38 protein-coding genes and 1 riboswitch are annotated in these 47,653 nt (G+C 74.1%); of the genes, 18 read left to right on the top strand and 20 right to left on the bottom strand.

The features are described 5' to 3' along the window. Nucleotides 1–170 precede the first annotated feature (170 nt). The 5 genes from ACWGJO_RS04700 to ACWGJO_RS04680 all read left to right on the top strand — a co-directional run bounded on the left by ACWGJO_RS04700 (nucleotide 171) and on the right by ACWGJO_RS04680 (nucleotide 5,222). Nucleotides 171–848, top strand: coding sequence for a uracil-DNA glycosylase (locus ACWGJO_RS04700; RefSeq protein WP_359903447.1), 678 nt, complete (start codon nucleotides 171–173; stop codon nucleotides 846–848). 176 nt (nucleotides 849–1,024) lie between these two features. Continuing rightward, nucleotides 1,025–1,996 (top strand): SCO1860 family LAETG-anchored protein, encoded by a 972-nt coding sequence (locus tag ACWGJO_RS04695; RefSeq protein WP_452182143.1) that lies wholly within the window; start codon nucleotides 1,025–1,027, stop codon nucleotides 1,994–1,996. A 185-nt stretch (nucleotides 1,997–2,181) separates the two neighbouring features. Further along, the gene (gene glnII, locus ACWGJO_RS04690) at nucleotides 2,182–3,204 is read left to right on the top strand and encodes a glutamine synthetase (protein WP_452182142.1); all 1,023 of its coding nucleotides are present in this window, start codon (nucleotides 2,182–2,184) and stop codon (nucleotides 3,202–3,204) included. 260 nt (nucleotides 3,205–3,464) lie between these two features. Continuing rightward, nucleotides 3,465–4,058, top strand: coding sequence for a hypothetical protein (locus tag ACWGJO_RS04685; RefSeq protein ID WP_452182141.1), 594 nt, complete (start codon nucleotides 3,465–3,467; stop codon nucleotides 4,056–4,058). Between the two features lie 96 nt (nucleotides 4,059–4,154). Further along, nucleotides 4,155–5,222: a cobalamin-independent methionine synthase II family protein gene (locus tag ACWGJO_RS04680; protein ID WP_452182140.1), complete on the top strand. Its 1,068-nt coding sequence runs from the start codon at nucleotides 4,155–4,157 to the stop codon at nucleotides 5,220–5,222. Nucleotides 5,223–5,393: 171 nt separating this feature from the next. Here ACWGJO_RS04680 and cobC read toward each other — a convergent pair whose 3' ends face one another. Both cobC and ACWGJO_RS04670 read right to left on the bottom strand, forming a co-directional pair. Beyond that, on the bottom strand, nucleotides 5,394–6,440 hold the full coding sequence (gene cobC / locus ACWGJO_RS04675) for an Rv2231c family pyridoxal phosphate-dependent protein CobC (RefSeq protein WP_452182139.1): 1,047 nt from the start codon (nucleotides 6,438–6,440) through the stop codon (nucleotides 5,394–5,396). A 56-nt stretch (nucleotides 6,441–6,496) separates the two neighbouring features. After that, entirely contained in the window at nucleotides 6,497–6,931 is a 435-nt protein-coding gene (locus ACWGJO_RS04670; RefSeq protein ID WP_452182138.1) for a cobalamin biosynthesis protein, read from the bottom strand. Between the two features lie 381 nt (nucleotides 6,932–7,312). On the opposite strand from ACWGJO_RS04670, the gene ACWGJO_RS04665 reads away from it, so the two are divergent. The 3 genes from ACWGJO_RS04665 to ACWGJO_RS04655 all read left to right on the top strand — a co-directional run bounded on the left by ACWGJO_RS04665 (nucleotide 7,313) and on the right by ACWGJO_RS04655 (nucleotide 10,670). Further along, nucleotides 7,313–8,716: an MFS transporter gene (locus ACWGJO_RS04665; protein WP_452182137.1), complete on the top strand. Its 1,404-nt coding sequence runs from the start codon at nucleotides 7,313–7,315 to the stop codon at nucleotides 8,714–8,716. A gap of 2 nt (nucleotides 8,717–8,718) precedes the next feature. Next, nucleotides 8,719–9,744, top strand: a complete 1,026-nt coding sequence (locus tag ACWGJO_RS04660; protein ID WP_452182190.1) for a TolB family protein — start codon at nucleotides 8,719–8,721, stop codon at nucleotides 9,742–9,744. 83 nt (nucleotides 9,745–9,827) lie between these two features. Beyond that, nucleotides 9,828–10,670, top strand: a complete 843-nt coding sequence (locus ACWGJO_RS04655) for a hypothetical protein (RefSeq protein ID WP_452182136.1) — start codon at nucleotides 9,828–9,830, stop codon at nucleotides 10,668–10,670. Nucleotides 10,671–10,808: 138 nt separating this feature from the next. Here ACWGJO_RS04655 and ACWGJO_RS04650 read toward each other — a convergent pair whose 3' ends face one another. Beyond that, nucleotides 10,809–11,762 carry an EamA family transporter gene (locus ACWGJO_RS04650; protein WP_452182135.1) on the bottom strand — a complete coding sequence of 318 codons (954 nt, stop codon included), beginning with the start codon at nucleotides 11,760–11,762 and terminating at the stop codon, nucleotides 10,809–10,811. A 140-nt stretch (nucleotides 11,763–11,902) separates the two neighbouring features. On the opposite strand from ACWGJO_RS04650, the gene ACWGJO_RS04645 reads away from it, so the two are divergent. Further along, on the top strand, nucleotides 11,903–12,412 hold the full coding sequence (locus ACWGJO_RS04645; RefSeq protein WP_452182133.1) for a MarR family winged helix-turn-helix transcriptional regulator: 510 nt from the start codon (nucleotides 11,903–11,905) through the stop codon (nucleotides 12,410–12,412). An 86-nt stretch (nucleotides 12,413–12,498) separates the two neighbouring features. Next, the gene (locus ACWGJO_RS04640; protein WP_452182132.1) at nucleotides 12,499–12,951 is read left to right on the top strand and encodes a hypothetical protein; all 453 of its coding nucleotides are present in this window, start codon (nucleotides 12,499–12,501) and stop codon (nucleotides 12,949–12,951) included. A gap of 219 nt (nucleotides 12,952–13,170) precedes the next feature. Here ACWGJO_RS04640 and ACWGJO_RS04635 read toward each other — a convergent pair whose 3' ends face one another. Beyond that, complete coding sequence (locus ACWGJO_RS04635) at nucleotides 13,171–14,352, bottom strand: FAD-dependent monooxygenase (RefSeq protein ID WP_452182131.1); 1,182 nt, start codon at nucleotides 14,350–14,352, stop codon at nucleotides 13,171–13,173. Nucleotides 14,353–14,493: 141 nt separating this feature from the next. On the opposite strand from ACWGJO_RS04635, the gene ACWGJO_RS04630 reads away from it, so the two are divergent. Continuing rightward, nucleotides 14,494–15,081, top strand: coding sequence for a TetR/AcrR family transcriptional regulator (locus tag ACWGJO_RS04630; protein ID WP_452182130.1), 588 nt, complete (start codon nucleotides 14,494–14,496; stop codon nucleotides 15,079–15,081). After that, nucleotides 14,967–15,632, top strand: a complete 666-nt coding sequence (locus ACWGJO_RS04625) for a protein kinase domain-containing protein (protein WP_452182129.1) — start codon at nucleotides 14,967–14,969, stop codon at nucleotides 15,630–15,632. The genes ACWGJO_RS04630 and ACWGJO_RS04625 overlap by 115 nt, the downstream gene beginning before the upstream one ends. On the opposite strand, the gene cpt is transcribed toward ACWGJO_RS04625, so the two are convergent. The 6 genes from cpt to ACWGJO_RS04595 all read right to left on the bottom strand — a co-directional run bounded on the left by cpt (nucleotide 15,548) and on the right by ACWGJO_RS04595 (nucleotide 22,967). Further along, the gene (cpt, locus tag ACWGJO_RS04620) at nucleotides 15,548–16,084 is read right to left on the bottom strand and encodes a chloramphenicol phosphotransferase CPT (RefSeq protein WP_452182189.1); all 537 of its coding nucleotides are present in this window, start codon (nucleotides 16,082–16,084) and stop codon (nucleotides 15,548–15,550) included. The genes ACWGJO_RS04625 and cpt overlap by 85 nt on opposite strands. An 87-nt stretch (nucleotides 16,085–16,171) precedes the next feature. Further along, the gene (locus tag ACWGJO_RS04615) at nucleotides 16,172–17,572 is read right to left on the bottom strand and encodes a cobyrinate a,c-diamide synthase (protein WP_452182128.1); all 1,401 of its coding nucleotides are present in this window, start codon (nucleotides 17,570–17,572) and stop codon (nucleotides 16,172–16,174) included. A 4-nt stretch (nucleotides 17,573–17,576) separates the two neighbouring features. Next, nucleotides 17,577–18,182, bottom strand: a complete 606-nt coding sequence (gene cobO / locus ACWGJO_RS04610) for a cob(I)yrinic acid a,c-diamide adenosyltransferase (RefSeq protein ID WP_049655361.1) — start codon at nucleotides 18,180–18,182, stop codon at nucleotides 17,577–17,579. 6 nt (nucleotides 18,183–18,188) lie between these two features. After that, nucleotides 18,189–20,303, bottom strand: a complete 2,115-nt coding sequence (locus ACWGJO_RS04605; protein ID WP_452182126.1) for a putative cobaltochelatase — start codon at nucleotides 20,301–20,303, stop codon at nucleotides 18,189–18,191. Between the two features lie 136 nt (nucleotides 20,304–20,439). Beyond that, nucleotides 20,440–21,978 (bottom strand): cobyric acid synthase, encoded by a 1,539-nt coding sequence (locus ACWGJO_RS04600; protein ID WP_452182125.1) that lies wholly within the window; start codon nucleotides 21,976–21,978, stop codon nucleotides 20,440–20,442. Beyond that, a complete protein-coding gene (locus ACWGJO_RS04595) occupies nucleotides 21,975–22,967 on the bottom strand; it encodes a cobalamin biosynthesis protein (protein WP_452182124.1) in 993 nt (330 codons plus the stop codon). The genes ACWGJO_RS04600 and ACWGJO_RS04595 overlap by 4 nt, the downstream gene beginning before the upstream one ends. A gap of 107 nt (nucleotides 22,968–23,074) precedes the next feature. After that, nucleotides 23,075–23,206, bottom strand: a riboswitch (cobalamin riboswitch). A 346-nt stretch (nucleotides 23,207–23,552) separates the two neighbouring features. Here ACWGJO_RS04595 and ACWGJO_RS04590 point away from each other — a divergent pair. Both ACWGJO_RS04590 and ACWGJO_RS04585 read left to right on the top strand, forming a co-directional pair. After that, complete coding sequence (locus tag ACWGJO_RS04590) at nucleotides 23,553–24,659, top strand: alpha/beta hydrolase family protein (RefSeq protein WP_452182123.1); 1,107 nt, start codon at nucleotides 23,553–23,555, stop codon at nucleotides 24,657–24,659. Nucleotides 24,660–25,519: 860 nt separating this feature from the next. Beyond that, on the top strand, nucleotides 25,520–26,845 hold the full coding sequence (locus tag ACWGJO_RS04585; protein ID WP_380545356.1) for a hypothetical protein: 1,326 nt from the start codon (nucleotides 25,520–25,522) through the stop codon (nucleotides 26,843–26,845). Between the two features lie 198 nt (nucleotides 26,846–27,043). Here ACWGJO_RS04585 and ACWGJO_RS04580 read toward each other — a convergent pair whose 3' ends face one another. The 9 genes from ACWGJO_RS04580 to ACWGJO_RS04540 form a co-directional block, all read right to left on the bottom strand. Beyond that, the gene (locus ACWGJO_RS04580) at nucleotides 27,044–27,922 is read right to left on the bottom strand and encodes a CDP-alcohol phosphatidyltransferase family protein (RefSeq protein ID WP_380354263.1); all 879 of its coding nucleotides are present in this window, start codon (nucleotides 27,920–27,922) and stop codon (nucleotides 27,044–27,046) included. Further along, nucleotides 27,909–28,601 carry a phosphatidylserine decarboxylase gene (locus tag ACWGJO_RS04575; RefSeq protein WP_224280704.1) on the bottom strand — a complete coding sequence of 231 codons (693 nt, stop codon included), beginning with the start codon at nucleotides 28,599–28,601 and terminating at the stop codon, nucleotides 27,909–27,911. The genes ACWGJO_RS04580 and ACWGJO_RS04575 overlap by 14 nt, the downstream gene beginning before the upstream one ends. A gap of 489 nt (nucleotides 28,602–29,090) precedes the next feature. Further along, nucleotides 29,091–30,293, bottom strand: coding sequence for an acyl-CoA dehydrogenase family protein (locus tag ACWGJO_RS04570; protein ID WP_380545354.1), 1,203 nt, complete (start codon nucleotides 30,291–30,293; stop codon nucleotides 29,091–29,093). A 229-nt stretch (nucleotides 30,294–30,522) separates the two neighbouring features. After that, on the bottom strand, nucleotides 30,523–31,026 hold the full coding sequence (locus ACWGJO_RS04565; protein WP_452182122.1) for a MaoC family dehydratase: 504 nt from the start codon (nucleotides 31,024–31,026) through the stop codon (nucleotides 30,523–30,525). Between the two features lie 11 nt (nucleotides 31,027–31,037). Further along, nucleotides 31,038–32,000, bottom strand: a complete 963-nt coding sequence (locus tag ACWGJO_RS04560) for an HpcH/HpaI aldolase/citrate lyase family protein (protein WP_452182121.1) — start codon at nucleotides 31,998–32,000, stop codon at nucleotides 31,038–31,040. Between the two features lie 42 nt (nucleotides 32,001–32,042). After that, entirely contained in the window at nucleotides 32,043–34,073 is a 2,031-nt protein-coding gene (locus ACWGJO_RS04555) for a protein meaA (RefSeq protein WP_452182120.1), read from the bottom strand. Between the two features lie 9 nt (nucleotides 34,074–34,082). Further along, entirely contained in the window at nucleotides 34,083–35,420 is a 1,338-nt protein-coding gene (gene ccrA / locus ACWGJO_RS04550; RefSeq protein ID WP_452182119.1) for a crotonyl-CoA carboxylase/reductase, read from the bottom strand. A gap of 368 nt (nucleotides 35,421–35,788) precedes the next feature. After that, nucleotides 35,789–36,712, bottom strand: coding sequence for a TetR family transcriptional regulator (locus ACWGJO_RS04545; protein WP_452182118.1), 924 nt, complete (start codon nucleotides 36,710–36,712; stop codon nucleotides 35,789–35,791). Nucleotides 36,713–37,002: 290 nt separating this feature from the next. After that, the gene (locus ACWGJO_RS04540) at nucleotides 37,003–38,778 is read right to left on the bottom strand and encodes a 3-hydroxyacyl-CoA dehydrogenase family protein (RefSeq protein ID WP_452182117.1); all 1,776 of its coding nucleotides are present in this window, start codon (nucleotides 38,776–38,778) and stop codon (nucleotides 37,003–37,005) included. 549 nt (nucleotides 38,779–39,327) lie between these two features. Between ACWGJO_RS04540 and ACWGJO_RS04535 the strand changes: the two genes are divergently transcribed. From ACWGJO_RS04535 to ACWGJO_RS04520, 4 genes are all read left to right on the top strand, one after another. Continuing rightward, on the top strand, nucleotides 39,328–42,039 hold the full coding sequence (locus ACWGJO_RS04535; RefSeq protein WP_452182116.1) for an MXAN_6230/SCO0854 family RING domain-containing protein: 2,712 nt from the start codon (nucleotides 39,328–39,330) through the stop codon (nucleotides 42,037–42,039). A 77-nt stretch (nucleotides 42,040–42,116) separates the two neighbouring features. Then, complete coding sequence (locus ACWGJO_RS04530; protein WP_452182115.1) at nucleotides 42,117–43,580, top strand: glutamine synthetase; 1,464 nt, start codon at nucleotides 42,117–42,119, stop codon at nucleotides 43,578–43,580. 3 nt (nucleotides 43,581–43,583) lie between these two features. Then, nucleotides 43,584–44,702 (top strand): amidohydrolase family protein, encoded by a 1,119-nt coding sequence (locus ACWGJO_RS04525; RefSeq protein ID WP_452182114.1) that lies wholly within the window; start codon nucleotides 43,584–43,586, stop codon nucleotides 44,700–44,702. A 254-nt stretch (nucleotides 44,703–44,956) separates the two neighbouring features. Continuing rightward, nucleotides 44,957–46,444, top strand: a complete 1,488-nt coding sequence (locus ACWGJO_RS04520; protein WP_380545336.1) for a S8 family peptidase — start codon at nucleotides 44,957–44,959, stop codon at nucleotides 46,442–46,444. A gap of 202 nt (nucleotides 46,445–46,646) precedes the next feature. Here the strand turns inward: ACWGJO_RS04520 and ACWGJO_RS04515 are convergent, their stop codons facing one another. Continuing rightward, the gene (locus ACWGJO_RS04515; protein WP_452182113.1) at nucleotides 46,647–47,549 is read right to left on the bottom strand and encodes a HipA family kinase; all 903 of its coding nucleotides are present in this window, start codon (nucleotides 47,547–47,549) and stop codon (nucleotides 46,647–46,649) included. Nucleotides 47,550–47,653: the final 104 nt, after the last annotated feature.

The following is a 47,653-nucleotide window of genomic DNA, read 5'->3' as shown; positions in this document are numbered from 1 at the left end:
CGGGGGGCGCGGGGCCCCGGGGCGGGGGGGGCTGGGGGGGGGGCGGGTCGGGTCGGCCCGGGGTGTCCTCGGCCGGGCCGAGGACACCGCCCGTGGACCCCGTCGACCTGCCTCGATCCCATGATCATCCGCTGAAGGCGCTGTCGGCATAGGCCGATAGGGTGGCGACCATGGCACCGCGTCCACTGAACGAGATCGTCGAGCCCGGCTGGGCCACCGCCCTGGAACCCGTCGCCGGACGGGTCGCCGCGATGGGCGACTTCCTGCGCGCCGAACTGGCCGCAGGCCGAACCTACCTGCCCTCCGGCCCGAACGTGCTGCGGGCCTTCCAGCAGCCCTTCGCCGACGTGCGGGTGCTGATCGTCGGGCAGGACCCGTACCCGACGCCCGGCCACGCCGTCGGGCTCAGCTTCTCGGTGGCGCCGGAGGTGCGGCCGATCCCGGCGAGCCTGATCAACATCTACCGGGAGTACGGCACCGACCTGGGCCTGCCGCAGCCGTCCAACGGGGACCTCACCCCGTGGACGCAGCAGGGCGTGCTGCTGCTCAACCGCGTGCTCACCGTGCAGCCGCGCAAGAGCGGCCAGCACCGCGGCAAGGGCTGGGAGGCGGTCACCGAGCAGGCGATCCGGGCGCTGGTGGCGCGCGGCGGCCCGCTGGTGGCGATCCTGTGGGGGAGCGACGCCCGCAACCTTCGCCCGCTGCTGGGCAACGTCCCGTCGGTGGAGTCGGTCCACCCCAGCCCGATGTCGGCCGACCGCGGCTTCTTCGGTTCGCGGCCGTTCAGCCGGGCGAACGAGCTGCTGGTGCGGCAGGGGGCGCAGCCGGTGGACTGGCGGCTGCCGTAGCCGCCGGTACGGCGCGGCCGCGGTAGGCCCGTACGGTCCGGCCGCTGTAGCAGAGCTGGGTCAGCGCAGAACGCCAATCTCACTCCAACGAGTGAAATGACTTTCTGTGTTACTCATGTGACGGATTGTTCGAGAAGACTGGCGTCTCATCGTTTCATCTGTGTGGGGGTATCGCCATGTCTTCTCGCCGAATCGTTTCCGCCGCCGCGGCCACCGCCGTGGTGGCGAGCACCCTGCTCACCGCCGCGCCCGTCCACGCGGCCGAGCCCGCCCCGTCACCCGGCAAGGCCCGCGCTGTCACCGCCGAACTCGACCTGGACGTCAGCCTGTTGAACAAGGCGGTGGACGTCCCGGTGAACATCGCGCTGAACAAGGTGGAGTCGCCGGCGCAGCGCGACGGATCGATCCTGACGGCCACGGTGGCCGGGGTCGACCAGACCGGCCCGGTCGAGCTCGTCAAGGCCGACATCGGCAAGTCGGTGACCAGGGTCGACGCCAAGGGCGCCACCGCCTCCGTCAGGCTGGTCAACGCCGACGTGCACGCCCCCGGGCTGCCCACCACCGCGCTGCTCGGCCTGGAGGCGATGAGCGCCGAGGCGACCTGTCCGGTCGACGGGCAGCCGACCGCCGACGTGGTCGCGCCGGTCAAGCTCAGCGTGCTCGGCAAGCCGGTCACCGTCGGCGTGTACGGCCCGACCAAGGTGGACGTGCCGCTGGTCGGCAGCGTCTCGGTGGAGTTCTCCAAGAAGACCGTCACCACGACCACCGCCGCCGCCTCCGCCCTGGAGGTGCAGGTGGAGGTGAACCCGCTCAACCTGAACGTCGCCAAGGTCACCGGGAAGGTCACCGTCGCCTCGGTGAGCTGCGAGAAGCCCTCCGCGCCGTCGACCGCCCCGACCGCCCCGAGCGGCCCGGCCACCACGGGTACCGCGCCCGCCGCTCAGCCGGTCGCCGACACCGCCACCTCGCGGGCCGCCGGTCCGCAGGCCGCGGTGGAGAAGTCGGAGAAGGCGGAGAAGCTGGCCGCCACCGGCGGCAGCAGTGCCACCGGCCCGCTCGCCGCGGGGGCCGCCGCCCTGGTCGCGGGCGGGGCGGCCGCGCTGTGGGCCACCCGGCGCCGTCGCGCCGCGCACGCCCGTCGTCACTGACCATGCCCGTGCCGTCACCGACGGCACCCGGAATGGCGGGAGTGCCACCCCGGGCACTCCCGCACCGTGACCGTGCCAATGCGGACGGTTGGTTCACATGCGCGTTACACGAGAGGAACAACCGGGAAACGGCGGCTTGCAACGCTACGCGGGCACCCACCACCCAGCAATGCGAGGGACACGACGTGGCAATCAAGGCCGAGTACATCTGGATCGACGGCACGAAGCCGACCGCGAAGCTCCGTTCCAAGACTCGCGTCCTGCCCAACGCCGACAAGATCCCCACCTGGGGCTTCGACGGTTCCTCGACCAGCCAGGCCGAGGGCCACGCCTCGGACCGCGTGCTGGACCCGGTGCGCGTGGTGCCGGACCCGATCCGCGGCGGCGACAACATCCTGGTCCTCTGCGAGGTCCTGGAGACGGACGGCACCCCGCACGTCTCCAACACCCGCTCCCTGCTGCGTGAGGTCGCCGAGAAGTACGCCGCGCAGGAGTCGATCTTCGGCATCGAGCAGGAGTACACCTTCTTCAAGGGCTCCCGCCCGCTCGGCTTCCCGGAGGGCGGCTTCCCGGCCCCGCAGGGCGGCTACTACTGCGGTGTCGGCGCCGAGGAGGTCTTCGGCCGCGAGATCGTCGAGCTGCACCTGGACCGCTGCATCGACGCCGGCCTGGCCATCTGCGGCATCAACGCCGAGGTCATGCCCGGCCAGTGGGAGTTCCAGATCGGCCCGGTCGACGCGCTGACCGTCTCCGACGACATGTGGATCGCCCGCTACCTGCTGTACCGCACCGCCGAGGAGTTCGGCATCGACGCCACCCTGGACGCCAAGCCGGCCAGGGGCGACTGGAACGGCGCGGGCGCCCACACCAACTTCTCCACCAAGGCGATGCGCGAGGGCTACGACGCCATCATCACCGCCTGCGAGTCGCTCGGCGCCTCCCAGGAGAAGGTGCTGGAGCACGTCAGTCAGTACGGCGACGACATCCAGTCCCGCCTCACCGGCAAGCACGAGACCGCCCCGTGGAACGCCTACAGCTACGGCGTCTCCGACCGCGGCGCCTCCGTGCGCATCCCGTGGCAGGTCGAGGTGGAGAAGAAGGGCTACATCGAGGACCGCCGCCCGAACGCCAACGTCGACCCCTACGTCGTCACCCGCCTCCTGATCAACACCTGCTGCGCGGCCCTGGAGAAGGCCGGCCAGGTCTGATCCACCGCCGTACCCGGCCACCCGTACCACGTCACGCCCGCAGGCCCCCTCCCGGTGCAGGAGGGGGCCCGCGGGCGTTGCGGCGTCGGGGCCGCCGGGGGTCGGGGCCTGCTCGCCGCCCGCAACCTGTGGAACCGCCCGTGACGCCTGGAGCCGGGGCGGGCCGGGCGGTGCGGCCGGGACGCCCCGGGGTCCGCCCGACCGATCGCGGGCCGGCAAATCGCTGGTCAAGCGCCCTCACCGGACCGAGAATTCATGGCATGACCCAGCAGCCCCTGCTCCTGCTCGACGTGGACGGACCGCTCAATCCCTACGCCGCGCCGAAGCGGAGGCCCGAGGGCTACGCCACCCACCGGCTGCGCCCCTCCTGGTGGGTGGCGAAGCAGGAGCACCTGGCGGCGGTCCAGGCCCGGCAGGCGACCCGCGCCAAGCACGCCAAGCCGCCCACCGTCCGGGTCAAGCCGCTGCGGGTCTGGCTCAACCCCTCCCACGGCGAGGCGCTGCTGGCGCTGCCGTACGAACTGGTGTGGGCCACCGGCTGGATGGGCGAGGCGAACACCCACATAGGCCCGCACATCGGCCTGCCCGAACTGCCGTACATCCGCTGGTCCGACCTGTTCGGGGTGAACGCGGACGGGCTGCACTGGAAGACCCGGGACGTGGTCGCCTGGGCCGCCGGACGCCCGTTCGTCTGGGTGGACGACGAACTCGGCCCGCTGGACGAGGAGTGGATCGCCGCCCACCATCCCGGGCGGGCGCTGGCCCTGCACGTCAACCCCCGGATCGGCCTGCTGGCCGAGGACTTCGCCACGCTACGGGATTGGGCGGAGGGGTGTGCCGTTCCGGGGGCGTGAACGCAGAAGGGTGGGGCGCGCGGAGTGTGAACAGTCGGGCGGAATGCGCCGTGCGCCCCGTTGTGCTCGGGGCGCCGCCCTTTCTACCGTCCCGTCATGACCATTCTCACGGAGCCCATCGGCAGCATCCCCCGGCCGAGCACCCTGCTGAACGCCCTGACCGAACACGCCGAAGGGCGGCTGTCCGACGCCGACCTGAAGAAGCTGCAGGACGAGGCCACCGCCGACACGCTGGCCAGGCTGGCGGAGCTCGGCTGCCCCGTCCTGGTGGACGGCGAGCAGGCCAAGCCGAGCTTCGTCACGTACCCCCTCGCCGGGCTGACCTCCCTCGCCGGGGACGGCGCCGTCATCCCCTTCGCCGACGGGCACACCCGGCAGCTGCCGCGGCTGACCGCCGGACCCTTCCGGTACCGCGTCCGTGCCGAGACCTACCTGCGCGAAGCCCTGCGCCACACCTCGCAGCCCGTCAAGCAGGCCGTCATCGCACCCTCCGCGCTCAGCCTGCTCTACCCGGCCGACGGTATCGACGGGTACTCGCGCGAGAACTTCCTGAAGGACCTGGCCGACGAGGCCGAGGCCGACATCCGCGGCTGCCTGGACGCGGGCGCCCACGTCGTCCAACTCGACTTCACCGAGGCCAGGTTGTCGCTCAAGCTGGACCCGTCGGGCAGCCTGCTCGACGACTTCGTGGCCCTCAACAACCAGGTGCTCGACCGGTTCACCGAGGAGGAGCGGGCCCGCCTCGGCGTGCACACCTGCCCGGGCGGGGACCAGGACTCCACCCACAGCCTGGACGTCGACTACGCCGAGCTGCTGCCGAAGCTCTTCCGGCTCAAGGTCGGCAACTTCTACGTGCAGCTGGCGAGCGAGGCCGACCCCGACCGCGTGCTCGCCGTCATCGCGGATCAACTCCGCCCCGGAATCCGGGTGTTCGTCGGGGTGACCGACCCGATCGACCCCAGGGTGGAGAGCCCGGAGGAGGTGCGCGACCGGGTGCTGGCCGCGGCCCGGCACATCCCGGTCGACCAGCTCGGCACGACCGACGACTGCGGATTCTCGCCCTTCGCCGACGACGCCTCCACCTCGCGGGACACCGCCTTCGCCAAGATCGCGGCCCGGGTGAGGGGTACCGCCATGGCGGCGGAGGTGCTCGGGCTGCAGTAGCGCTCGTCGCGTCGGTGCGGGCTGAGCTGTTCTGCGCCTGGCCGGGGCTGGTTGCCCGGCCGTCCGGCCAGCCGTCCGTTCGGTCGTTCGTCCGTCCGTTCGTTCGCCCGTCCGGCCTGATGGGCGGACGGGCGGACGGCGGGCGTCCGGAGGGTGCTGGTGTCGTGCCGGTCAGGCCGAACCGAGCACGGCCTCAAGGGCGTTGAGGAATCGGTCGGTGGTCTCCTCGTCCCGGACGGCGATCCGCAGCCACTCCTCGCCCAGCCCCGGGAAGGTGTCCCCGCGCCGGACGGCGAAGCCGTGCTCGCGCAACCGCCGCCGGACGGCCGCCGCATCCGGCAGCCGGACCAGGACGAAGGAGGCGGCCGGCTCGCCGTACTGCCGCACCGACCGGAAGGCGGCCAGGCCCTTCACCAAGTGCTCGCGCCGGAGCGCCAGTTCGGCCGCGGCCAGCTCGGCCTCGGCGAGCGCCGCCGGGCCACTGCACACCTCGGCGGCGGCCAGTGCCGGGGTGGAGACCGGCCAGAGCGGCTGGGCGGCGCCGAGGTCGGCGATCAGCGGGGCGGGCCCGAGCACATAGCCGATCCGCAGTCCGGCCAGCCCCCAGGTCTTGGTGAGGCTGCGCAGCACGACGACCCGGCCTGGCAGGCCGCGGACGGAGGCGAGGGACTCCCGTTCGCCCGGCACGGTGTCCATGAACGCCTCGTCCACCACCAGGGTGCGCCCGGGCCGGGCCAGCGCGGCGACGGCCTCGGCGGGGTGCAGTACCGAGGTCGGGTTGGTCGGGTTGCCGAGGACGACCAGGTCCGCCTCCTCGGGGACGGCGCCCAGCCGGAACCCGTCCTCGGGGGAGAGCAGCACCCGGTGCACCCGGTGCCCGGCGTCCCGCAGGGCCGCCTCCGGCTCGGTGAACTGCGGGTGCACAACGATAATATGACGTGGAGTCAGAACCCTTGCCAGCAGGACGAAGGCCTCCGCGGCCCCCGAGGTGAGCAGCACCTCCCCGACCGGGCGGGCGTGCCGGGCGGCCACCGCGGCGCGAGCGGCGCTCTGGTCGGGATAGGCGGCGAGGTCGCCGAGAGTGGCCGCGAGGTGCTCGCGCAGCCACGCCGGGGGAGTGCCGGTGCGGACGTTGACGGCGAGGTCGACCAGGCCGAGCCCGTCGGCGCGCACCTCGGCGTCGCCGTGGTGGCGCAGGTCGGGTTCGGGGGCGGTCACGCGGGGTCTCCTTGCGGGTGCTTCGGGTGCTTCGGGTTTCGGGCGGCTCAGGTGGCTCAGGTGGTTCGGCTGGTGCCGGTCGGGGCTGGTGGTGCCGTCCGGGCGATCGCGACCGTGGCCCGCGCCGACTTCCGCTTGGTGACCACGAGCCGGCCGCCCGGCGCGCTCGCCAGTGCCGCCGCCTCGGCCACGCTCGCGGTGCCGACAGCCGTACCGACGGTGGCGGAGGGGTTCGGCACCGGCACGCCCGCCAGTACCTCGGGCGGGTACTCGTCCACGGGTACCCCGGCGAGATGGTCGGCCGCCCAGCGCACCGCCGGGTGGTCCGCCCTGCCCGTCACGGTGGCCAGCCGGGCCACGGCGGACGGCATCAGGCCGGTCTCCCGGAGGATGTCCGTGAGCAGTCGCAGGACCTCGGTCCGTTCGGCGCCGCTGCTCGCGCCGATCCCCACCACCAGGGTTCGGGGGGCGCCGGCGACCGGTTCGCTCACGTGCCGCACCTTTCGTCCCGAGCTCCGGTGATCCCACCACGCCCGGCCGGAACGGGTCAATCGCGGTGGGTGTGACGTCCGACGCGGGTCCGCCGTCGGCGCCGGGTCTGCCGTCCGTGCCGGGTCTGCCGTCCGTGCCGGTTCGCCGTGGTGCGGCAGCTGTTCGCCTGTTCTTCATCTGCGTTGTGCGGTACACGACACCGCGGCGCTCCTACTGTTCTCGGCGCTCCCGCCCAGGAATCCCCGACCTCCGGAGGACCCCATGGCCTTCGCACGACTGCGCGCCCCCGGAACCCTCGCCCCCGGCAGCCGTCCCCGGCCGCGTCCCCGGCCGCGCTCCGCGGACGCCGTCGGCCGCACCGGAATCCGGAACTGACGGCCGTGTACGTCGCGGACTCGCGCAGCTCGAAGGCCCCCGCCGGGCGGCCTCCCGTCGGGCCGCCCCTCGCCACGCCGACCACCGCCGGGCCGGCCCCGGGCCCGGTGCGGCGGGGCGCCGTGCCCGGGGCGGTGGTCGCCCTCGGTGCGGTCAGCCTGGTCACCGACATCTCCTCGGAGATGGTCACCGCCGTCCTCCCGCTCTACCTGCTCACCGGTCTCGGCCTCTCCCCGCTCGGCTTCGGCCTGCTCGACGGCATCCAGAACGGCTTCAGCGCACTGGTCCGGCTGGTCGGCGGCCACCTCTCCGACCGCCGCGGCCGCGACGGCGCGGCCCGCCACAAGACCGTCGCGGCCGTCGGGTACGGGCTGTCCGCGCTGTGCCGGCCGCTGCTGCTGTTCGCCCACACCGTGCCGCTGATCGGTGCCGTGATCGCCGTCGACCGCACCGGCAAGGGCCTGCGCACCGCCCCCCGGGACGCGATGATCTCGCTCGCCACCGAACCCGCCCACCGCGGCCGGGCGTTCGGGGTGCACCGGGCGATGGACACGGCCGGCGCCCTGCTCGGGCCGCTCACCGCGTTCCTGGTGCTGCGGCTGGCCGGCGGCCCGCTGCTCGCCGACGGCGGCGAGCGGCACGGCTACGACGCGGTGTTCGCGGTCAGCGCGTGCGTCGCGGCGCTCGGGGTGCTGATCCTGCTGCTGTTCGTGCCGAACCGGCAGCAGGGTGACGACTTGTCGACTTCCGCCCCCTCACTGCGCGACAGCCTCACCCTGCTGCGGCTGCCGGGGCTGCGCCGGCTGACGCTCTGCGCCGTCCTGCTCGGCCTCACCACCGTCAGCGACTCCTTCCTCTACCTGCTCGTCCAGCGCCGGCTGGACCTGCCCGTCGGCCTCTTCCCGCTGCTGCCGCTGGGCACCGCCGCCGCCTTCCTGCTGCTCGCCGTCCCGCTCGGCGCGCTCGCCGACCGGATCGGCCGCCACCGGCTCTTCCTCGCCGGGCACGGGGTGCTGCTGCTCGCGTACGGGCTGCTGCTGTCACCACTGCGCGGGCTGCCGGCGGTGCTCTGCGTGCTGGTGCTGCACGGGACCTTCTACGCGGCCACCGACGGCGTGCTCGCCGCCGCGGCCGCCGACGCCGTACCCGCCGAGCAGCGCGGCGCCGGGCTCGCCCTGGTCGGCACCGGACAGGCGCTGGCCCGGTTCGCCTGCTCGCTGCTGTTCGGCGCGCTGTGGGGGGTGGTCGGCGGCCCGGCGGCGCTGGGCTGGTCGGCGGGGGCGCTGGCGCTGTGCGTGCTCGGCGCGGCGGCGGTACTGCGCCCGTCCGGACCCGCTGCCGGTCAGCCCGTCCCCGTAGCGGAGCAGCCCGGACCTGCCGCCGCGAAGACCCCGGAGGAGACCCGATGAACCTGCGGAACCGCACCAGGATGATCATCCTGCTGGTCGCCGTCGTGCTGCTCGGCGCGGTCGGCACCGGGGCCGTCCTCAACGCCGCCGACCGCACCGCCCGCCGGGACCAGGCCCAGCCCGGCGGGCCGTCCGTCACGTCCGGCCCGGTCTCACTACAGGTGCAGTCCGGCGGACGACAGCTGTTGTTCCGCAACATGGCCTGGGGCCCGCACCGGGACGAGATCACGTCCGTCGCCGCCGACCGCCCCGACGGCCCGCGCACCGCCTCCGGCGTCCAGTGCCTGCGCTTCCACGCCGCCGCCGGCACCGGCATCTGCCTCCAGGCCCAGCACGGCGCGCTGGAGGACACCTACCGCGCCGTCGTCCTGGACGGCCACCTGCGCGAGCTCCGCTCGTTCCCGGCGGCCGGCATCCCCACCCGCTCCCGGATCTCCCCGTCCGGGCACCTCGCCGCCTGGACGGTCTTCGTCAGCGGCGACTCGTACGCGGGCAGCGACTTCTCCACCCGCACCTCGATCGTGGACGTCCGGGACTGGAACCTGCGGGAGAACCTGGAGGACTTCTCGGCCGTCCTGGACGGCCACCCCTACCAGGCGCACGACATCAACATCTGGGGCGTCACCTTCGCCGACGACAACACCTTCTACGCCACCCTCGCCAGCGCCGGGCGGACCCACCTCGTCCGCGGCGACCTCGCCGCCCGCACCCTCACCACCCTGCACGACAACGTCGAGTGCCCCTCGCTCTCCCCGGACGGCACCCGCGTCGCCTACAAGAAGCGCGTTCCCGGCCTGCCCGCCGACGCCCCGTGGCGGCTGTACGTGCTCGACCTCGCCACCATGACCGAGACCGCCACCGCCGAGCAGCGCAACATCGACGACCAGGCGCTCTGGTCCGGCGAGGACACCCTGGTCTACGCCCTGCCCGGCGACTACGGCGCCGACCTGTGGACCGTCCCGGCAGACGGTTCGGGCAGCGCGCAGCCGGTCACCAGGGCTGCGGTCGCCCCCGCCTACCTGGGCTGAGGAACTCTCGGCTACGGTCCCACGTCGAGCAGAGTGTGACGTCCTGATCAGGCGTCCTGAACGAACGGGGGAGCGAGACAACCGTGGACGGCATTCCACCCGAGCGCACGGTGACCGACTCCTGGCCCGCCCTGCACGGCCGCCCGGTCCTGCGGCGCACCGTCGCCGTCGGGCTGGTGCTCTGCGTGTCCGTCGCCGCCGCCCTCGTGGTGCGCGGCGTCAACGCGCTCACCGCCGGCGGTACCGGCCGCGAGACCGACCGCGACCGCGCCGAACGCCTGGCCGGCCTGCACCCGTCCCAGCATCCCGGCATCGGCCGCTTCTACGTCCCGGTCGGCGCCGTCTACACCCACACCTCCGGCGGCGCCCCGGTCGCCTACCTGCACTACCGCCTCGGCGGCGGCAGGGCCCCCGGCCTCGGCGACTTCCTCAGCGCCTACGACCTCCCCTCGCCCGGGCCGGCCGCCCCGCTCCCGGCCGACCTGCTCGCCGCCCTCGGCGGCGACGAGCCGGCCGAGGCCCCGGAGCTCCCCGAGTCCGCGCCGACGCCCGCGCCCGGCCCGTCCGCCACCGCCGACCCCGCCGCCGCGCCCACCGAGAGCCCGTCCCCGGACGCCGAGCCCACCGACCCGGCCGGGCCCTCCGACCCCACCGCCGCCGCCCCGGACCCCGGCGACCCCGATGCCGACCCCGAGGAACCCACCGTCGAACCGGCCCCCGCGGCCGCCCCGGACGAGCCCACCCCCGACGACCCCGCCCCCACCCTTCTCCCCACCCCGACGCCCGCCCCGACCTGGACGCCCACCCCCACCCCGACCCCCTCCGACCTCCCCACCCACGCCCCCGCCGCCCGCCGCATCTACGTCGCCACCATCCCCGGCGGCCTGCCCGGCGCCGCCGACATCTACATCCGCGCCACCGGCTGACCCGCCGCCCGGGGTCCGGGTTCCGCCGTCCGCGCGGCCCGTCCGTCATCGCTCGCCGCCCGCCGAATACGCCTGCGCCCCGCCGCGACGGCGGGGCGCAGGCGTTCAGGGAGATGCCGGCCCGGGGGAGTGGCCCGGTCAGCGGGCGGTGGCCGGCTCGGGCTGGGGGGTGGGCACGGTGGTCGGTGCCGGTGCCGGTGCCGGGGTGGGGGCGGGGGCGGGGGTGCGGCGGGCGGGGGCCTGGCCGACGAGCATGGCGGCGAGGGCGAGGAGAAGGCCGAGGAGCTGCCAGGCGGTGAGGGTCTGACCGAGGACGACGAGGCCGCCGAGGGTGGCGACGACCGGGTTGATCAGGCCGAGGAAGGAGGCCGGGCCGGCGCCGAGCTGCTCGATGCCGCGGAACCAGAGGAAGTAGCCGAGCGCGGTGCCGAACAGGCCGAGGTAGGCGAAGCCGGCCAGGTTGGCGGCGCTCAGGGCGGGCGGCGCGCCCTCGACCACGGCGGCGAGCGGCACGAGGAAGACCGAGCCGGCCAGGAGCTGCCAGGCGGTGAGGTCGAGCAGGGTGGCGCCCTCGGGGCGGCCCCAGCGGCGGGTGAGGACGGTGCCCATGGCCATCAGGGAGATCCCGGCGACCATCGAGGCGATCCCGACGCCGTCCAGCCGGGCGCCGCTCTTGAGCACCAGCAGGGCCACTCCGCCGACCCCGACCAGTCCCGCGATCACCGCCCGCCGTCCGGGCCGCGCCCGCAGCACGCCGATCGAGAACCCGGCGACGAGCAGCGGCTGGATCGCCCCGATGGTGGCGGCGACGCCGCCGGGCAGGCGGTACGCGCCGACGAACATCAGTGGGAAGAACAGCCCGATGTTGAGCATCCCGAGGGCGGCCGCGCGCCCCCACCAGCGCCCCTTGGGAAGTCGGCGGCCGATCAGCAGCAGGAGCAGTCCGGCCGGCAGGGCGCGGAGGGCGGCGAGCAGCAGCGGGCGGCCCTCGGGCAGCAGCTGGGTGGTGACGAGGTAGGTGGTGCCCCACGCGGCCGGGGCGAGTGCGGCGGTGACGGCGATCCCCGCGCGCTTGCGGTCCATGACGGCCATGACGTCCCCCTGAACGTTGATTATCTGAACGTTGAGATACTTTCTACGCCCAGGATCGGAGAACGTCAAGTATGTGAATGTTAAGATATCCGCGTTGGACGGAAGGCTTCGGATCGGACGGCCCCGGGAGGGCGGCGGACATGCGGCAGCGCGACACCGTGGACGACATCGTCGAGCAGTGGGCCCGGGCCCGCCCCGACCTGGATGCCGGCCCCATGGCCCTGATCGGCAGGCTCCGACGGCTCAACGTCCGGGTCGACAACGCCCTGCGCGAGTACTTCACCGCCTGCGGCCTGGACTCCTCCGAGTTCGACGTGCTGGCCACCCTGCGCCGCTCCGGCGAGCCGTACGAGCTCAACGCCCGCGCGCTGCTCAAGTCCGCGATGGTCACCTCCGGCGCCATCACCAACCGGGTCGACCGGCTGTCCGCCAAGGGCCTGGTCGAGCGCAACCCGTGCCCGAGCGACCGCCGCGCCGTCCTGGTCCGCCTCACCCCGGCCGGCAAGGAGCTGATCGACGGCGCTCTGGCCGGCCACGTCGGCAACGAGGAGCGCATCCTCTCGGCCCTCGACGCGGACGAGCGCACCCGGCTCGACACCCTGCTGCGCAAGCTGCTCATCGCGCACGGGGACACCGAGCCGCTCCTCTGAACCGGGGCCGGGCGCGCCGGGCCGCGTGTCCGGCGGTGTCCCGGCCGCGTTGTCCTCTGCGGAAGCCCAGCGGAGGAGAGGCCTCGATGAACGAGAAGACGCCCAGGGACATCGCCGTCGACGACCAGCTGCGGGCCGCCGGCGCGGAGGGCGCCCGGTGGCTCACCGCTTCCGGGTGGGGACCGCCCGTCAGGGTGCCGTTGCAGCACGCGGCGAAGTGGCAGCAGGAGGCCCGGGCCCGGATGCTGGCGGCCCAGCGGGACGAGTCCTGCACGTGGTGCGACCACCTGCTGTACGGCGGTCCCCAGCCCGTCGTCGTGCACGCGGAACACCCGACCCACCTGATCTGCCGCGCCTGCTCGGTCGCCGCCCGCCCCCGCCGCGTCTGCCTGGACTGCGGGGAGCCGGCCTCCTCCGAGTCCCCGGCCGACGGGCGCGAGGACGTCTTCATGGGCGCGGTGGCGATCTACACCCGGCTGCGCTGTGTCGCCTGCCACCGGTCCGACCCGCTCGACGGCACCTTCGGCAAGCTCGCCTGACGGCCGCCCGGACCGTCCGTGTCGTCCACGCCCCGCCCCGGCAGCCGGAGGGCGCCGAGGCGCAGCCCGCAGCCCGCAGCCGGCAGCCCGCAGCCCGCAGCCGGCCGCCCGGGTCCTGCCCCGCCGCCCCGGTCCTGCCCCCGCCCCCGCGCCCGGCCGCGGCTCCGAGAGCCGCGGTGGACGTGCTCGGTGGACGTGCTCGGCGGAGGGCGGGTCCCCTCACTCCGCCCCGCCCGGGGTCGGCGGCCGCCAGTTGTACGTCCGGGCCGCGCGGCTCAGCAGGGCGCGGGCGGGGAGCAGGCCGGCGAGGGTGAGGGCGGTGGTGCGCAGGAAGGTGGCGGCGGGGGAGCGGAGGGCGACGAGGTCGCCGATGCGGCGGGAGCCGGCGACGACGGCGGTGGTGCGGGGGAGCCGGGCGGCGGTGTAGGCGGGCAGGGTGGCGGCGGGGTCGGTGCCGGGGGTGAGCAGGGAGGCCAGGACGAGGGCGTCCTCGATGGCCTGGCAGGCGCCCTGGCCCTGGAAGGGGCACATCGCGTGGGCGGCGTCGCCGAGGAGGGCGACCCGGCCGTGGTGGTGGGCGGGCAGCGGGTCGGCGAGGTCCCGGACGTCGTGGCGCAGGACCCGCTCGGGCTCGGCCAGGGCGAACAGTTGCGGTACGGGGGCGCACCAGTCGCCGTACCGGCGCAGGAGTTCGGCCCGCTCGTCCCCGTCGGCGGCCCGTTCACCGGCCGGGGCGAGGGCGGCGCCGTACACGTAGACCCGGCCGTCGGCGAGCGGGACGATCCCGGCGAGCTTCCCGCGGCCCCACACCTCGCCGGCGGTGGCCGGGAGGCGGCCGGGGGTGACGATGGTGCGCCAGGTGGTGAATCCGCTGTAGCGGGGGCCGGGGTGCCGGGGGAAGAGCAGGCTCCGGGTCGCGGAGTGGATGCCGTCGGCGGCGACGACCAGGTCGGCCGTCTCCTCCCCGTGGGCGGTGCGGACGACGGCGGGCCCGGTCGCGCTGCCGGGGGTGACGAGGGTGGCGGGCGAGCCGGTGCGGACGGTGCCCTCCGGGAGCGCGTCGACCAGGGCGGTGATGACATCGGCGCGGGCGACGGCGGCGATGGTGTCGCCGAAGCAGGCCTCGAAGGCCGACGTGCTGGTGCGGGCGAGCCAGCGGCCGGAGGGGTGGCGCAGGCCGACGGCTGGGTGCGGGGTGGCGAGGGCGCGCAGGTGCCCGCCGATGCCGAGCCGGTCGAGGCAGCGCAGGGCGTTGGGGGCCAGGGCGAGTCCGGCGCCGACGGATTCGAGGGAGTCGGCGCGCTCGTGGACGCGGACGGGGACGCCCTGTCGGTGGAGGGCGAGGGCGGCGGTGAGGCCGCCGATGCCGCCGCCGATGACGATCGCCTGGTGCAGGCCCATGAGGGGGCTCCTCTTCTCGCGCGCTCCGGCCACTACAGATGTAGTGCCCGATGTTCGAAACGGTACTACGCATGTAGTGAGTCGTAAACTACGGCTGTAGTGAGTTGGGGGAGCCTCTTCGGAAAGGCCATGATCGGACCCATGACACCCCCGCGCCCGACCCTGATCGCCGACGCCGCCATCGACCTGATCGCCGACGCCGGCCTGCGCGGGCTCACCCACCGCGCCGTGGACGACGCGTCCGGCCTGCCCGCCGGCTCGACCTCCAACCTCGCCCGGACCAGGGCCGCCCTGCTGGAGCTCGTGCTCACCCGGATCGTCGAGCGGGAGACCGCCGACTACCCCGTCCTCGTCGAGGGCGAGCTGCCGGCGGCCGCCGCCCCGCCGCGAGAGCAGCTGGCCGAGGTCGGCGCCGAGGTGCTCTTCCAGGCACTCACAGGCGGCCGGCGGATCACCCTGGCCCGCCTGGAGCTCGCCCTGGAGGCCACCCGCAGGCCCGAACTGCGCTCCCTCTACGATCGCCTGGGCGCGCGCTTCGCCCAGCGCGCCGCCGAGCTGCTCGCCGCCGCCGGTTCGAGTGACCCGACGGGGGACTCCCGCCGGTTGATCCGCTGGTGCGACGGCGTGCTGTTCAACGCGACGGCCGGCAGCGGGCACTGGCACGTGCCGATGCCCGAGGAGCTGCGCGAGGAGATCGACCGGTACCTCGCCGTGCTTCTCGACCGGTAGGCCCGGGATCCGGCGGCGCCCGCCTGCGCGAGCAGCGAGCGATCCGCTCCGCGGAGGCGCTGCGCGCCCTCGCGCCGGCGCCGGCCGTGGCGCTGTCGGGGGTGCACCGGCTGGGGCTCGTCCACCGGGACCTCGAGCCCGCCGACATCATGCTGACCACGGCCGGCCCGCGCCTGCTGGACTTCGGCATCGCGGCGATCGTGGACGGCACCCGGCCGACCGCCACCGGCGGCGGCCCGGGCGCCCTGACGTACCTGGCGCCGGAGCAGTTCGGCGAGGAGGGGGTCGGTCCGGCGGCCGTCCACGACCGGATCACCCGGGGCCGGCAGGCCCTCGCGCTGCAGCGGAGGCGGCGAGCCCGGACCCGGCTCCCCGGGCGACGGGGTGCGGTCCCGGAGCACGGGACGGGGCGCGGCCGGGTACGACGGGGCGCGGCCGCATACGACAGGGTCCGGCCGGAGGCGGCTCAACCGTCGGACGCCACCCGCCCGGCGACGAGCCGGGCGCAGTCGTCCACCGAGGCCCGCGAGGTGTCGACGGCCAGGTCGTAGGCGACGCCCTGGTGCACCGCGGAGGCCTGCGCGGTGGCCATCCCGGCCACCCGGTCGCCGCGCGCGGCCTCTCGCGCCGCGGCCACCGCAGGATCGCAGCGCACCCCGACCCAGAGCACGTCCAGACCCTCCAGCGCCGCCCGCCACCGGGCCTGCGAAGCGGCGCCGCCGAGGAACACCTCGTCCACCACGATCCGCGCCCCGGCCCGGGCCATCGCCGCCACCCCGAGCGTCCAGGCGGCGTCCAGCGCGGCGAAGACCGGGCCGACCTCGACCGTCCCGTCCCCGCCCTCCAGCCCGCCGATTCCCTCGCCGCCGTCGCGCAACGACGCCGGCAGCGCCTCGACCATGGTGTCCGCGCCGAGGTGCAGCCACGGGTCCGGCAGCAGTTCCTGCAGGCGCCGGGCGATGCTCGACTTGCCGGAGCTGGACCCGCCGTTGAGAACGATCACATGCATGGGCGGAGCCTATGGCGGCACACCCCGCGGCGTCGCCGCGTTATCCGGGGGAGAGCCCCGGGGGACGGGGCGAGCCGTGGACTACAGGGCTCCGGCCGCCCCCGCCGCGAAGCCCGCCCCCGCCGCGTAGCCCGCCGCCGCGGCCGTGAAGGAGGACGCCAGCGCCGGCGCGCCCGCCCAGTGCAGGTGCAGGTAGGAGGCGTGCACGTTGCCGCCTCCGAAGCCCTCGGTGCGGGGGCCGGCGGGAAGGCGCCAGCCCCAGGCCGGGAGTTCGCCCGCTCCGGGTTCGCAGACCGTGCGATGGAACTCGTGGCCGCGCAGCCTGGTGCCGGCCGGGCCCAGCGGGGAGTCGTGCAGGGCGACCGCCTCCCGGTAGCCGAGGGTGAGCCGCTCGGTCATCCGGGCGTCGGTGGCCAGCACGCCGCACATCGGCAGGCCGTCCAACTCCCGCCCCAGGTAGAGCAGTCCGGCGCACTCGGCGGCGATCGGCCCGCCCGCGGCGGCGAACCCGGCGATGGCGGCGCGAAGTTCGGCGTTGCCGCTCAACTCGCGCACGTACAGCTCCGGGAAGCCGCCGCCGATCACCAGGCCGGCCGTCCCCTCGGGCAGCGACGAGGCGTGCAGCGGGTCGAACGGGACCACCTCCGCGCCCGCCGCGCCGAGTAGTTCGGCGTTCTCCGCGTACGAGAAGGAGAAGGCCGCGCCGCCCGCCACCGCGATCCGCGGCCGGCCGGCCACCGGGGTGACCTCGGCCGACGGGTCCCACGGTTCGGCGTCCAGGTCCGGTGCGGTCCGGGCGAGTTCGAGCAGGGCGTCCAGGTCGACCGAGGAGGCCACCAGTTCGCCCATGTCGGCGACCGCCCGCAGGGCCTCGGCCGAGCGCTCCACCGCCGGGATCAGCCCGAGGTGGCGGGACGGTGTGGCGACCGCCGCGGAGCGGCGCAGCGCGCCCAGCACCGGCACGCCGGAGCCCTCCTCCAGGGCCTCGCGCAGGAGCTGCTCGTGCCGGTCGGAGGCGACCCGGTTGAGGATCACCCCGGCGAGCCGCACCTGCGGGTCCCAGGAGGCGAAGCCGTGCACGAGCGCGGCCACCGAGCGGGACTGCGAGGAGCCGTCCACCACCAGCACCACCGGCGCCCGCAGCAGCTTGGAGACGTGCGCGGTGGAGGCCAGCTCCCCGCGCCCGGAGGCCCCGTCGAACAGGCCCATGACCCCCTCGACCACCGCGACGTCCGCCCCCGCCGCGCCGTGCAGGAACAGCGGTGCGATCCGCTCCGGCCCGCACAGGAAGGCGTCCAGGTTGCGGCCCGGGCGACCGGCGGCGAGCGCGTGGTAGCCCGGGTCGATGTAGTCGGGGCCGACCTTGTGCGGCGACACCGCCAGCCCGCGCGCGGCGAGCGCCGCGATCAGGCCGGTGGCGACGGTGGTCTTGCCGGCGCCCGAGGAGGGCGCGGCGACGACGAGGCGGGGGACGGTGCTCAACGGCCTACCACTCGATACCGCGCTGGCCCTTGCGGCCGGCGTCCATGGGGTGCTTGACCTTGGTCATCTCGGTGACCAGGTCGGCGAATCCGGTCAGCGCCTCGGGCGCGTACCGGCCGGTGATGACGACGTGCTGACTGCCCGGACGGTCCTTGAGCACGGCCACCACCTCGTCCGGGTCGACCCACCCCCAGTGCATCGGGTAGGTGAACTCGTCCAGCACGTAGAAGCGGTAGGTCTCGGCCGCGAGGTCCCGCTTGACCTGCTCCCAGCCTTCCTTGGCCGCCTCCTCGCTGGACATCTCCTGCTCGGCGGAGCGCTGGATCCAGGACCAGCCGGAGCCCATCTTGTGCCAGTCGACGGTGCCGCCCTCGCCGGAGGCGCCGAGCACGCGCAGCGCGTTCTCCTCGCCGACCTTCCACTTGGCGGACTTCACGAACTGGAACACCCCGACCGGCCAGCCCTGGTTCCAGGCCCGCAGCGCCATGCCGAACGCGGCCGTGGACTTGCCCTTGCCGGGGCCGGTGTGCACGGCGGTGATCGGCAGTGTGCGGCGCTGACGGGTCGTCAGGCCGTCGTCGGGGACGCTCTCGGGGACACCCTTGGGCATGTCGGCTCAGGCCGCCTTTCGCATCGCGGTGGTTGCACGGTTCGCAGAACGGTTGTCGGACCGGCTCTCGCGGACGAGCGAGGCCACGCCCTCGGCGCGCAGCTCGTCCAGGCCGACGGCGGTGCCGCCGAGCAGTCCGGCCAGGGTGCGGGCCAGGCCCAGGCGGACCGGGCCGGACTCGCAGTCCAGCACCACGCTCGCCGTACCCTGCGCCGCGAACAGCGCGGCCGCGCGGTGCGAGCGGGCGAGCGCGTCCCGCCCGCCGGTGGCCCGGCCGTCGGTCACCACGACCAGCAGCGGGCGCCGGCTCGGGTCGCGCAGCCGCTCGACCCGCAGCACCTCGTGCGCGCGCAGCAGGCCGGCGGCCAGCGGGGTCCGCCCGCCGGTGGGCAGCGACTCCAGCCGGGCCGCGCCGACCTCCACCGAGGAGGTGGGCGGCAGCGCCAGCTCGGCGCCCGCGCCCCGGAAGGTGATCATGCCGATCTTGTCGCGGCGCTGGTAGGCGTCCATCAGCAGCGACAGCACCGCGCCCTTGACGGTGGTCATCCGCTGCCGGGCGGCCATCGACCCGGAGGCGTCCACCACGAACAGCACCAGGTTGGACTCCCGCCCCTGGCGCACCTGTTCGCGGAAGTCGTCCTTGTGCACCACCAGCGCCCGCCCGCTGCGTCCGCGCGCCGCCTGGTGCGGCGCGGCGGCCTGGAGGGTCGCGGTCAGGTGCAGCCGGCCGAGCGCGCCCTGCGGGCGGCGGGCGCGGATGGTGTGCCCGCCGGTGGTCTCGGCGGGGGAGCGGCGGCCCTGGGCGCCGTGCCCGGTGCCCTTGACGGTGAACAGCTGGGTCCGGTACGGGTCTCCGGCCGCGACCGGCGCCGACTCCCGCGCGGGGGAGGGGTGCTGGGCGGGTACGGGCTGCTGCGCGGGCGCCTCGGGGCCCTCGGGGGCCGACGGTTCGGGAGCGGAACCCTCGGGGCCGCCGTCGGACGGCTCGGGCGCGCCGCCGCCGTCGGGGCCGCCCCCGTCCGGGCCGCCCTCCGGCCCGTCACCGTCGCCGTCCGGCCCGTCGCCGTCCGGGCCGGATCCGTCGCCCTCGGGCTCAGGCTCCTCCTGCTGCGCGTGCTCCTCCAGCGTCCGGTCCAGCTGCTCCTCGTCCAGTCCGGGCGCGTCGAAGGGGTTGCGGCGGCGCCGGTGCGGCAGCGCCAGCTGCGCCGCCTTGCGGACGTCCTCCTCCTGCACCTCGGTGCGCCCGTCCCAGGCCGCCAGTGCGACGGCTGTGCGGGCCATCACGATGTCCGCGCGCAGCCCGTCCACCTCGAACGCGGCGCACACGGCGGTGATCTGACGCAGCGCCACATCGGTCAGCTCGACCTTGGGCAGCAACTCCCGCGCCGCGACGATGCGTTCGGCGAGAGCCCGCTCCTCCTCGGCGAACCGCTCGGCGAAGCCGGCCGGGTCCGCGTCGTAGGCGAGCCGGCGGCGGACCACCTCGGCGCGCTCGGCCGGATCCCGGGTGGCGGCGATCTCGACGGTCAGGCCGAACCGGTCGAGCAGCTGCGGCCGCAGCTCGCCCTCCTCCGGGTTCATCGTGCCCACCAGCAGGAACCGGGCCGCGTGGCGCACCGACACGCCCTCGCGCTCGACGTAGGAGCGGCCCATCGCGGCGGCGTCCAGCAGCAGGTCCACCACGTGGTCCTGGAGCAGGTTCACCTCGTCGATGTAGAGCACGCCGCGGTGCGCCCTGGCGAGCAGCCCGGGCTCGTACGCCTTGACGCCCTCGGCCAGCGCCCGCTCCAGGTCGAGCGAGCCGACGATCCGGTCCTCGGCCACGCCGACCGGCAACTCGACCAGCTGGGCCGGCCGTTCGGAAGCGGGCGGGGAGACGTGCGGCCCGTCCGGGCACTGCGGGTCGGGCGCGGCCGGGTCGCAGGCGAAGCGGCAGTCGTCCACGGTGGCGATGGACGGCAGCAGGCCGGCCAGCGCGCGCACCATGGTCGACTTCGCGGTGCCCTTCTCACCGCGCACCAGCACGCCGCCCACGGCCGGGGAGACCGCGTTCAGCAACAGCCCGAGCCGCAGGTCGGCCATGCCGACGATCGCGGTGAACGGATAGCGGACGTCACTCATGCCGTACCCCACTCCTGTCGTGCCCGGTCCCGCGGCACTGTCCGGTCCTGTGATCCTGCCCGGCTCGGTGATCCTGCCCGGTTGCGTGATCCTGCCTGGCCCTGCTGCCGTACCCGGCACTGCCGCCGTACCCGGCTCATGCGTCACTCCCAGGGGCCCCGGGCGGGACGAACGGCAGCGATCCGGCCGCCGGCACCCCGCCCTCGATCAGCTTCCACAGCGCGTCGGTGTCGGCGTGCTCCTCGATCAGGTCGCCCAGCCGGTCCAGCCGGGCCTCGCGCGCCGCGGCGAAGGAGGTGTCCGGGGCCGGGACGAACGCCCGGCCCGACAACGCGGCGACCTCGCGCAGGAGTTCGCGGCGGAACCCGTCGTTCTCCAGCGCGCCGTGCCAGGTCGTGCCCCAGACCGGGCCCACCCGGCAGCCGTCCAGACCCCGCCCCCGGCCGTCGGAGACGAACGTGTCCCCGCCCTCGACGGTGACCACCCCGTGGTGGATCTCGTAGCCCTCCACCCGCTGCCCGAACGCCTCGCCGACCGGCCGCGCCAGCACCTTCTCGGCGCCGAACCGCACCTGGGTCGGCAGCAGGCCGAGGCCCTCGACGGCCCCCGCCTTCGACTCGACCTCGTCCACGATCGAGCGCGCCAGCATCTGATAGCCGCCGCAGACCCCGAGGACCGGCAGCCCGGCCGCCGCCCGCGCCCGCAGCGCCGGCTCCAGACCGCGCTCGCGCAGCCAGGCGAGGTCGGCGACGGTGGCCCGGGTCCCGGGCAGCACCACCAGGTCGGCGTCGGCCAGCTCCTCCGGGCGGGTCGCCCAGCGCACCAGCACGCCCGGCTCCTGCGCGAGCGCGTCCATGTCGGTGAAGTTGGACAGCCGCGGGAAGCGCACCACGGCCACCCGCAGCACGTCCGCGCCGTACGGCCCGGGCCCGTCCGCCCGGTCCACCACCGTCGACAGGTCCAGCGAGTCCTCGGCGTCCAGCCAGAGCCCGGGCAGCATCGGCAGCGTGCCCAGCACCGGACGGCCGGTCAGCCCGTGCAACATTTCCAGCCCGGGTGCGAGCAGCCGCGCGTCACCGCGGAACTTGTTGACGAACCAGCCGGCCACGTGCCGCTGGTCCTCCGCCGACAGCAGCGCCAGCGTCCCGTACATCGCCGCGAAGACCCCGCCGCGGTCGATGTCCCCGACCACCACCACCGGCAGGGCGGCGGCCGTCGCCAGGCCCATGTTGGCGATGTCGCGGTCGCGCAGGTTGATCTCGGCGGGCGAGCCCGCGCCCTCGCAGACCACCACGTCGTAGCGGTCGCGCAGGTCCGCCAGGCACTCCAGGGCGCGCTTCAGCAGGACGGGCTTGCGCTCGCGGTAGTCCAGCGCGCCCACCTCCGCCACCGGCCTGCCGAGCAGCACCACCTGGCTGCGGCCGTCCGCGCCCGGCTTGAGCAGCACCGGGTTCATCGCCGCCTCCGGCTCCACCCGGGCGGCCTGGGCCTGCATCGCCTGGGCACGGCCGATCTCGGCACCGTCGGCGGTGACGAAGGAGTTGAGCGACATGTTCTGCGCCTTGAACGGCGCGACCCGCACGCCCTGGCGGACGAGCCAACGGCAGATCCCGGCCGTCACCACGCTCTTGCCCGCGTCCGAGGTCGTCCCCGCGACCAGCAGCGCCTTGCTCATGCCCGTCCCCTCTTCCTCAGCAGCATCCGCAGCAGGACGTGCCCCGCGACCGTCGTACCCAGCGCCAGTGCGCCCACCCGCCGGGAGAGCGCACAGGCGCGCTCGATGTCGTCCACCGTCACCGGCCGCAGCTCCGCACCCAGTACGGGCCGGTGCTCCACCCGCTCGCCGTACCGCAGCGCCCCGCCCAGCCGTACGCCCACCGCGCCGGCGAACGCCGCCTCGGCCTGGCCCGCGTTCGGGCTCGGGTGCGCGGAGCCGTCGCGCCGCCAGACCCGCCAGGCCGTACGGGGCTCGGGCGCGGCGGCCACCGTCAGCAGCGCCGTCAGCCGGGCGCCCGGCCAGCCCGCCAGGTCGTCCAGCCGGGCCGAGGCCCAGCCGAACCGGGCGTAGCGCGGCGAGCGGTGGCCCACCATCGCGTCCAGGGTGTTCACGGCGCGGAAGGCCAGCAGGCCGGGCGTGCCGGCCAGGGCGCCCCAGGTCAGCGCGTTCACCACGGCGTCGGCGGTGTTCTCGGCCACCGACTCGACCACCGCCCGGGCGATCTGCTGCCCGTCCAGCGCGCTCGGGTCCCGCCCGCACAGGTGCGGCAGCCGTTCCCGGGCGGCCGCGAGGTCGCCCGCGGCCAGCGAGCGGCCGATGGTGCGCGCCTCCCGGGTCAGCGAGGTGCCGCCGAGCACTGTCCAGGTCGCGGCCGCCGCCAGCACCGCCCGGCCCAGCGGACGCCGGCCCACCGTACGGTCCAGGGCGAGCGCGCCCGCCGCGACCGCGCCCACGCACAGCGCCGTGTACCCGGCCCCCGCGCCGCGGTCGTCGCGCCACAGCCGACGCTCCAGCCGGGTCGCGGCGCTGCCGAAGACAGCCACCGGATGGCCCCGGCGGGGGTCGGCGAAGCGGGCGTCGGCGACATGGCCCGCGACGGCGCCGAGCGCGAACGCGGCGGCGCGGGCCAGCGGGCGCGGCGAGGAGGAGGGCCCGAGCGGGGTCATCGGGGGCACGGCGGAAGGCAGCTCGGAGTCCGGTGGGGTGGGGCAGCCTGCATCGCGTGCGTGTCCTCACTCAGGGTCCGCGCCCTGGATCGACGTGACGGGGGCGAGAGTCTCCTGGCTTCCGGGTCGAACGCACCCCCGGAGCCTTCCAGCGGCCGTCGACGGCCGCCGTGGCGATGTTCCGAGCGTGCTCCCCGGTGACAGTGGCGGGACCGCGCCGGAATTCCACCGGCTTCCTCTCCATGCCTCCGTTTGGCCCCAGGATCCCATCACGGGCCCGAACCGGGAGTCAACCGAGGTCACAGAGGGGTTGGTCACACGCGGACGCCGCCGACGCGCCGGGGGATCGCCCGGCGCGGGGCCGCCCTCCACCGGGAACACCACGTCCCCTCCCACCGGGGCGCCGCCGGCTCCGCCGCCGCCCCGCCCCACCACCCTCATTGCCCGCCTCCGACACCTCCTCAGCGCCGCCTGGCCGCCGCCCGGGTGACCCGGACGGCCCAGCCCGGTGGCCGGGCGGACGGAGCGCCGGTGAACTGGTGCCCGAACACCGTCCGGTCCGTGAGCAACAGAGCGGGGAGCGAAATGCGTTGGGGAACCGCCGCCGTCGTGGCGGCCGCCGCGGTCGGGGCCGCCGTGCTGGTGATCGGCCGTCGGGCCTCCGACCGGACGGTCCGTCCGGTGGCCGCCGTCCCGGAGTCCGGGCCGGTCCTGGTCCGCGGCCTCTCCCCCGGCCGGGTCACCTTCACCCGCGGCCCCGAGAGCCTGCGCCCCGGCCGCTGGGCGGTCGAGTGGGCGGACGGCGGGCACGCGGTCGTCGAGGAGGTCCTGCACAGCGACGAGCGGGGCGTCACCCGCCCGCTGCTCCGCGCCGACCGGGGCACGCTCACCCCCGGCACCGAGGTCCGCTTCACTCCCCGGGTCCACCTCGGCGACCCCACCGAGGCACTCGGCCTCCCCTTCACCGACACCACCGCCGACGGCGAGCTCGGCGCCCTTCCCGCCTGGCGGCTCGACGGCAAGCGCGGTACCTGGGTGATCCTGGTGCACGGCCCCGAGGCCGACCGCCAGCAGACCCTCCCGGTGCTCCCCGTCCTCGACCGGCTCGGCCTGCCCGCCCTCGCCGTCACCTACCGCGGCGACCGGGGCGCCCCCGCCTCCCCGGACGGGCTCAGCCACTTCGGCGAGACCGAGTGGCGCGACATCGAGGCGGCGGTACGGCTGGCGCTCGACAGCGGCGCGGGCAAGGTGATCCTCTACGGCTGGTCCGTCGGCGCGACCACGGCCCTCCAGACCGCGGCCCGCACCGCCTGGCCGCACGCCGTCAGCGGCCTCATCCTCGACTCGCCGGTGCTCGACCTCCCGGTCTCCGCCCGCCGGGACGCCGCCCGGGCCGGCTTCCAGGGCGTCGCCGCCGAGCTCGGGGCCCTGGCCGCGGAGGGCCGCACGGGCGTCGACCTCGCCGACTTCGCCCGCATCGCCGAGGGCACCGACCTGCGGGTGCCCACCCTTCTCCTGCACAGCCCCGAGGACCGGATCGCGCCCTTCGGCACCGCCGAGAAGCTGGCCGCCGCCCGTCGCGACGTGGTCAGCCTCCAGGCCTTCCCCGGTGCCGACCACGCCACCCTCTGGAACACCGCTCCCGACCGGTACACCGAACTGCTCCGCCGCTGGCTCACGCCGCTGCTGTAGGGCGCCGCCGGCGGGTCCTGCCGGCACGTCTCCCGGACGTGCCGCGGTCGGTGCTCCGCTTCCGCCCCTGCGGATAGGAACGCGGCCCCACCGCCGAGGTCCGGGCCGACCCGTCGAGCCGATCCGTCGAGCCGATCCGTCCGATCCGTCCGACGGGATCCGCGAGGCCCGCAAGACCCACTGGCCGCGTCCTCGCCCCCCTCCTCGTGCGGGCGTTTCCGGCTGGGCCGCGCCGGCTTTTCCGGCGCGCTTCGCCCCTGCCCACGAATGAACGTTTCCTCCATTCCGCCGTAGGCGCGCGAGAAGTCGGCCGGTCCGACTTCTCGCGCGGCACGATCCCCCCGTCCCGCTCGTCATCCGTCCGGATTCGGACTGGACAGCTCCGCCGGAAGTCGGCGGAAGGGGATTCCCCGTGCGACCGGCGCGAAAACCACCTCGATGTCAGGGACAACAATTTGCCCGGCCACTGACCCCCCACCCGTACGCACGGTAACCGCCCGAGCATTCCCGGCGACCGGGATGATGCGAGTGGCATGGGCAGGTCACACGTTTCCGGCCAGGCGGTTTGCCGCTGTTGCCCGATCTTGCGGAGGTGCCGCCACCGGTCGCCCGGTCGTACGGACAACCGGATGTGACAGAAGGCCGGTACAAGGGGAAGACTGCTCGACGTGACGTCTCGGAACCCGCGCGACCGTGATGCCCCGCTCCCGCCGACGATCGGCACCGGTGCGACGGTGACCCGTCTCCCCGGAACGGCCCAACGGCCCGCCGGTGGCAGGCCGGGCGGGGCGGGTGTCCCCCGTAACGGAGTACCCCGGCGGCGAGGGCCCGCTCCGGCTCCCGGGCGGGGCAGGGTTCCCGTGCCCGAGGGCTTCCCGGCACCCGCCGAGCTGGCCCCGCTGGCCCGCCGGATGCTGGTCGACGCCGTCCGCGTCGCCCGCTGGGCCGGTGAGCTGGCCGAGGTCGACAAGCGCGGCGAACTGCTCCCCGAGGACGCCCGCGAGGCCGGCCGGGCGCTGGCCATGACGGTCGGCGCCGCCGCCAAGGCATGGGGGCAGGCACTGCTGGTGGGCCTCGTGGAGCCCCGGGACGGCGGAGCCGGACCCGGCTGGCGCCTGCACGCCTGGGAGCACGACGACGAGGCCGTGGTGCGCGGATGGTCGGCGATGTTCGACGCCTGGACCCTGCTCGCCCCGGTGCCCCCCGCCGCGCTGCGCGGCGTGTTCGCCGTGCTGGCCGGGCAGGCCGTGGACCAGGCCCCGCAGCTGCTCTCCTTCCTGCACCTGGTGGACGGCCCCGTCGCCGAGAGCGAACTGCTGGAACTGCTGCGCCGGGGCCTGGACGAGCGCCGGGTCGGCACCGGCCTCGGCGGACCGGGGCTGTCTCCGGTGCCGCACGCGGCCTCGGCCGTCTCCGCCGTCCGCGGTACCTGCCGCGCGCCGCAGATCGACACCCCGGCCGCGCCGGCCGACGTGGCCGCCGTCCTGGACTGGATGCTCGACGGCCTGGAGGCCGTCGGCGCCCTGGTGCGCAGGAACGATGCCGCGGAGCTGTCGCCGCTCGGCCACTGGGCGGTGCGGGCCAAGCTGGAGGAGATCTGCACGGTCGCGCAGACCGCGGCCGGGCACATCGAGCAGAGCGCCTTCGAGCTGCTGAACGCGTGTGCGGACTACTCGCCGGGCCCGGCCCGCGCCGAGTTCCGGGCGTGGGTCGCGGCCCGTCCGGCGGACCGGGCCGTGGGCGAGCTGCTGGAGGCCGCCCGGGGCGACGACGCGCTGGTGCGCGGACTGGCCTTCGAGGCGCTGCGGGTGGCCGGGGGCCCGGCCGAGCAGGCGGTGCGCGCGGCGGTGGACGCGCCGGTGCTGCGCCCCTACGCGCTGCTGTGGCTGGCGGAGCGCGCCGACGAGGGCGTCTCCCCGGCGGACGTACTGGGCGCGGAGGACGCGGCCTGGCTCTGGGTGGACACCGCGGCCGCGGTGCTCGACCACGGCGAGACCGAGCTGCTGGTGGGTCATGTCGAGGGCGCCTCGGCGGGCGACCCGGTCCGGCTGTTCGCCCGGGCCCGGCAGTCCGGTCACCCGCGGGCGGCCTCGGTGCTGACGGCGGTCTCGGGCGTGCACCCGGACCCGGGCGTGGCCCGGGCGGCCCGCCGCTCGGCGTTCAGCGTGCACACTGGTGGCGCCTGAGTTTTATGACTTTTGCGGGGACGTTCGGGGTCCACGGTGACCGCGACGGCGGCTCCGGCGTCCGTGTCGAGGTTCGCTCGGGTCTCCGCTCGGACGGCGCCCGAGTCCCGCACCCGCGGCGCTCGATTGTTATGACATACGAGAAGGGCCCGGAACCAACAGGTTCCGGGCCCTGACTCTTATGACTTTTGCGGGGACTCAGCCGAGCCGGGACTCCGCCCGCCGGGCGCGGACGTCGCCGACCTTCTGCCCCACCTTGCGGCGGATGACCAGAAGCGGTGCCATCGCCGCGAGAGTGATCTGGGCAAATGCGCCGACGTGCATCAGCTGGTTGCCACCGGGCAGGCCGGTGGCCCAGGCGGCCAGGCAGCCGATGGAGACCACGATCCAGCAGAGCGTCGCGGTGGCCAGCAGCCCCTGCGGCTTCGGGTACTCGATCCGGCTGACCATCAGGTACGCGGCGCCGAAGATGGCGAGCAGACCGGGCAGGAACGGCGGGTCGAGCAGCACGATGGCGATCACCGTCATCGCGCCCATCGGGCAGGGCATGCCCTGGAACACCCCGGGCCGCATCTTGACGGCCGAGAAGCGGGCCAGCCGCAGGACCACCGCGAGCAGCACCGTGATGGCGATGAGCGCCGACAGCTTGCTGTTGGAGCCCTGGGAGACCATGCCCCAGACCGCGACGAAGTAGGCCGGCGCGATGCCGAAGCTGATCAGGTCCGCCAGGTTGTCCAGTTCCGCTCCGAGGGCGGAGGAGCGCAGCTTGCGCGCCACCAGGCCGTCGAAGAGGTCGCACATCGAGCCGATCAGCAGCAGCGTGACCGCGGTGGCGGCGCTGTGCCGGTCCGGAGCGGCGTCCGGGTTGGTGATGTGCGGGACCAGGACCCCGGTGGTGATCGAGTAGATCGCCAGGAAGCCGCAGACGGCGTTCCCCAGGGTCAGGAAGTCGGCGGTGGAGAGGTGCTGAGGAGAGCGCGGGGCGCGCAGCTCGCGGTCGCGCGCCCAGCGGCGGCGGCGCAGGGCCGTCTCCTCGTCGTCCAGGCCGACGATTGTCTCAGGATCAGTCACGGTCAAGGCGCGTCACCCCGGCTGTGGTCTTCTGGCCGACCTCGACGCCGACCTCGACGCCGGCCGGCAGGTAGGTGTCGACCCGGGACCCGAACCGGATCAGACCGATCCGGTCGCCCTGCTCGACCTTGGTTCCGGCGTCCACGTACGGCACGATGCGTCGGGCCACGGCCCCCGCGATCTGCACCATCTCGATGTCGCCGAGCTCGGTGTCGAAGTGCCAGACGACCCGCTCGTTCTGGTCGCTGTCCTTGTTGAACGCGGGGACGAAGCCGCCCGCGACGTGCTCGACCGACGTCACCGTGCCCGGCAGGGGCGCGCGGTTGACGTGGACGTTGAGCGGGCTCATGAAGATCGCGACCCGGGTGCGGCCGTCCGGCCAGGCGTCGATGCTCTGCACCACGCCGTCGGCGGGGGAGATCACTCTGCCCGTGCCGATCTCACGCTCGGGGTCGCGGAAGAACCACAGCATGCCCGCGCTGAGCGCGCAGGCGGGTACCGCAGCCAGGGCCCACTTGCCGCTGCGCCGGGTGAGGGCGGTGGTCACGGCGGCCGTGGCGAGAGTGGGGACGAACCAGGGGGTGGCTCCGCGCGCGATGGTCACGCGGGGTCGCCGACCGGCCGTCGGGGCTGCGAGGGCATCGCGGTCCGTGACGGAGGTGTGAGGGGACGGGCTGATGGGCATCGAAGACCTTTGTCGCGGGGGATCATGGCCGCTGGACGGGGGCCACCGCGGGATCGGTAATAGAGGGACGGCTTGCTGTCCCGGTGGATGCTATCGGGAGCACACGGTGGGTGGGCAACCCGCCTGCTCGTTCATGTGTCCGGTGGCGGCGCGTGTGCGCGTCCACTCCTACGACCGTAGCTCGACCCGGTCCGGTTCCCAAGGGACCCGACAGGGCTGGTGACTCTTGTCTCAACGGGTGCGCCGACGGAACCCGGCGGGGCGAAACGGCCGTAGCGGCCGCAAGCGGGTGTGCGGAAGCGGCCGCCGGGCGTGTCGTTGCAGCTGTACGCCCTGCGGCCGCTTCCGGAGGGCCGTGCCGGACCCAGGCGGACCAGGCCGGGCCCGTGACGGGGCACGGCGCTCCGCCGGCGCGGGCCCGCACGCCCGTCGACCGGCGGTTCGAGGGGGCCGCCCGGCGACGTGGTCCGTCGGCGGGCGGCCCGGGGATCAGTCGGCGATCCGGTACTCCTCCAGGAGCCGGCGTCCGACGATCATCTTCTGGATCTCCGCAGTACCTTCACCGATGAGCAGCATCGGGGCCTCGCGGTAGAGGCGCTCGATCTCGTACTCCTTGGAGAAGCCGTAGCCGCCGTGGATGCGGAAGGCGTCCTCGACGACCTCCTTGCAGTACTCGGAGGCGAGGTACTTGGCCATGCCGGCCTCGAGGTCGTTGCGCTCGCCGCTGTCCTTCTTGCGGGCGGCCATGACCATCATCTGGTGGGCGGCCTCGACCTTGGTGGCCATCTCGGCGAGCTTGAACTGGATCGCCTGGTGCTCGGCGATCTTCTTGCCGAAGGTGGAGCGCTGCTGGGCGTAGGAGATGCCGAGCTCGAAGGCGCGGCGGGCGACGCCGCAGCCGCGGGCGGCGACGTTGACGCGGCCGACCTCGACGCCGTCCATCATCTGGTAGAAGCCGCGGCCCGGGACGCCGCCGAGGATGCGGTCGGCCGGGATGCGGACGTCCTGGAGGACCAGCTCGGTGGTGTCGACGCCCTTGTAGCCCATCTTCTCGATCTTGCCGGGCACGGTCAGGCCGGGAACCGTGGGGTTCGGGCCGAAACCGGCCTCCTTCTCGATCAGGAAGGTGGTCATGTTCTTGTACGGCGTGTTGCCGCCCTCGTCGGTCTTGCAGAGGACCGCGACCAGGGTGGAGGTGCCGCCGTTGGTGAGCCACATCTTCTGGCCGTTGAGGACGTAGAACTCCCCGTCCTTGACGCCCTTGGTGGAGATGGCCGAAACGTCGGAGCCGAGGCCCGGCTCGGACATCGAGAAGGCGCCGCGGATCTCGCCGGCGGCCATCCTCGGCAGGAAGTGGTCCTTCTGCTCCTGGGTGCCGTGGGCGTTGATCATGTGCGCCACGATGAAGTGGGTGTTGACGATGCCGGAGACCGACATCCAGCCGCGGGCGATCTCCTCGACCACCAGGGCGTAGGTGAGCAGCGACTCGCCGAGGCCGCCGTACTCCTCGGGGATGGTGAGGCCGAACAGGCCGAGCTGCTTCATGCCCTCGACGATGGCGGTCGGGTACTCGTCCTTGTGCTCCAGCTCGGTCGCGACCGGAATGATCTCCTTGTCGACGAAATCCCGCACGGTGGCGAGGATGTCCCGCTGGATCTCGGTGAGGCCGTCGGTCTGTGCGAGGCGTCCCATCGTGCGGCTCCGGAAAGGTCTGAGGGGCTACGGAAAGTCGGGGATTCCCCGGGGGGGGGGATTGCGGGGGCCCTGCCGGCGTGGCTGCGGCAGCAGGGCCCCCGGTACCGGGTGGGGCGCGGCCGATGACGGCGGCCTGCCCGTCCGGGGTCTCTCGAGGGGGCTCTCCGTCCGTGGAGGGAGGGCCCCCTATAGAGGGGAGAGGCCGAGAAGGCGGGGAGGGAGGGGCTCAGGCAAGCGGGGTCGGACGACCGGGCTGCTCGCCGCCGCGCTCCTTGATGTACGTCTCGGTCGGCACCATCACCTTGCGGCGGAAGACGCAGACGACCGTGCCGTCCTGCTTGTACCCCTTGGTCTCGACGTACACGATGCCGCGGTCGTCCTTGGACTTGGACGGCCACTTGTCGAGCACGGTGGTCTCGCCGTAGAGGGTGTCGCCGTGGAAGGTCGGTGCGACGTGCCGCAGCGACTCGATCTCCAGGTTGGCGATCGCCTTGCCGGAGACGTCCGGGACGGACATGCCGAGCAGCAGCGAGTAGATGTAGTTGCCCACCACGACGTTCCTGCCGAAGTCCGTCGTCTTCTCCGCATAGTTGGTGTCCATGTGGAGCGGGTGGTGGTTCATGGTGAGCAGGCAGAAGAGGTGGTCGTCGTACTCGGTGACCGTCTTGCCGGGCCAGTGCTTGTAGACCGCGCCGACCTCGAACTCCTCGTAGGTGCGTCCGAACTGCATGCCGTGGGCCCTCAGCTTTCCGGGATCTCGAACTTGGTGGTGCGCTGCATGCCCGCGGCCCTGCCCTTGCCGGCGACGACCAGCGCCATCTTGCGGCTGGCCTCGTCGATCATCTCGTCGCCGAGCATGGCGGAGCCCTTGGCGCCGCCCGCCTCGGAGGTGCAGTAGTCGTACGCGTCGAGGATCAGCTCGGCGTGGTCGTAGTCGTCCTGCGAGGGCGAGTAGATCTCGTTCGCGGCGGCGACCTGGTCCGGGTGGAGCACCCACTTGCCGTCGAAGCCGAGGGCGGCCGAGCGGCGGGCGACCTCGCGGTAGCCCTCCTGGTTGCGGATCTGGAGGTACGGGCCGTCGATCGCCTGGAGGTCGTTGGCGCGGGCGGCCATCAGGATGCGCATCAGGATGTAGTGGTAGGCGTCGGCGTTGTAGCCGGGCGGCTGCTCGCCGACGACCAGCGACTTCATGTTGATGGAGGCCATGAAGTCGGCGGGGCCGAAGATGATGGTCTCCAGCCGGGGCGAGGCCTCGGCGATGGCGTCGACGTTGATCAGGCCCTTGGCGTTCTCGATCTGCGCCTCGATGCCGATCCGGCCGACCTCGAAGCCCATGGTCTTCTCGATCTGGGTGAGCAGCAGGTCGAGTGCCTTGACCTGCTCGGCGTCCTGCACCTTGGGCAGCATGATGCAGTCGAGGTTGGGGCCGGCGCCCTCGACCACGGTGATCACGTCGCGGTAGGTCCAGTGCGTGGTCCAGTCGTTGACGCGCACGACACGGGTCTTGCCGCCCCAGTCGCCGTTGTTGAGTGCGTCGACGATGTTGTGGCGCGCGCTTTCCTTGACCAGCGGGGCGCAGGCGTCCTCCAGGTCGAGGAAGACCTGGTCGGCCGGCAGACCCTGGGCCTTCTCCAGGAAGCGCGGGTTGCTGCCCGGCACGGCGAGACAGGAGCGGCGCGGGCGCAGACGGTTCACAGCAGTCATAAGAATCGAGGGTTCCTTCCCAGTGGTCAGCTGGTCAGCTGTTCAGTTCGTGGCCGCGGTCGGTGCGGGCGTCCACGGCTGGAGCTTGTTGGCCAGCCGGATCTCGTCCACGATCCGGCCGATGATGGTGGTGATGCCGAAGTCCTTCGGGGTGAACACGGCAGCGACGCCGGCGGCCTTGAGGGCCTCGCCGTCCGCTGCCGGGATGATGCCACCCACGATCACCGGGACATCCTCCACCCCGGCGCGGCGCAGCCGCTTCAGGACGTCGGGCACCAGCTCGCTGTGCGCGCCGGAGAGGATGGACAGGCCCACGCAGTGCACGTCCTCCGCGACGGCGGCGGAGACGATCTGCTCCGGGGTCAGCCGGATGCCCTGGTAGACCACCTCGAAGCCGGCGTCGCGGGCCCGGACGGCGATCTGCTCGGCGCCGTTGGAGTGCCCGTCCAGGCCGGGCTTGCCGACCAGCAGGCGCAGCTTGCCGGCGCCCAGCTCCGCGGCGGTGGCGGCGACCGCGGCACGGACCTGCTCCAGCTCGCCGCCGGGCTCGGCGGCCACGGCGACGGGCGCGCCGCCGACGCCGGTGGGCGCGCGGTACTCGCCGAAGACCTCGCGCAGGGCGAAGGACCACTCGCCGGTGGTGACGCCGGCCCGGGCGCAGGCGAGCGTGGCCGGCATCAGGTTGGTCCCGGTGGCGGCGACGGCCTTGAGCTCGGCCAGCGACGCCTGGGCGGCGGCCTCGTCGCGCTGGGCGCGCCAGGCCTCCAGGGCGGCGAGCACGGACCGCTCGGAGGCCGGGTCGACCACCATGATCGCGGTGTCGAGGTCGGCGGTGAGCGGGCTCGGCTCGGTGGTGTCGAAGCAGTTCACCCCGATGATCTTGTCCTCGCCGGATTCGATCCGGGCCCGGCGGGCGGCGTGCGAGGCGACCAGGTTGGACTTCAGGTAGCCGGACTCGACGGCCGGGATCACCCCGCCCATCTCCAGCACCTTGGCGATCTCCGCCTCGGCGCCGGCCAGCAGCTCGTCGGTCTTGGCCTCGATCACCTCGGAGCCGTTGAAGATGTCGCCGTACTCCAGCAGGTCCGACTCGTACGCCAGCACCTGCTGGATGCGCAGCGACCACTGCTGGTCCCAGGGCCGGGGCAGGCCGAGTGCCTCGTTCCAGGCGGGCAGCTGGACGGCACGCGCGCGGGCGTCCTTGGAGAGGGTGACGGCCAGCATCTCCAGGACGATCCGCTGGACGTTGTTCTCCGGCTGGGCCTCGGTCAGGCCGAGCGAGTTGACCTGGACGCCGTAGCGGAAGCGGCGCTGCTTGGGGTCGGTGACGCCGTAGCGCTCCAGGGTGACCTTCTCCCAGAGCCGGGCGAAGGCGCGCATCTTGCACATCTCCTCGACGAAGCGCACGCCGGCGTTGACGAAGAAGGAGATCCGGGCGACCACCTCGCCCATCCGCTCGGCCGGCACCTGGCCGGAGTCGCGCACGGCGTCGAGCACCGAGATGGCGGTGCACATCGCGTAGGCGATCTCCTGGACGGGCGTGGCCCCGGCCTCCTGCAGGTGGTAGCTGCAGATGTTGATCGGGTTCCACTTGGGGATGTTGCCGACCGTGTAGGCGATCATGTCGGTGATCAGCCGCACCGACGGGCCGGGCGGGAAGACGTGCGTCCCGCGCGACAGGTACTCCTTGACGATGTCGTTCTGGGTGGTGCCGGTGAGCTTGGCGACGTCCGCGCCCTGCTCCTCGGCGACCACCTGGTAGAGCGCCAGCAGCCACATCGCGGTGGCGTTGATCGTCATGGAGGTGTTGGTCCGTTCGAGCGGGATGCCGTCGAACAGGGTGCGCATGTCGCCGACGTGGCCGACCGGGACGCCGACCCGGCCGACCTCGCCGCGGGCGAGGACGTGGTCGGAGTCGTAGCCGGTCTGGGTCGGCAGGTCGAAGGCGACGGACAGGCCGGTCTGGCCCTTCGCCAGGTTCCGCCGGTAGAGCGCGTTGGAGTCGCTCGCGGTGGAGTGGCCGGCGTAGGTGCGCATCAGCCAGGGCCGGTCGCGCTTCTGGGGCTCAGTCATCGGCGGGTCTCACACGTTCCTGAAGCGGTTGATGGCCGGCAGGTGCTTCTCGCGCAGCTCGGGGTCGGTGACGCCCAGGCCCGCCTCGGGGGCCAGGCAGAGCACGCCGACCTTGCCCTGGTGCTTGTTGTGGTGCACGTCCAGGGCGGCCTGGCCGGTCTCCTCCATGGAGTAGACCTTGGACAGGGTCGGGTGGATCTTGCCCTTGGCGATCAGGCGGTTGGCCTCGAAGGCCTCGCGGTAGTTGGCGAAGTGCGAGCCGACGATCCGCTTGAGCGACATCCACAGGTACCGGTTGTCGTACTGGTGCATGTAGCCGGAGGTGGAGGCGCACGTGACGATGGTTCCGCCCTTGCGGGTGACGTACACCGAGGCGCCGAAGGTCTCCCGGCCCGGGTGCTCGAAGACGATGTCCACGTCCTCGCCGCCCGTGAACTCGCGGATCTTCGCGCCCAGGCGCTTCCACTCGCGCGGGTCCTGGGTGTGCTCGTCCTTCCAGAACCGGTAGCCCTCGGCGGAGCGGTCGATGATCGCCTCGGCGCCCATGGCGCGGCAGATCTCGGCCTTCTGGTCGTTGGAGACCACGCAGATCGGGGTGGCGCCGCCGGCCAGCGCGTACTGGGTGGCGTACGAGCCGAGGCCGCCGCTGGCGCCCCAGATCAGCACGTTGTCGCCCTGCTTCATGCCGGCGCCGTTGCGCGAGACCAGCTGGCGGTAGGCGGTGGAGTTGACCAGACCGGGGGAGGCGGCCTCCTCCCAGGTGAGGTGCTTGGGCTTGGGCAGCAGCTGGTTGGTCTTCACCAGGGCCAGCTGGGCCAGACCGCCGAAGTTGGTCTCGAAGCCCCAGATGCGCTGCTCCGGGTCCATCATCGTGTCGTTGTGGCCGTCCGCGGACTCCAGTTCGACCGAGAGGCAGTGCGCGACGACCTCGTCGCCCGGCTTCCAGGCGTTGACCCCGGCGCCGGTGCGCAGCACCACGCCGGCGAGGTCGGAGCCGACCACGTGGTACGGAAGGTCGTGGCGCTTGGTGAGCGGCGACAGCCGGCCGTAGCGCTCCAGGAAGCCGAAGGTGGAGACCGGCTCGAAGATCGAGCTCCAGACGGTGTTGTAGTTCACCGCGCTCGCCATGACGGCGACCAGGGCCTCGCCGGGGCCCAGCTCGGGCAGGGCTACATCGTCGAGGTGAAGAGACTTGCGGGGGTCCTTGTCGCGGCTGTCGAGGCCCGCGAACATCTGCTCCTCGTCCTTGTGGAGCGTCACCGCCCGGTAGGACTCGGGGAGCTTGATCGCCGCGAAGTCCGCCGACGTGGTGTCGGTGCTGATGATCGCGTCGAGGATTTCCTGCATGGCTGCCTCCGAAGGCGTACCTGTGTGAGGGCACAGGGCGTCTGGGGGAGCCGGGAGCGGACACCGGCTTCGCTGAGGTGGGTGGTGGGCGGGTCAGACTGGGCACCCGGGGTGGACCGGGCCGTTCTGGCTCTGCTCCCGGGGTGTGGGAACGCCGGACGACGGCGCGCCGAGGTGGGGAGCCGCGGCGCCGCGACTGGTGAGTAACAAGGTAGTGGCACCCTGTGCCACTCGTAAAGACACCGGGTGTCACGAATTCCGGAGGCCTCCGGGGCGGCGTGACGCGCGTTGCGCGGGCATGCGCAGGGCCCGCGCCGACTTCTCGGCGCGGGCCCTCGATACCGCTCTGACCTGCGTGAATACTGCGCTTACGACTCCCGGGTGCCACTCAGTGCGGCCCTGATGCTGTCCACCACGACCTCCAGTGGAGCGTCCGTCCGGGCGACTGTGATGAGCACCTCACCTCCGGGACTGGCACTCAGTGCGCTCTCCGCACCGGTGTCCCCGGGGGTCCCATTGGCACCCGGTGCCACCACCGATCCCCGACGCCTGGCACCCGGCGCGCTGGCGGCCCAGAAGGTCCGCCGGATCACCTCGAAGGAGTGGTCCAGCTGGGCCTCCACGTCGCCCCGGCCGCCGGCCCGCAGCCAGCGCCGCAGCACGTGGTTGTGCGCCGCGACCACCGCCGCCGCCGAGACCTCGGCCAGCATCGAGTCGTCCTCGCCGCCGCGCTGCCAGCCGGACGGGATGGACTCGCCGGTGTCGAAGCGCCCCAGCAGGTAGCGGGTGAACAGCCGCTCGTAGCGGGCCACCACGGCGATCTCCCGCTCGCGCAGCGCCGGGACCTGACGGATCAGCTGGTACCGCGCGACCGACACCCCCGGGGTGGAGGCGTACATCCGCAGCACCTCCTTGATGCCGCGGCAGACCACGTCCAGCGGGTGCTCCTCCGGCTCCGCACTGGCCAGCAGGTCGGCCACCCGCACCAGGGTGTCGTCGTGGTCCGGGAAGATCGCCTCCTCCTTGGACCGGAAGTACCGGAAGAAGGTGCGCCGGGCCACCCCGGCGGCGGCCGCGATCTGGTCGACCGTGGTCTCCTCGTAGCCCTGCGAGGCGAACAGCTCCATCGCGGCCGTGGCCAGGTCCTGGCGCATCTGCTGGCGCTGCGCCGCCGCCCGGCGGCTTCCCGGCCCGCCGTCCGGCCCGGTGCCCCCGGTCGAGGGGGCGGTCCGGCCGTCGCCGCCGTGCGGCCCGGCGGGGTGCTGCGGGGAGCTTGACTGAACCCGATCCATGTCCGGAACGCTACACGGCCCGGACGGCGCGGCCACGGCCCTTCCCCGCCGCACCGGTGCGACCGGACCGGTCACGGCCGGGCGGGGCCAGCGGGAGGACACCGTGCCGGGGCTCCAACCGGGGCGCGCGGAGCCCGCGGATCCCTGCGGAGGGGCGCCGTTGCCGGAAGCCGCGCCGCCGTAGGGCTGCGCCCCGTGCGGTGGCGCGCCGTGCGGCGGGGATCCGTACGGCTGTGCCGCGTGCGGCCCGTACGGCGTCTCGTACGGGCCGCCCCCGGCCTGCGGCGTGGTCATCGGCGCGCGTGGTCGCGGAAGCCGCGGCCGGTCTTGCGGCCCAGGCAGCCCGCCGCGACCAGGTGCTCAAGCAGCGGCGCGGCGGCCAGGCCGGGCTCGCGGAACTCCTGGTGCAGCACCTGCTCGATCGTCAGCGAGACGTCCAGGCCGACCACGTCCAGCAGTTCGAACGGGCCCATCGGGTAGCCGCAGCCGAGCTTCATCGCGGTGTCGATGTCGTCCACCGTCGCGTAGTGCTCCTGGAGCATCCGCACCGCGTCGTTCAGGTAGGGGAAGAGCAGTGCGTTGACGATGAAGCCGGCCCGGTCGCCGCACTCCACCGGGTGCTTGCGGACCCCGGCGGTCAGCTCCAGCACGGTGGCGGTGACGTCCGGCGCGGTCAGCACGGTGGAGACCACCTCGACCAGCTTCATCGCCGGGGCCGGGTTGAAGAAGTGCATGCCGATCACGTCCTGCGGCCGCGAGGTGGCGGTCGCGCAGCTGATCACCGGCAGCGAGGAGGTGGTGGTGGCGAGCACCGCGCCCGGCCTGACGATCTTGTCCAGGGTGGCGAACAGCTCCCGCTTGACCGCGAGGTCCTCGGCGACCGCCTCGACCACCAGGTCCACCTCGGCCAGCTCGGCGTACTGGCCGACCGGGGTGACCAGCGCCAGTGCGGCGTCCCGCGCCCCGGCGGACAGCCGGCCCTTGGCCACCGAGCGCTCCAGCGACTTCTCCAGCTGCGCCTTGGCCTTCTCGGCCTTCTCCTGGCTGCGGGCGGCCAGCAGCACCGGGTGCCCGGCCTTGGCGAACACCTCGGCGATGCCGGTGGCCATCGTCCCCGAGCCGCAGACGCCGACGGTGCGCACCGGCCGGCCCGGCACCTTCGGCCGGGCCGGCCCGGTGGCCGCGTCCACGGCCCGGGAGGAGCCCGGCGCCTCGTAGGTGTAGAAGCCGCGGCCGGTCTTGCGGCCCAGCAGCCCGGCGGCGACCAGCTGGCCGAGGATCGGGGCGGGCGCGTGCAGGCGGTCCCGGGACTGCTCGTACATCGCCTCCAGCACGGTGCGGGCGGTGTCGATGCCGATCAGGTCGAGCAGCGCCAGCGGGCCCATCGGCAGGCCGCAGCCGAGCCGCATCGCGGCGTCGATGTCCTCCCGCGACGCGTACTTGGACTCGAACATCGCGGCGGCCTGGTTCAGGTAGGCGAACAGCAGGCCGTTCACCACGAAGCCGGCCCGGTCGCCGGCCGCCACCGGCTCCTTGCCGAGGTCGCGGGCGAAGGCGGCGGCGTCCTCGGCGGTCCGCGGGGAGGTCAGCACGGTGCGGACCACCTCGACCAGCTTCATGCCGTGCACCGGGTTGAAGAAGTGCAGGCCGAGCACCCGCTCCGGACGGGAGGTCGCGGCGGCGATCCGGGTCACCGACAGCGCGGTGGTGCCGGTGGCCAGCACGGTGGCCTCCGGGCAGATCCGGTCCAGCTCGGCGAAGACCTCCCGCTTCAGCTCCAGCTGCTCGGGCACCTCCTCGATCACCAGGTCCGCCCCGGCGGCGGCCGCCAGTTCGTGGCCGACGGAGATCCGGGCCAGCAGCCCGGTGCGCTGCCCGGCGGTCAGTCGCTCCCGGTCGACCGCGTGCGCGGTGGCCTCCTCGATCCGGGCCAGTGCCCGGGCGGCCGAGTCCTCGGTGGCCTCGATGCCGATCACCCGGCGGCCGCTCTTGGCGACCGCCACCGCGACGCCGGCACCCATCGTGCCGAGGCCGACGACGGCGACAGTGGGGAAGGGACGCTCCATCTGTCCTGACTCCTAGTCATGAAGGGCCCGCGCGTGCTCCGGCGGGCGCGCCGCCGCGCCCGGACGCGCGCCGGGGGCGGCCGCCGCCGGAGGAGGGTCCACGCGCGGGGGCTGGGGAGATGACGGGGTGCGGCGCATTCGGACAGGGGCCGGTCCGCTCCGGCCGAACTGCGGATGTGCCGTGGTGCTCAGGCGCTCGAAGGTGAAGGAAGCGGCTCTGATACGAGGGGGAACCCGGCCCGCCGCGGTCCGCGGCACCTGCCGGTGAAAGCGCACCGCGCGGGCGCCGGAGAAGCGGCGACCGCGGCCTGCCGCCGGTGCGGCTCCCGAAGCCCGGCGGAGGTGCGTGTCCGGCCACTGTAGCGAAGCTACTGATGAGTAGGAAGGGGGCGTGGGCGGAAAACCGTTCGGGGCCGCGGGCGGGCGTTCGCTAGGGTGATCGACGCGGGGGCGGCTCCGCGGCGTGCTTCCTTCTCACTCATCTGCAAAATGAACCCGAGTGCGCCCACTCTCCGCCCCCGCTTCGTCGTATCCACCGGGGGAAGAGCAGTGAAGAAGCAGAACGCCGTGGCGCCCGAGGCCGCACTGGACGCCTACCTGCTGCACCGCCACGGGATGGTCCGGGTCGAGCCCGGAGCCGGGCCCGACGAGCCCCTGCCGTGGTCCGCCCAGGGGCTGGTCGCCCTGGAGGCCGACCTCGTCCGGCGCGGCCACGTGCTCACCGCCCCGCTGCGCGCCGCGCTCGGCCGGCTGCGCCCGCTCGACCTCGCCGCGGCCGGCACCCGGCTGCTGCGCGGCATCGACGCGATGCTCGGCGCCGACCGCAGCCACACCCCGCTGTTCCGCCGCTTCCCCGAGGGCGTGCCCTCCCACGCCCACGCCGACTACTCCGCGCTCGTCCGCGGCTACCTCCTCTGCCAGGCGAGCCAGATCTGCCAGGTCTGCGAGCGCGACAGCCTGGAGGCCGGGATCGGCGCCCTCGCCCCCTGCGCCCACCTGCTGTGCGGCGACTGCTACCTGGAACTGGTCGAGAACGGCGGCGACCCCCACTGCCCGCTCTGCCGCACCCCGCTGGATCGAAAGCGCCGCCTGTCCAACGACACCAGGGCCGCCCGCAACGCCGCCCGCGAACTGCGGGCCGGCCGGCAGCTCAAACCACTGCGCCAGGCCCGCCCCGAGGACGTGGGCCTCCTCGCCGCCACCGGGCTGGCCGCGCTGCTCGCCCGGCAGACCCCGCTGAGCCCGCAGGACCGCGAGGACCTCGCCCTGCTGCTCCACCACGCCCCGGACGACCCGGCCGGCTGGCTGCCCGCCGAGATCCCCGTCCGGGAGACCCGCGCCACCGTGCTGGCCGCCCTGCTGCACCGCGACCGGGAGGCCGCCCGGCCGCTGCTGGCCGCCCACCTCACCACCGCCACCGACGTCCTGCGGCTGATCTGGGCGTGGTCCGGCGCCGAGCCCGACCTGCTGCCCGAGACCGCCCGCACACTGCGCCTGCGCAATCTGCCCCGCCCGCTGCGCCGCGAACTGCTCGCCGCCCTGGACGCGTTCCCGGTCGGCACCCTCGCCGAGGACCTGCGCCGCCACCGCGAGCCCTGGCTGCGGGCCGGCGAACTGCTGCACCCGTACGAGCACCGCGCCCGCTTCCCGTACGCGGCGGCCGCGTTCGCGGTGGTCCGGCAGAGCGATCTCGACCTCCACGGCCTCGGCCCGCTGCTGCGCGAGGCGCCCGCCCCGCTGCGGGTGAGCGAGACGCCCGGCGGCCACACCCGGCTGACCGTGGAGACCTTCGCCGCCCGGGTCGAGCGCGCCCTCGGACAGGGCGACCTGCCCGCCGCCGTCCGGCTGCTGGCCGGCCGTCCGGGCGAACTGGTGCGCCGCCTGCACCACCTGCTGCGGGTCCACGCCGCCTGGTTGCCCGGCGAACCGCTGCCCGCCGAACTCGCCGAGGCGCTGCCCGGCGCCCTGCGCGCCGTCGCCCCCGGCCCGCTGCTCGGCGCGTACGGACGGCTGCGCGCGCCGCGCGAGTACGGCGAGCGGCGGCTGTACTTCCCGCGCGGCCGGGTGGCCTCGGCGCACGCCCGGGCCGACCGGGGCACGCCCGTCCCGGCCGCTCTCAGCGCGCCCGTGTGCGCCCTGATCGAGGCCGAACTGCTGCGCCGGGCCGGGCGGTCGGCCCACGGGCCGGAGCGCTACGAGGTGGCCGTGCTGGACGCCGCGCTGGCCGACCTGGTCGTCCCCTTCGCCGAGCGCGCCAGCGCCAAGACCCTCGTCGCCGTGCCGCGCGGCAGCGTGCAGCGGATCCCGGACGGCCAGCGGCTGCGGCTGTTCCTGCACTGGACGCAGCGCCCGCACCAGCGGGTGGACCTCGACCTGTCGGTCGCCTTCTACGACGAGGCGTGGCAGTTCGTCGGCCTGTGCGACTACACCCGGCTGGTCACCGGCCCGCGGGCCGCGGTCCACTCCGGGGACTACACCAGCGCCCCGCCGCCGCACGGCGCCACCGAGTTCGTCGACCTCGACCTGCCGGCGCTGGGCGAGGCCGGCGCCAGGTACGCCGTGGTGGTGGTGTTCAGCTACAACGACATCCCGTTCGAGGACCTCACCGACGCCTTCGCCGGATTCATGGCCCTGACCCCGTCCGAGGCGGCCCGGCAGCGCAAGAGCGGCTTCCACCCCAAGGGCGTGCGCCAGCGCCTCGACCTCGCCGGGGACGCCAGGATCTGCGTGCCGATGATCGTCGACCTGCAGCGCCGCGACTACACCTGGACCGACCTCAACGCGGGCGCCGGCAGCGGGTTCCACAACCTCGACCGGCACCACGCCAGGATCGGCTCGCTGGCCGCCGACGTCCTGACGCACTTCGCCCCCGGCTCCCGGGCCACCCTCTGGGACCTCGCCTGCGCCACCGCCGCGGCGGGCAGCGACGAGGTGCTGGTCCGCGACCGGACCGGCCGCGGGCTCGACGTCTACCGGCGGGGCGCGGACGAGCCGGTGAGCGCTTTCGCCGAACGGCTGCGCGCCCGCCACGAGAGCGACCGGCGCACCGAGCTGCCGCCGGACGACACCGCCCGGCTGATCGCCGAACGCCTCGACGGCGCCCGGGCGTTCGCCGCCCTGGTGCACGCCGACGTGCCCGCGCCGGCGCAGGCGCGCGGGACGCTCTACCGGCTCTACCCGGGCCCGACCGACGCCGCCCCGGACACCCTGGAGCGGATCACCGCGGGGGAGTGGACGGCCAGGTTCGCCCCGAACGGGTGAACGGGTGAACGCGGCCGCCAGGAGGACCACCCGATAGGGGAGTTATCCGACCCCGACCGGCGGGGCAGCATGGGGACATGACCACCGGAACCGCCACCGCCGGCCCCACCGCGCCCGGTCCCGACGAGCCGCCCGTCACCGCTGAGCGGCTCGCCGCCGCCGCCGCGGCGGCCGTCGCGCTGCCATCGCGCGCCGACCGGGCCGAGCGCGCCGAGGAGGCCGTCGACCGGCTGCGCACCGAGGCCGTCGAGGCGGTGGCCGTCACCTGGGTGGACAACGCCGGCATCACCCGGGTCAAGGCCGTGCCGCTCGGCGGTCTGGTGCACGCCGCGCAGTGGGGCGTCGGCACCGCGCCCTGCTTCGACGTGTTCCTCGCCGACGACGCGATCACCACCAGCGCGATCATCGGCGGCCCCACCGGGGACCTCAGGCTCTACCCGGACCTCGACCGGGTCGTCCCGCTGGCCGCCCAGCCCGGCTGGGCCTGGGCCCCGGGGGACAGGTACACCCAGGCCGGCGCCCCGCACCCCGGCTGCCAGCGGCTGTTCGCCCGCCGGGCCGAGGCCACGGCGGCCGCGCGCGGCCTGGGCCTCAAGACCGGCATCGAGGTCGAGTGGACGGTCGCCCTGGCCGGCGCCCCGAAGGAGGACCCGCAGTACCCGACGCACGGCCCGGCGTACGGGATGCATCGGGTCACCGACCTCTCCGACTACCTGCGCGACGTCCTGCGCGCCCTCGGCCGGCAGGGGCTGACCGTCCTGCAGATCCACCCCGAGTACTCCCCGGGCCAGTTCGAGGTCTCGGTCGCCCCCGAGGGCCCGGTCGCCGCCGCCGACACCTCCGTCCTGGTCCGGCACACCGTCCGGGCCGTCTCCGCCCGGCACGGCCTGCGGGTCTCCTTCGCCCCGGTGGTCGAGACCGGCGGCGTCGGCAACGGCGGGCACCTGCACCTCAGCCTCTGGCGCGACGGGCGCAACCTCGGCCACGGCGGCCCCGGTCCGCACGGCCTGACGGCCGAGGCCGAGGGCTTCCTCGCCGGGGTGCTGGACGCGCTGCCCGAACTGCTGGTGCTGGGCTGCTCCAGCCCGGCCGGGTACCTGCGGCTGGTGCCCTCGCACTGGGCCGGCGCCTACCAGTGCTGGGGCCTGGAGAACCGCGAGGCCGCGCTGCGCCTGGTGACCGGCTCCACCGGGGAGCGGGCCGCCGCGGCCAATGCCGAGGTCAAGTGCTTCGACGCGAGCGCCAACCCGTACCTGGCGGTCGGCGGGGTGATCGCAACCGGTCTCGCCGGGCTGGACCAGCGCCGCGCGCTGCCACCGGAGTTCACCGGGGATCCGGCGGCCGCCGAGCCCGGCACGGTGCCCCGGCTGCCGGCGGGCCCGGCCGAGGCGATCGCCGCGTACGAGCGCTCCGCGGTGCTGCGCGAGGCGCTCGGCGAGCCGCTCTACCAGGCGGTGCTGGCGGTGCGACGGGCGGAGCAGGAGCAGTACGCGGCCGTCACTCCCGAGGAGTTGGTCATGGCCACCCGCTGGCGGTACTGAACGGTGGCCCGGCCGGGGGAGCCCGCGCTGGTCGACCACCACTGCCACAGCGTGGTGGCGGCCGAGCTCACCGACGAGGCCCTGGCCGGGCTGCTCACCGAGTCCGACCGGCCGCCCGCTCCCGGCTGTTCGCCCTTCGACAGCGCGCTGGGCCTCGCGGTGCGGCGCTGGTGCCCGCCCGCGCTCGGCCTGCCGGCGCACGCCCCGGCCGCCGACTACCTGGCCCGGCGGCGGGAGTTGGGCGCGGCCGAGGCCACCGGGCGACTTCTGGCGGCGGCCGGTCTGGACACCTGCCTGGTGGACACCGGACTGGCCACCGCCGCCGGCCACGAGCTGCTGCCGCTGGCCGAACTCGCCGCGGCCACCGGGGCGTCGGTGCGCGAGGTGGTCCGGCTGGAGTCGGTCGCCGAGACGGTGACGGCCGGCGCCGGGGACTGGCCGCGGGCCGTCGCGCAGGCGCTCGCGTCGGCCGCGGCCGGGGCCGTCGCGGTCAAGTCGGTGCTCGCCTACCGGCACGGTCTGGCCGCGCCCGCCGAACGCCCCGCCGCCGCGGCCGTGGTGGCCGCGGCCGGCGCCCACCTGCGCGGTGGGCGGGCCCGGTTGACCGACCCGGTGCTGCTGCACCACCTGCTCTGGACGGCGGTGGACGTCTGCGCCGAGCTCGGCCTGCCGCTCCAACTCCACACCGGCTTCGGCGATCCGGACCTCACCCTGCACCGGTCCGATCCGTCGCTGCTGACGGACTTCGTGCGGGCCGCCGAGCCCAGTGGCGTCCCGCTGGTGCTGTTGCACGGGTACCCGTACCACCGGCAGGCCGCCTGGCTGGCCCAGGCCTTCCCGACGGTGTACACCGACCTCGGGCTGACCGCCTCCTACACCGGTCCGCGGGTGGCCGCGGTGCTGGGCGAGATGCTGGAGCTGGCCCCGTTCGGCAAATTGCTGTTCTCCACCGACGCCTACGGGCTGCCCGAACTTTATTTGGTGGGCACCTGTCAGTTCCGGTGCGGACTGGGTGCGGTGCTCGCGGACTGGCGAGCCGACGGCGCCTGCTCCGCGGTCGATGCCGGGCGGGTGGCGCGGCTGCTCGCGGCCGACAACGCGCGTCGGCTGTACGCGTTGTAGGGGTGCGATCCGCCCTGGTGGTGAAGGTCGAGACGGGTGTGGCAGCACGTCGGCGAACCATCACTTTTTAACACTCTTGACCTCTGTTTTCCTTGTTGACCGCCGGGCGGCGGTAACCCCTACTCCTGGTCAAGATGTGACGATTAGATGACTACCCCTTGCGCTTATAACCAAATATTCATTAGCGTCCCGGTCATTCCCAAGCGCACCTGCCCACCGCAGCTGCCGCCTGATGCCTCGGGAGGCCAACCCTCATGCGTGTTCCTCGGATCAGCCGTACCCGGTACGCGGCCGTGGGCGTCGTGCTCGCCACCGCTGGTGCCCTCGCGCTGCCGGCCGGCACCGCCGTCGCGGCTCCCGCGGCCGACTCGACGACCGGTCCGCTGATGAGCTACGTCGTCAACACCAAGGCCAACCACGGCCAGGTGCAGAAGGTCGAGAAGGCCATCACCGGCCTCGGCGGCACCGTCGTCCAGTCCTACGAGCAGGTCGGCGTCGTCGTCGCCCGCTCGAACGACACCAAGTTCGCCGAGAAGCTGCGCCTGGCCAAGGGCGTCGACTCGGTCGGCGCCAGCCGCACCAAGGGCATCCAGGCCTCCGACCAGGGCAAGGCCGAGGTCGCCACCGAGTCGGCCGCCGTGGCGGCCGCCCCGGGCGAGGACCCCGACGAGGCCTACCAGTGGGACATGCGTCAGATCGGTGCCGACAAGGCCCACAAGATCTCGCTCGGCAGCCGTAACGTCACCGTCGGCGTGCTGGACTCCGGCATCGACGCCACCCACGAGGACCTGGCCGCCAACGTGGACGCCTCGCAGTCGGTCTCCTGCATCGACGGCAGGACGAACACCGACTGGAAGGCCTGGCAGCCGACCACCAGCGACCACGGCACCCACGTGGCCGGCACCATCGGCGCCGCCAAGAACGGCAAGGGCATCGTCGGCGTCGCGCCGAACGTGAAGCTGGCCGCGGTCAAGGTCGTCGACGACGGCGGGTTCATCTACCCGGAGAACGCGGTCTGCGGCTTCGTCTGGGCCGGCGAGCACGGCTTCAAGGTCACGAACAACAGCTACTTCGTCGACCCGTGGATGTTCAACTGCAAGACGGACAAGGACCAGGCGGCCATCTCGGACGCCGTCCGCAAGGCCGTCGCGTTCTCGCAGCGCAAGGGCGTGCTCAACATCGCCGCCGCCGGCAACGAGAACATCGACCTGGCGCACAAGACCGTCGACGTGGCCAGCCCGGACGACACCACCCCCGGCACCCGCCCGGTCACCAACGACTGCCTGTCGCTGCCGACCGAGCTGCCCGGCGTCGTGGCCGTCTCCGCGGTCGGCTCCGACGGCGTCAAGGCGTACTACTCCAGCTACGGCAAGGGCGTTGTGTCCGTCACCGCGCCGGGTGGCGACCGCCGCTTCCAGTTCCCGAACACCCCGGACAAGGACGGCCGCATCCGGTCCACCATCCCCGGTGGCAAGTACGGCTACATGCAGGGCACCTCGATGGCCACCCCGCACGTCGCCGGCGTGGCCGCGCTGCTCGCCAGCACCTTCCCGTGGGCCAGCCCGGACGAGCTGACCGAGCTGCTGACCACCCACGCCGAGTCCGTCCCTTGCCCGAAGGGCGAGTTCAACCCGGGCGGCGCCGGCACCTGGAAGGCCACCTGCGAGGGCGGCGCTGACGACAACGGCTTCTACGGCGCGGGCCTGGTCAACGCCGAGAAGGCGGTCCAGTGGTGGCGCTGACGCGCTGACCGCGGACAGCACTGAACAGTAGAGCCGGGGAGCGGGACCACTGGGTCCCGCTCCCCGGCCGCGTTCGCGCACCGGCCGGTCGCGGGTGATCGCCGTTCGGTCGCTGTTCGGCCGCATTCGAGCACCAGGGCACCAGGGCACCGGGGCGCCGGAGCACCGGCCGCGGTCGCCCCGCGCCCGACCCGACGAAGAACTACCGGTCCTCGTCGAAGTGGTGCTCCCAGACCGTCTCCACCGACGGCTTGCCGTGCAGGTCCGGCACCTCCTGGAGCCAGGCCGGCCGCCCCGCCCTGGTCCGGGCCGCCCGCCGCCGCTCCGCCTCGCGCAGCTGCTCGGGCGTGGCGAAGCCCTCCGGCAGCCACTCCTCGGAGAGCACCACCCGGGCGGCCAGGTGCGTGACATAGGCGTGCCGGACGGCGTCCACCGAGTCGAAGCCGGGTTCGCCGGCCAGCCACTCGTCCGGGACCAGCGCCACGACCTCCTCCAGCAGTGGCACGGTGACCAGCGGCCCGAGCTCCTCGTCGGCCAGCCGGACGTCCGGGGCCGAGCCGCCGAGCGCGTGGGCGCTGAGGTCGTACCGCTTGCCGACCGCCGCCCCGGCCCCCGCCCAGCGGTGGTGGAAGATCAGCGCGGCGCCGTTGTCGATCAGCCAGAGCCGCCCGTGCCAGACCACCAGGTTGGGGTTGTGCACGGTGCGGTCGACGTTGCCGGTCAGGGCGTCCAGCCAGACCACCCGGCCGGCCTCGGCGGAGTCCACCGAGATCATCCCCGGCGTGAAGTCCCGCGCGCCGGGCAGCAGGTCCATCCCGAGGTTGAGGCCGGCGCTGGCCTTGAGCATGTCCTGGATCTCGGTGTCCGGCTCCTGGGCGGCGACGGCCGGGTCGAAGTCCACCAGCCGCAGCTCCGGCACCCGCAGGCCCAGTCGTCGGGCCAGCTCGCCCACGATCACCTCGGCGATCAGCGCCTTGCGGCCCTGCGCGGCCCCGGTGAACTTGACCACGTACGTTCCCAGGTCGTCGGTCTCCACCACACCGGGGACGGAGCCGCCCGCCCGCAGTGGATCGACGTAGCGCACGGCAGTCACCAGATCGAGCACACCGGCCACCCTAATTCGTTGATAGCGGATCGGTGTAGCCAGGGGGCCACGGTCGGTCCGTTCGAATGCTGGGGCCGTGACGCCTTCGCCCACCCGGGCGCCGG

The organism is Kitasatospora sp. NPDC054795 (assembly GCF_053611565.1).
This window is presented reverse-complemented; position numbering and strand designations above follow the sequence as displayed.

Excerpts from the sequence above, each read along its gene's own strand:
- ACWGJO_RS04700 (WP_359903447.1), top strand. The coding sequence starts at position 171 with ATGGCACCGCGTCCACTGAACGAGATCGTCGAGCCCGGCTGGGCCACC.
- ACWGJO_RS04695 (WP_452182143.1), top strand. The coding sequence starts at position 1,025 with ATGTCTTCTCGCCGAATCGTTTCCGCCGCCGCGGCCACCGCCGTGGTG.
- ACWGJO_RS04685 (WP_452182141.1), top strand. The coding sequence starts at position 3,465 with ATGACCCAGCAGCCCCTGCTCCTGCTCGACGTGGACGGACCGCTCAAT.
- ACWGJO_RS04680 (WP_452182140.1), top strand. The coding sequence starts at position 4,155 with ATGACCATTCTCACGGAGCCCATCGGCAGCATCCCCCGGCCGAGCACC.
- ACWGJO_RS04650 (WP_452182135.1), bottom strand. The coding sequence starts at position 11,762 with ATGGCCGTCATGGACCGCAAGCGCGCGGGGATCGCCGTCACCGCCGCA.
- ACWGJO_RS04645 (WP_452182133.1), top strand. The coding sequence starts at position 11,903 with ATGCGGCAGCGCGACACCGTGGACGACATCGTCGAGCAGTGGGCCCGG.
- ACWGJO_RS04640 (WP_452182132.1), top strand. The coding sequence starts at position 12,499 with ATGAACGAGAAGACGCCCAGGGACATCGCCGTCGACGACCAGCTGCGG.
- ACWGJO_RS04635 (WP_452182131.1), bottom strand. The coding sequence starts at position 14,352 with ATGGGCCTGCACCAGGCGATCGTCATCGGCGGCGGCATCGGCGGCCTC.
- ACWGJO_RS04630 (WP_452182130.1), top strand. The coding sequence starts at position 14,494 with ATGACACCCCCGCGCCCGACCCTGATCGCCGACGCCGCCATCGACCTG.
- cobO (WP_049655361.1), bottom strand. The coding sequence starts at position 18,182 with ATGCCCAAGGGTGTCCCCGAGAGCGTCCCCGACGACGGCCTGACGACC.
- ACWGJO_RS04605 (WP_452182126.1), bottom strand. The coding sequence starts at position 20,303 with ATGAGTGACGTCCGCTATCCGTTCACCGCGATCGTCGGCATGGCCGAC.
- ACWGJO_RS04600 (WP_452182125.1), bottom strand. The coding sequence starts at position 21,978 with ATGAGCAAGGCGCTGCTGGTCGCGGGGACGACCTCGGACGCGGGCAAG.
- ACWGJO_RS04595 (WP_452182124.1), bottom strand. The coding sequence starts at position 22,967 with ATGACCCCGCTCGGGCCCTCCTCCTCGCCGCGCCCGCTGGCCCGCGCC.
- ACWGJO_RS04590 (WP_452182123.1), top strand. The coding sequence starts at position 23,553 with ATGCGTTGGGGAACCGCCGCCGTCGTGGCGGCCGCCGCGGTCGGGGCC.
- ACWGJO_RS04575 (WP_224280704.1), bottom strand. The coding sequence starts at position 28,601 with ATGCCCATCAGCCCGTCCCCTCACACCTCCGTCACGGACCGCGATGCC.
- ACWGJO_RS04570 (WP_380545354.1), bottom strand. The coding sequence starts at position 30,293 with ATGGGACGCCTCGCACAGACCGACGGCCTCACCGAGATCCAGCGGGAC.
- ACWGJO_RS04565 (WP_452182122.1), bottom strand. The coding sequence starts at position 31,026 with ATGCAGTTCGGACGCACCTACGAGGAGTTCGAGGTCGGCGCGGTCTAC.
- ACWGJO_RS04560 (WP_452182121.1), bottom strand. The coding sequence starts at position 32,000 with ATGACTGCTGTGAACCGTCTGCGCCCGCGCCGCTCCTGTCTCGCCGTG.
- ACWGJO_RS04555 (WP_452182120.1), bottom strand. The coding sequence starts at position 34,073 with ATGACTGAGCCCCAGAAGCGCGACCGGCCCTGGCTGATGCGCACCTAC.
- ccrA (WP_452182119.1), bottom strand. The coding sequence starts at position 35,420 with ATGCAGGAAATCCTCGACGCGATCATCAGCACCGACACCACGTCGGCG.
- ACWGJO_RS04545 (WP_452182118.1), bottom strand. The coding sequence starts at position 36,712 with ATGGATCGGGTTCAGTCAAGCTCCCCGCAGCACCCCGCCGGGCCGCAC.
- ACWGJO_RS04540 (WP_452182117.1), bottom strand. The coding sequence starts at position 38,778 with ATGGAGCGTCCCTTCCCCACTGTCGCCGTCGTCGGCCTCGGCACGATG.
- ACWGJO_RS04530 (WP_452182115.1), top strand. The coding sequence starts at position 42,117 with ATGACCACCGGAACCGCCACCGCCGGCCCCACCGCGCCCGGTCCCGAC.
- ACWGJO_RS04520 (WP_380545336.1), top strand. The coding sequence starts at position 44,957 with ATGCGTGTTCCTCGGATCAGCCGTACCCGGTACGCGGCCGTGGGCGTC.